The organism is Streptomyces sp. NPDC043680, assembly GCF_056436685.1.
In genome coordinates this window covers 224537-281150 of record NZ_JBWKCE010000005.1, presented here as the reverse complement: position 1 = coordinate 281150, position 56614 = coordinate 224537, and the positions used below count along the sequence as shown (strand labels likewise).

Annotated in this window: 52 protein-coding genes and 2 pseudogenes (2 of these 54 cut by a window edge); 32 read left to right on the top strand and 22 right to left on the bottom strand. The window is 72.7% G+C overall.

Going from position 1 to position 56614, the window contains the following annotated elements; genetic code table 11:
• On the top strand, positions 1-295 hold the 3' portion of the coding sequence (locus AC0666_RS13625) for a dienelactone hydrolase family protein (RefSeq protein ID WP_468967049.1). Its footprint begins 284 nt before the window's first position; only the last 295 of its 579 coding nucleotides appear in the window; its start codon lies off the left edge, out of view; it ends in the stop codon at positions 293-295.
• 82 nt (positions 296-377) lie between these two features.
• Here the strand turns inward: AC0666_RS13625 and AC0666_RS13620 are convergent, their stop codons facing one another.
• From AC0666_RS13620 to AC0666_RS13600, 5 genes are all read right to left on the bottom strand, one after another.
• Positions 378-1316 (bottom strand): zinc metalloprotease, encoded by a 939-nt coding sequence (locus tag AC0666_RS13620; protein WP_361720473.1) that lies wholly within the window; start codon positions 1314-1316, stop codon positions 378-380.
• Between the two features lie 223 nt (positions 1317-1539).
• Positions 1540-3204, bottom strand: a complete 1665-nt coding sequence (locus AC0666_RS13615) for an alkaline phosphatase D family protein (RefSeq protein ID WP_478707621.1) — start codon at positions 3202-3204, stop codon at positions 1540-1542.
• A gap of 119 nt (positions 3205-3323) precedes the next feature.
• A complete protein-coding gene (locus AC0666_RS13610; protein ID WP_468967044.1) occupies positions 3324-4121 on the bottom strand; it encodes a thioredoxin domain-containing protein in 798 nt (265 codons plus the stop codon).
• Positions 4122-4179: 58 nt separating this feature from the next.
• Complete coding sequence (locus AC0666_RS13605) at positions 4180-4869, bottom strand: hypothetical protein (RefSeq protein ID WP_468967042.1); 690 nt, start codon at positions 4867-4869, stop codon at positions 4180-4182.
• A gap of 61 nt (positions 4870-4930) precedes the next feature.
• The gene (locus AC0666_RS13600; RefSeq protein WP_468582163.1) at positions 4931-6256 is read right to left on the bottom strand and encodes a DUF2252 domain-containing protein; all 1326 of its coding nucleotides are present in this window, start codon (positions 6254-6256) and stop codon (positions 4931-4933) included.
• A gap of 169 nt (positions 6257-6425) precedes the next feature.
• Between AC0666_RS13600 and dnaE the strand changes: the two genes are divergently transcribed.
• Positions 6426-9968 (top strand): DNA polymerase III subunit alpha, encoded by a 3543-nt coding sequence (gene dnaE / locus AC0666_RS13595; RefSeq protein ID WP_468582164.1) that lies wholly within the window; start codon positions 6426-6428, stop codon positions 9966-9968.
• 88 nt (positions 9969-10056) lie between these two features.
• On the opposite strand, the gene AC0666_RS13590 is transcribed toward dnaE, so the two are convergent.
• The gene (locus AC0666_RS13590) at positions 10057-10221 is read right to left on the bottom strand and encodes a hypothetical protein (RefSeq protein ID WP_361720364.1); all 165 of its coding nucleotides are present in this window, start codon (positions 10219-10221) and stop codon (positions 10057-10059) included.
• Positions 10222-10451: 230 nt separating this feature from the next.
• Here AC0666_RS13590 and AC0666_RS13585 point away from each other — a divergent pair, with 230 nt between their 5' ends.
• The 4 genes from AC0666_RS13585 (at position 10452) to AC0666_RS13570 (ending at position 14396) form a co-directional block, all read left to right on the top strand.
• Positions 10452-11756: an NYN domain-containing protein gene (locus AC0666_RS13585; protein WP_478707620.1), complete on the top strand. Its 1305-nt coding sequence runs from the start codon at positions 10452-10454 to the stop codon at positions 11754-11756.
• Between the two features lie 93 nt (positions 11757-11849).
• A complete protein-coding gene (locus AC0666_RS13580; RefSeq protein ID WP_478707619.1) occupies positions 11850-12890 on the top strand; it encodes an ABC transporter ATP-binding protein in 1041 nt (346 codons plus the stop codon).
• Positions 12887-13660 (top strand): ABC transporter permease, encoded by a 774-nt coding sequence (locus AC0666_RS13575; RefSeq protein WP_468967033.1) that lies wholly within the window; start codon positions 12887-12889, stop codon positions 13658-13660. The genes AC0666_RS13580 and AC0666_RS13575 overlap by 4 nt, the downstream gene beginning before the upstream one ends.
• A gap of 43 nt (positions 13661-13703) precedes the next feature.
• Complete coding sequence (locus AC0666_RS13570) at positions 13704-14396, top strand: hypothetical protein (protein WP_468967031.1); 693 nt, start codon at positions 13704-13706, stop codon at positions 14394-14396.
• Between the two features lie 19 nt (positions 14397-14415).
• On the opposite strand, the gene ybaK is transcribed toward AC0666_RS13570, so the two are convergent.
• The 3 genes from ybaK to AC0666_RS13555 all read right to left on the bottom strand — a co-directional run bounded on the left by ybaK (position 14416) and on the right by AC0666_RS13555 (position 17344).
• Positions 14416-14907, bottom strand: coding sequence for a Cys-tRNA(Pro) deacylase (gene ybaK / locus AC0666_RS13565; protein ID WP_361720352.1), 492 nt, complete (start codon positions 14905-14907; stop codon positions 14416-14418).
• A 31-nt stretch (positions 14908-14938) separates the two neighbouring features.
• Positions 14939-15679 carry an LON peptidase substrate-binding domain-containing protein gene (locus AC0666_RS13560; protein WP_468967027.1) on the bottom strand — a complete coding sequence of 247 codons (741 nt, stop codon included), beginning with the start codon at positions 15677-15679 and terminating at the stop codon, positions 14939-14941.
• A gap of 66 nt (positions 15680-15745) precedes the next feature.
• Positions 15746-17344, bottom strand: coding sequence for an oxidoreductase (locus AC0666_RS13555; protein ID WP_468967024.1), 1599 nt, complete (start codon positions 17342-17344; stop codon positions 15746-15748).
• A 125-nt stretch (positions 17345-17469) separates the two neighbouring features.
• Between AC0666_RS13555 and hisD the strand changes: the two genes are divergently transcribed.
• Genes hisD through hisF form a run of 8 tightly spaced genes read left to right on the top strand, consistent with a single transcriptional unit; the run spans position 17470 to position 23183 of the window.
• Entirely contained in the window at positions 17470-18792 is a 1323-nt protein-coding gene (hisD, locus tag AC0666_RS13550; RefSeq protein ID WP_478707618.1) for a histidinol dehydrogenase, read from the top strand.
• Positions 18789-19895: a histidinol-phosphate transaminase gene (locus AC0666_RS13545; protein WP_468582177.1), complete on the top strand. Its 1107-nt coding sequence runs from the start codon at positions 18789-18791 to the stop codon at positions 19893-19895. Before hisD ends, AC0666_RS13545 begins: the two co-directional genes overlap by 4 nt.
• Positions 19892-20485: an imidazoleglycerol-phosphate dehydratase HisB gene (hisB, locus tag AC0666_RS13540; RefSeq protein ID WP_361720338.1), complete on the top strand. Its 594-nt coding sequence runs from the start codon at positions 19892-19894 to the stop codon at positions 20483-20485. Before AC0666_RS13545 ends, hisB begins: the two co-directional genes overlap by 4 nt.
• Positions 20486-20487: 2 nt before the next feature.
• On the top strand, positions 20488-20655 hold the full coding sequence (locus AC0666_RS13535; RefSeq protein ID WP_361720335.1) for a hypothetical protein: 168 nt from the start codon (positions 20488-20490) through the stop codon (positions 20653-20655).
• Positions 20652-21302 carry an imidazole glycerol phosphate synthase subunit HisH gene (hisH, locus tag AC0666_RS13530; protein WP_468582179.1) on the top strand — a complete coding sequence of 217 codons (651 nt, stop codon included), beginning with the start codon at positions 20652-20654 and terminating at the stop codon, positions 21300-21302. The genes AC0666_RS13535 and hisH overlap by 4 nt, the downstream gene beginning before the upstream one ends.
• Positions 21302-22039, top strand: a complete 738-nt coding sequence (priA, locus tag AC0666_RS13525; RefSeq protein ID WP_361720329.1) for a bifunctional 1-(5-phosphoribosyl)-5-((5-phosphoribosylamino)methylideneamino)imidazole-4-carboxamide isomerase/phosphoribosylanthranilate isomerase PriA — start codon at positions 21302-21304, stop codon at positions 22037-22039. The genes hisH and priA overlap by 1 nt, the downstream gene beginning before the upstream one ends.
• Positions 22036-22431: a RidA family protein gene (locus AC0666_RS13520; RefSeq protein ID WP_361720326.1), complete on the top strand. Its 396-nt coding sequence runs from the start codon at positions 22036-22038 to the stop codon at positions 22429-22431. Before priA ends, AC0666_RS13520 begins: the two co-directional genes overlap by 4 nt.
• Positions 22428-23183 carry an imidazole glycerol phosphate synthase subunit HisF gene (hisF, locus tag AC0666_RS13515; RefSeq protein ID WP_478707617.1) on the top strand — a complete coding sequence of 252 codons (756 nt, stop codon included), beginning with the start codon at positions 22428-22430 and terminating at the stop codon, positions 23181-23183. Before AC0666_RS13520 ends, hisF begins: the two co-directional genes overlap by 4 nt.
• Positions 23184-23261: 78 nt before the next feature.
• Here the strand turns inward: hisF and AC0666_RS13510 are convergent, their stop codons facing one another.
• A complete protein-coding gene (locus tag AC0666_RS13510; RefSeq protein WP_468967016.1) occupies positions 23262-23894 on the bottom strand; it encodes a TIGR03085 family metal-binding protein in 633 nt (210 codons plus the stop codon).
• A gap of 84 nt (positions 23895-23978) precedes the next feature.
• Here AC0666_RS13510 and hisI point away from each other — a divergent pair, with 84 nt between their 5' ends.
• From hisI to lgt, 11 genes and pseudogenes are all read left to right on the top strand, one after another.
• The gene (gene hisI, locus AC0666_RS13505; RefSeq protein ID WP_356848921.1) at positions 23979-24353 is read left to right on the top strand and encodes a phosphoribosyl-AMP cyclohydrolase; all 375 of its coding nucleotides are present in this window, start codon (positions 23979-23981) and stop codon (positions 24351-24353) included.
• An 11-nt stretch (positions 24354-24364) separates the two neighbouring features.
• Positions 24365-25855: an anthranilate synthase component I gene (locus tag AC0666_RS13500; RefSeq protein WP_468967014.1), complete on the top strand. Its 1491-nt coding sequence runs from the start codon at positions 24365-24367 to the stop codon at positions 25853-25855.
• A gap of 14 nt (positions 25856-25869) precedes the next feature.
• The gene (locus AC0666_RS13495; protein WP_478707616.1) at positions 25870-26538 is read left to right on the top strand and encodes a TIGR02234 family membrane protein; all 669 of its coding nucleotides are present in this window, start codon (positions 25870-25872) and stop codon (positions 26536-26538) included.
• A gap of 80 nt (positions 26539-26618) precedes the next feature.
• On the top strand, positions 26619-26870 hold the full coding sequence (locus AC0666_RS13490) for an HGxxPAAW family protein (protein ID WP_468582184.1): 252 nt from the start codon (positions 26619-26621) through the stop codon (positions 26868-26870).
• A gap of 51 nt (positions 26871-26921) precedes the next feature.
• Positions 26922-27401 (top strand): DUF2752 domain-containing protein, encoded by a 480-nt coding sequence (locus AC0666_RS13485; protein ID WP_478707615.1) that lies wholly within the window; start codon positions 26922-26924, stop codon positions 27399-27401.
• Positions 27402-27594: 193 nt separating this feature from the next.
• Positions 27595-28404 (top strand): indole-3-glycerol phosphate synthase TrpC, encoded by an 810-nt coding sequence (gene trpC / locus AC0666_RS13480; RefSeq protein WP_468967006.1) that lies wholly within the window; start codon positions 27595-27597, stop codon positions 28402-28404.
• Positions 28405-28412: 8 nt separating this feature from the next.
• The gene (gene trpM, locus AC0666_RS13475; protein ID WP_356848930.1) at positions 28413-28622 is read left to right on the top strand and encodes a tryptophan biosynthesis modulator TrpM; all 210 of its coding nucleotides are present in this window, start codon (positions 28413-28415) and stop codon (positions 28620-28622) included.
• Between the two features lie 202 nt (positions 28623-28824).
• Complete coding sequence (gene trpB / locus AC0666_RS13470; RefSeq protein WP_468582188.1) at positions 28825-30087, top strand: tryptophan synthase subunit beta; 1263 nt, start codon at positions 28825-28827, stop codon at positions 30085-30087.
• Positions 30084-30914, top strand: coding sequence for a tryptophan synthase subunit alpha (gene trpA, locus AC0666_RS13465; protein ID WP_468967002.1), 831 nt, complete (start codon positions 30084-30086; stop codon positions 30912-30914). Before trpB ends, trpA begins: the two co-directional genes overlap by 4 nt.
• A 94-nt stretch (positions 30915-31008) precedes the next feature.
• Positions 31009-31800 (top strand): annotated as a pseudogene (locus AC0666_RS13460) (DsbA family protein); the annotation flags it as partial.
• A 323-nt stretch (positions 31801-32123) separates the two neighbouring features.
• Positions 32124-33173 carry a prolipoprotein diacylglyceryl transferase gene (lgt, locus tag AC0666_RS13455; protein WP_478707614.1) on the top strand — a complete coding sequence of 350 codons (1050 nt, stop codon included), beginning with the start codon at positions 32124-32126 and terminating at the stop codon, positions 33171-33173.
• Between the two features lie 89 nt (positions 33174-33262).
• On the opposite strand, the gene AC0666_RS13450 is transcribed toward lgt, so the two are convergent.
• The 7 genes from AC0666_RS13450 to AC0666_RS13420 form a co-directional block, all read right to left on the bottom strand.
• Positions 33263-34069, bottom strand: a complete 807-nt coding sequence (locus AC0666_RS13450) for an HpcH/HpaI aldolase/citrate lyase family protein (protein WP_478707613.1) — start codon at positions 34067-34069, stop codon at positions 33263-33265.
• A complete protein-coding gene (locus tag AC0666_RS13445; protein WP_478707612.1) occupies positions 34066-35277 on the bottom strand; it encodes a CaiB/BaiF CoA transferase family protein in 1212 nt (403 codons plus the stop codon). The genes AC0666_RS13450 and AC0666_RS13445 overlap by 4 nt, the downstream gene beginning before the upstream one ends.
• Positions 35274-36236, bottom strand: a complete 963-nt coding sequence (gene rbsK / locus AC0666_RS13440) for a ribokinase (RefSeq protein ID WP_468966992.1) — start codon at positions 36234-36236, stop codon at positions 35274-35276. The genes AC0666_RS13445 and rbsK overlap by 4 nt, the downstream gene beginning before the upstream one ends.
• Positions 36233-37651 (bottom strand): ADP-ribosylglycohydrolase family protein, encoded by a 1419-nt coding sequence (locus tag AC0666_RS13435; RefSeq protein WP_478707701.1) that lies wholly within the window; start codon positions 37649-37651, stop codon positions 36233-36235. Before AC0666_RS13435 ends, rbsK begins: the two co-directional genes overlap by 4 nt.
• Before the next feature lie 776 nt (positions 37652-38427).
• Positions 38428-39570 (bottom strand): ADP-ribosylglycohydrolase family protein, encoded by a 1143-nt coding sequence (locus AC0666_RS13430; RefSeq protein ID WP_468966989.1) that lies wholly within the window; start codon positions 39568-39570, stop codon positions 38428-38430.
• A 7-nt stretch (positions 39571-39577) separates the two neighbouring features.
• Positions 39578-40756 (bottom strand): ADP-ribosylglycohydrolase family protein, encoded by a 1179-nt coding sequence (locus AC0666_RS13425; RefSeq protein ID WP_468967581.1) that lies wholly within the window; start codon positions 40754-40756, stop codon positions 39578-39580.
• A 1292-nt stretch (positions 40757-42048) separates the two neighbouring features.
• On the bottom strand, positions 42049-43035 hold the full coding sequence (locus AC0666_RS13420; protein ID WP_468584821.1) for an ADP-ribosylglycohydrolase family protein: 987 nt from the start codon (positions 43033-43035) through the stop codon (positions 42049-42051).
• A gap of 249 nt (positions 43036-43284) precedes the next feature.
• On the opposite strand from AC0666_RS13420, the gene AC0666_RS13415 reads away from it, so the two are divergent.
• From AC0666_RS13415 to AC0666_RS13395, 5 genes are all read left to right on the top strand, one after another.
• Positions 43285-44016 (top strand): VIT1/CCC1 transporter family protein, encoded by a 732-nt coding sequence (locus AC0666_RS13415; protein ID WP_468584819.1) that lies wholly within the window; start codon positions 43285-43287, stop codon positions 44014-44016.
• A 413-nt stretch (positions 44017-44429) separates the two neighbouring features.
• Complete coding sequence (gltB, locus tag AC0666_RS13410) at positions 44430-48995, top strand: glutamate synthase large subunit (RefSeq protein WP_478707700.1); 4566 nt, start codon at positions 44430-44432, stop codon at positions 48993-48995.
• A complete protein-coding gene (locus tag AC0666_RS13405) occupies positions 48988-50448 on the top strand; it encodes a glutamate synthase subunit beta (RefSeq protein WP_361724159.1) in 1461 nt (486 codons plus the stop codon). Before gltB ends, AC0666_RS13405 begins: the two co-directional genes overlap by 8 nt.
• 219 nt (positions 50449-50667) lie before the next feature.
• The gene (locus tag AC0666_RS13400; RefSeq protein ID WP_478707611.1) at positions 50668-51504 is read left to right on the top strand and encodes a helix-turn-helix domain-containing protein; all 837 of its coding nucleotides are present in this window, start codon (positions 50668-50670) and stop codon (positions 51502-51504) included.
• Entirely contained in the window at positions 51489-51689 is a 201-nt protein-coding gene (locus AC0666_RS13395; RefSeq protein ID WP_468966983.1) for a DUF397 domain-containing protein, read from the top strand. The genes AC0666_RS13400 and AC0666_RS13395 overlap by 16 nt, the downstream gene beginning before the upstream one ends.
• Here AC0666_RS13395 and AC0666_RS13390 read toward each other — a convergent pair.
• Together AC0666_RS13390 and AC0666_RS13385 are read right to left on the bottom strand one after the other, a co-directional pair.
• Positions 51661-52219, bottom strand: a pseudogene (locus AC0666_RS13390) (UTRA domain-containing protein). The gene AC0666_RS13395 and the pseudogene AC0666_RS13390 sit on opposite strands and share 29 nt — an antisense overlap.
• Positions 52220-52365: 146 nt before the next feature.
• Entirely contained in the window at positions 52366-52791 is a 426-nt protein-coding gene (locus AC0666_RS13385; protein WP_468966981.1) for a hypothetical protein, read from the bottom strand.
• Between the two features lie 196 nt (positions 52792-52987).
• On the opposite strand from AC0666_RS13385, the gene AC0666_RS13380 reads away from it, so the two are divergent.
• Positions 52988-54289: a DUF1906 domain-containing protein gene (locus AC0666_RS13380; protein ID WP_478707610.1), complete on the top strand. Its 1302-nt coding sequence runs from the start codon at positions 52988-52990 to the stop codon at positions 54287-54289.
• Here the strand turns inward: AC0666_RS13380 and AC0666_RS13375 are convergent.
• From AC0666_RS13375 to AC0666_RS13365, 3 genes are read right to left on the bottom strand one after another with little or no spacing between them, the layout of a single operon-like run.
• Positions 54282-54791, bottom strand: coding sequence for a pyridoxamine 5'-phosphate oxidase family protein (locus AC0666_RS13375; RefSeq protein WP_468966975.1), 510 nt, complete (start codon positions 54789-54791; stop codon positions 54282-54284). The two genes, AC0666_RS13380 and AC0666_RS13375, sit on opposite strands and share 8 nt — an antisense overlap.
• A gap of 36 nt (positions 54792-54827) precedes the next feature.
• Entirely contained in the window at positions 54828-55556 is a 729-nt protein-coding gene (locus AC0666_RS13370) for a VWA domain-containing protein (protein WP_478707609.1), read from the bottom strand.
• On the bottom strand, positions 55553-56209 hold the full coding sequence (locus AC0666_RS13365) for a helix-turn-helix transcriptional regulator (protein ID WP_468966970.1): 657 nt from the start codon (positions 56207-56209) through the stop codon (positions 55553-55555). Before AC0666_RS13365 ends, AC0666_RS13370 begins: the two co-directional genes overlap by 4 nt.
• Positions 56210-56313: 104 nt before the next feature.
• On the opposite strand from AC0666_RS13365, the gene AC0666_RS13360 reads away from it, so the two are divergent.
• Positions 56314-56614 carry the 5' end (the start) of an SDR family NAD(P)-dependent oxidoreductase gene (locus AC0666_RS13360; RefSeq protein WP_468966967.1) on the top strand. The gene runs 428 nt beyond the window's last position, so the window shows 301 of its 729 coding nt (coding positions 1-301); the start codon lies at positions 56314-56316; its stop codon lies beyond the right edge, outside the window.

Sequence of the window (56614 nt, the reverse complement as noted above, 5' to 3'; positions counted from 1 at the left end):
GGCGGACGAGAAGGCGCGCGGACTGCTGCTCCTGCACGGGACGGCGGACCTGGACGAGGACGCCGCGGTGGACGAGCTGCCGGTCCAGCTGCACGTCGCGGACCCGGACCCGTTCGAGCCGCACGACTGGCTGACCGCCTGGTACCTGCGGATGCAGCGGGCAGGCGCGGACGTGGAGGTGCACCGCTACCCGGGCGCCGGGCACCTGTTCACCGACCCGGACCTGGACGACTACGACGCGCAGGCCGCGGAGCAGGCCTGGAAGGCGGCGCTCGCCTTCCTCGACAGCCTCTAGTCCGGCCCCGGTTCCCCGCGCGGGAAACAAGAGAGGAGGGGCAGGACACCGGTGGTGTCCTGCCCCTCCTCCTGTTTCAGGATCAGACGCGGTACGCGGTCCACATGCTCTTCATGCGGGACACCTGGCCCGCGGTGAACTGGTACATGCAGGAGTCGTACGTGTAGTCCATGAAGTTGTGGATCGGGTCGACGCCCGCCTTGGTGGTGCAGCTGTCACGGCCGGTCGGGCACTCGAACGCCGCGCTCTTCTCGGCCGGGGTGTCGGAGACGGAGTCGCCGCTGCCCGAGCAGCCGCCCTGGAAGGTGTGGTACAGACCCATCCAGTGGCCGACCTCGTGGGTGGCGGTGTCGCCCTCGTTGTAGTTGGCGGCGGAACCGCCCGGGAGCGAGGTGTTGAGGAGGACCACGCCGTCCATGTTCGGCTGGGAGGCGTAGGAGCTCGGGAAGGTCGCCCAGCCGAGCAGGCCGCCGCCGAGGTTGGCGGTGTAGATGTTGAGCGCGTTCTTGCCGCCCTTGCGCAGGGCCGTCTTCATGTCCTTCTCGGCCTGGGTGCCGTCGGACACGTTGTACCAGGAGGCGTTGTCGGTGTAGTCGGTGCCGGCCAGCGAGAACTGGAAGCCGGCGTCGACGTTGCCGGTGCCCTGGCCGCTGTAGGCGGCGTTGAGGACCGCGATCTGGTTGTTGATGTCCGTGGCGGTCAGCTTGCCGGCGGTGCCGGAGGTGATGACGTGGACGTACACCGGGATGGTGGTCGCGGTGGTCACCTCGGCGGCCCGCATGAGCCGCTGCGGGCCCTGCTCGGCGAGCTTCTTGCTGAGGTCGGCGTCCATGGCCTTGACCTGGGCGTCCGTCACCTCGTTGGGCTCGGCCGCCTTCTTGTCCTTCGGACGGGCGACGCGCGCGTTGGCGGAGGCGTCCGTACCGGCGCAGGCCTCGGAGCCGGACTTGGCGACGGCGAAGGTGGTGGGGGCCGTCAGGGGGGCGAACGCCAGGGTTCCGGCCAGGACGGCCGTACCCATGAGGCGGCGGCGGAGCTTGGGGGATATGCGGGCAGCAGCGCGCACGTGCGACTCCTCGCGAAGCGTGGTGGGGGGTGAGGGATTTCCTCACGCTGGCGCGAAGCTTATGTGTCCATGTCATGCATAGAGCAAGCCTTGTAAGTAAAAGATTTGTTGCTTCTGAGTCCGAAGGGGCCCCTGGTCTGCACCAGAGGCCCCTTCGCGCAGGAGATTTGACGAACCGTCAGCGAACCGGCTGGTAGACCCGTTCCACCTTCTGCGTGCCGTTCAGTGTCCGGAACGAGCGGGTCCATGCGGAAGTGGCGTCCTGCCGCCGCTTGTCGGATATGACGTAGTAGTCCATCTGTGAACGCTCGGCCGTGACGTCCAGCACCCCGTATCCGTGTGCGTCCATGTCCAGCCACTTCACGTGCCAGTTGGCGGCCTTGATGGCCGACTCGGCGACCAGCGAGGCGGTGTCCGCCGGCACGTGCAGCATGTCGTCGATGTTGTCGGAGGTCACCGACGTCACCACGAACTCCGTCGCGGCCGTCCCCGAACCCGGGTACGTCGCCATGTTCACCGGAACCTCGTTCGCCCACGCCATGTGGATGTCACCGGTCAGGAACACCGTGTTCCTGATGTTCCGGTCCTTGAGGTGGGCGAGCAGCTCCTTGCGGTCGTCCGTGTACCCGTCCCACTGGTCCACGTTGATGGCGAGACCGCCCTCGGGCAGGCCGAGCAGCTTCGTGAGGGGTCCCAGCAGGTGCGCGGGCAGGGAGCCGAAGGCCACCGGCGAGATCATCACCGAGGTGCCGACCAGCTTCCAGGAGGCGTTCGAGCCGGCCAGGCCGGACTTGAGCCAGTCCAGCTGGGCGCGCCCGGTGATGGTGCGCTCCGGGTCGTCCACGGCGCCGCTGCCGACCTTGACCTGCTCCGAGCGGAAGGAGCGCAGGTCCAGCAGGTGCAGGTCGGCGAGGGTGCCGAAGCGCAGCCGCCGGTAGACGGTGCCGGCGGTGGAGGTGCGCACGGGCATCCACTCGAAGTACGCCTGCTTGGCGGCGGCCGCGCGGGCCGCCCAGTCGCCCTCGGCCCCCGGGGTGTGGTTCTCCGCGCCGCCCGACCAGGCGTCGTTCGCGAACTCGTGGTCGTCCCAGATCGCCACGATCGCGTGGGCGGCGTGCAGGGCCTGGAGGTCGGGGTCGGTCTTGTACGTGCCGTGCCGGGTGCGGTAGTCGGCGAGGCTGAGGATCTCGTGCTGGGGTTCGTGCCGGCGCACGACGTACTTCGCCTCGGGGTACCCCCCGGTCTGGTACTCGTAGATGTAGTCGCCCAGGTGCAGGACCGCGTGCAGGTCGGTGCGGGCGGCCAGGTGGCGGTAGGCCGAGAAGTAGCCGGACTCCCAGTTGGCGCAGGAGACCACGCCGAAGCGGACCCCGGGCGTCGTGGTGTCGTGGCCGGGGGCGGTCAGCGTCCGCCCGACCGGGGAGACGGCGGACCCGGCGGTGAAGCGGTAGAAGTACGCGGTCTGCGGCCGCAGTCCGCGGACGTCCGCCTTGACCGTGTGGTCGGAGGCGGCGCTCGCGGTGACGGAGCCGCTCGCCACGATCCGGGAGAAGGCCTTGTCCTCGGCCACCTCCCAGGTCACCGGGGTGGCCGGGCCTACGCCGGAGCCGGGTACGGCCTCGGGGACCGGGGTGACGCGGGTCCACAGCAGGATCCCGTCGGGCAGCGGGTCGCCGGAGGCGACGCCGTGCAGGAAGGCGGGCGCGGCGCCGGCCGCCGAAGCGGAGGCGGTTCCCAGGGCGGCCGTCGCAAAGGGGACGAGGGCCGCGGTGGCCGCCGCGGCCTTGACGACCGAGCGGCGGCGCGGCGAAGCCGCGGAAGAAAGGGGGAGTTGACTGGTCACGACCGATCATATTACTGACGGGTATAACCCCCGGTACACCCTTGTGCGGCAACGGGCGGGCGAACTCTGGGAGTACGCCCGCCCGTTGGCGGAGAGCCGGTCGGTCCGTGGTGCCGGGGTCAGCCCGCGAGGGCCTTGTCGACGGAGGCCGTGAAGTCCTCCGGCGTCATCTTCTGGATCTCGATCTTCTTGCCGTCCATCTTCAGCGACGGGGTGCCCGTGACGCCGCTCTTGTCGAAGAGCTTCGACATCTCGATCGCCCAGCGGTTGTACGTACCGTCCTCGACGGCCTTCTTGAACTCGGCGTTCCCCTTGAGCGCCGGCACCTGGTCGGCGACCTGGATCAGGTAGTCGTCCTTGCCGAACTTGTCGTCCTTCTCCTCCGGGTGGTTCTCCTTGGAGTAGAGGGCCGACTTGTACTCCAGGAACGCCTCGGGGCTGACGTTGAGGGCCGCGCCCAGCGCGCTCAGGGCGTTCTTGGAGCCGCTGCCCCCGAAGGCCTTGTCGAGGAAGGTGGCGCCGACGTACTGGATCTTGTACTTGCCGGCGTCGAGGTCCTTCTTGATCTGCGGTCCGACGTTCTGCTCGAACTGCGAGCAGACCGGGCAGCGCGCGTCCTCGTAGAGCTCCAGGGTCTTCTTGGCGTCGGCCTTGCCCAGGACGACGGTCGTGCCGTTGTCGCCCGTGGTGTTCTTCGGCGCGACGAGCTCGGCGTCCGCGGCCTTCTCCCACTCACCGGGCTTGTTGAACTGGACGACCGCGTAGCCGACGGCGCCTATCACGCCGAGGACCGCGAGCACGCCGACCGCCACGGCCACCTGGCGGCGCGCCTTCGCCTTCTTCGCCTGCTGCTCGCGCTCGGCGCGCAGCCGCTCGCGGGCCGCCGCCTTGTTCGCCTGGCTGTTGCGTGCACTCATCTTGATCTCCGTGGTGTGACGTGGTGTGACAAAGGGGAAAGGAACTGCCGTACGCGTCTCAGGCGCTCAGGAGCGCCGTGCGTACGGGAGGTCCCCGACGTCCCACGGAGTGGGCGGGAAAGCGCGTACGGGCCGCCGCGCCCGGGAGCGCCGGCCGGGGCCTGCGCCGGACCGGGCGGGCGGCCGCCGCGGCCGAGGCGGCCACCAGCAGCAGCGGCCGGAACGCGAAGGCGGCCACCGCCCGCACCAGCCGGCCCAGCGCCCGCTCCCCGTACCGCAGCCAGGCCGCGGCCAGCAGCCCGATGCAGACGTGGCCGCCGAGCAGCAGCCAGGGCGTCCACGGGCCGGGCGAGGCGAGCAGCGCGGCCGGATCGTGCCCGGGCGCGGGCATCCCGGTCAGCGGGCCGCCCACCGGCGCCCCGCCGCACAGGCCGTCGAGGCCGATGGCCCGCAGCGGCCCCGAGACGGGCCCGCCCGCCGGGCCGTAGCAGACGTGCTGCCCGGTGGTGAAGACCGTGTCGGCGGCCAGTTCCAGCGGTACGAGCAGGGCGGCGATGGGGCCGAAGCCCCGCTCGCGGCCCGCCAGCGCGTACGCGATCACGAAGACGGCGGCGAAGGCGCCGGCCGCCGTCGCGGGCGGCAGCGGCACCCGCGACAACAGGACGTGCGAGCCGGCGGAGAGCAGCACGACCAGCGCGCTGAACAGCGCCGCCCGCAGCCCTCTGAGTCCCGCCCCTGATATGCCCATCGCCGCGAGTGTGCCATGCCTCCCTGTGAATCCAAGGCCTGGGCCCCGGACCGCGGGGACCTTACGGCCGGATCCTGCCGTTGCGGAACAGGTCCACGAAGATCTGGTGATCGGTGCGGGCCCGGGCGCCGTAGGCGTGCGCGAAGTCGACCAGCAGCTCCGCGAAGCCCTCCTCGTCGGCCGCGATGGCCGCATCGATGGCCCGCTCGGTGGAGAACGGGACCAGCGAGTGGCCGCTCCCGGCCTCGTCGGCCGCCGCGTGCATGGTCGCCGTGGCCCGGCCCAGGTCCGCGACCACGGCCGCGATCTCCTCCGGGTCGTCGAGGTCGCCCCAGTCCAGGTCCACCGCGTACGGGGAGACCTCGGCCACCAGCTGCCCGGACCCGTCGAGCTCCGTCCAGCCCAGCCACGGGTCGGCGTGCGCCTGCAGGGCCCGCTGGGAGATCACCGTGCGGTGGCCCTCGTGCGCGAAGTAGTCCCGCACCGCCCGGTCGGTGATGTGCCGGGACACCGCCGGGGTCTGCGCCTGCTTGAGGTAGATCACGACGTCGTTCTCCAGGGCGTCGCTGTGCCCCTCCAGCAGGATGTTGTACGAGGGCAGGCCGGCGGAGCCGATCCCCACGCCCCGGCGGCCCACCACGTCCTTGACCCGGTAGGAGTCCGGCCGCACCAGCGACTCGTCGGGCAGGGTCTCCAGGTACCCGTCGAAGGCGGCCAGCACCTTGTAGCGGGTGGCGGCGTCCAGCTCGATGGAGCCCCCGCCGGCCGTGAAGCGCCGCTCGTAGTCCCGGATCTCGGTCATCGAGTCCAGCAGCGAGAAGCGGGTGCGGGAGCGGGCCGCGCGCAGGGCCGCCAGCAGCGGGCCGTCGGCGGTGTCCAGGGTGAAGGAGGGCACCTCCTCGTGCCGGCCGCCCGTCGCGAGGTGGTGGATCCGCTCCCGGTAGGCGCCCGCGTAGATCCGGACGAGCTCGCTGATCTGCACGTCGCTGAAGGCCTTGGTGTAGCCGATCAGGGCCACGGAGGCGGCGAACCGCTTGAGGTCCCAGGTGAAGGGGCCGACGTAGGCCTCGTCGAAGTCGTTGACGTTGAAGATCAGGCGGCCGTTGGCGTCCATGTAGGTGCCGAAGTTCTCGGCGTGCAGATCGCCGTGGATCCACACCCGGCCGGTCCGCTCGTCCAGGTACGGGCCGCCGTGGCGGTCGTGCTCCAGGTCGGCGTAGAAGAGGCAGGCCGTGCCCCGGTAGAAGGCGAAGGCCGAGGCCGCCATCTTGCGGAACTTGACCTGGAAGGCGGCGGGGTCGGCGGCGAGCAGCTCACCGAACGCGGTGTCGAAGACGTCGAGTATCTGCTCGGCGCGCTGTTCGTTCGTCGTCTCGGGGACCGCCATGGCGGGTGCCTCCTGGTGGCGCGATGGTTCACGTTGTCGATCGTGAGGGGGCGGACAGGTGTCCTTGGCTGTGCAACGCATGACCGTACCGGTCGATGCCCCGGATCTGTCAGTCGGCCGACGTAGACTTCGAGGCTGCCCCCCTCACAGCCTCCGGAGGTCTGCCACCGTGACCAAGCCGCCGTTCACGCACCTGCACGTCCACACCCAGTACTCGCTGCTGGACGGTGCCGCGCGGCTCAAGGACATGTTCAAGGCGTGCAATGAGATGGGCATGACGCACATCGCCATGTCCGACCACGGCAACCTGCACGGGGCGTACGACTTCTTCCATTCCGCCCAGAAGGCCGGGATCACCCCGATCATCGGCATCGAGGCGTACGTCGCCCCCGAGTCCCGGCGCAACAAGCGCCGCATCCAGTGGGGCCAGCCGCACCAGAAGCGCGACGACGTCTCCGGTTCCGGCGGGTACACCCACAAGACGATCTGGGCGGCGAACGCCACCGGCCTGCACAACCTCTTCCGGCTGTCCTCCGACGCCTACGCCGAGGGCTGGCTCACGAAGTGGCCGCGCATGGACAAGGAGACCATCAGCCAGTGGTCGGAGGGCCTGATCGCCTCCACCGGCTGCCCCTCCGGCGAGCTCCAGACCCGGCTGCGCCTCGGCCAGTTCGACGAGGCCCTGAAGTCGGCGTCCGAGTACCAGGACATCTTCGGCAAGGACCGCTACTTCCTGGAGCTGATGGACCACGGCATCGAGATCGAGCGCCGGGTCCGCGACGGCCTGCTGGAGATCGGCAAGAAGCTCGGCATCCCGCCGCTGGTGACCAACGACTCGCACTACACCTACGCGAGCGAGGCGGCCGCCCACGACGCCCTGCTCTGCATCCAGACCGGCAAGAACCTCTCGGACCCGGACCGCTTCCGGTTCGACGGCAGCGGCTACTACCTGAAGTCCACGGACGAGATGTACGCCATCGACTCCTCGGACGCCTGGCAGGAGGGCTGCGCCAACACGAAGCTGGTCGCGGACCAGATCGACACCGAGGGCATGTTCACGTTCCGGAACCTGATGCCGAAGTTCGACATCCCGGAGGGCTACACCGAGGTCACCTGGTTCCGCGAGGAGACCATGCGGGGCATGCACCGCCGCTTCCCGGGCGGCATCCCCGAGGACCGCATGAAGCAGGTCGAGTACGAGATGGACACCATCATCTCGATGGGCTTCCCGGGCTACTTCCTCGTGGTCGCCGACTTCATCATGTGGGCCAAGAAGCAGGGCATCGCCGTCGGCCCCGGCCGAGGCTCCGCGGCCGGCTCGATCGTGGCCTACGCGCTCGGCATCACCGACCTCGACCCCATCCCGCACGGTCTGATCTTCGAGCGCTTCCTGAACCCCGAGCGCATCTCCATGCCCGACGTCGACATCGACTTCGACGAGCGCAGGCGCGTCGAGGTGATCAGGTACGTCACCGAGAAGTACGGCCAGGACAAGGTCGCCATGATCGGCACCTACGGCACGATCAAGGCCAAGAACGCCATCAAGGACTCCGCCCGCGTCCTCGGCTACCCGTACGCCATGGGCGACCGGCTCACCAAGGCCATGCCCGCCGACGTCCTCGGCAAGGGCATCCCGCTCTCCGGCATCCTCGACCCGAACCACCCGCGCTACGGCGAGGCGGGCGAGATCCGCTCGATGTACGAGAACGAGCCGGACGTGAAGAAGGTCATCGACACCGCCATGGGCGTCGAGGGCCTGGTCCGCCAGATGGGCGTGCACGCGGCCGGCGTGATCATGTCCAGCGAGACGATCACCGACCACGTACCCGTCTGGGTGCGGCACACCGACGGCGTCACCATCACCCAGTGGGACTACCCGAGCTGCGAGTCGCTCGGCCTGCTCAAGATGGACTTCCTCGGCCTGCGCAACCTCACGATCATGGACGACGCCGTCAAGATGGTGAAGGCCAACAAGGGGATCGACATCGACCTCCTGGCCCTGCCGCTCGACGACCCCAAGACCTTCGAACTGCTCCAGCGCGGCGACACCCTCGGCGTCTTCCAGTTCGACGGCGGACCCATGCGCTCCCTGCTGCGCCTGATGAAGCCCGACAACTTCGAGGACATCTCCGCCGTCTCGGCCCTGTACCGGCCGGGCCCGATGGGCATGAATTCGCACACGAACTACGCGCTGCGCAAGAACAAGCAGCAGGAGATCACCCCGATCCACCCCGAGCTGGAAAAGCCGCTCGAAGAGGTGCTCGCGGTCACCTACGGCCTGATCGTCTACCAGGAGCAGGTCCAGAAGGCCGCCCAGATCATCGCCGGGTACTCGCTCGGCGAGGCCGACATCCTGCGCCGCGTCATGGGCAAGAAGAAGCCCGACGAGCTGGCGAAGAACTTCACCATCTTCCAGGCCGGCGCCCGCAAGAACGGCTACTCCGACGAGGCCATCCAGAAGCTCTGGGACGTCCTGGTCCCCTTCGCCGGCTACGCCTTCAACAAGGCCCACTCGGCCGCGTACGGACTGGTCTCCTACTGGACCGCCTACCTCAAGGCCAACCACCCGGCCGAGTACATGGCCGGCCTGCTCACCTCGGTCAAGGACGACAAGGACAAGTCCGCGATCTACCTGAACGAGTGCCGGCGCATGGGCATCAAGGTGCTCCCGCCCAATGTGAACGAGTCGGAGTCGAACTTCGCCGCCCAGGGCGACGACGTGATCCTCTTCGGCCTCACCGCCGTGCGCAACGTCGGCCAGAACGTCGTCGACTCGATCATCAAGACCAGGAAGGCCAAGGGGAAGTACTCCTCCTTCCCCGACTTCCTGGACAAGGTCGAGGCCGTCGTCTGCAACAAGCGGACCGTCGAGTCGCTGATCAAGGCCGGCGCCTTCGACGAGATGGGCCACACCCGCAAGGGCCTGGTCGCCCACCACGAATCGATGATCGACAACGTGGTCGCGGTCAAGCGCAAGGAGGCCGAAGGCCAGTTCGACCTCTTCGGCGGCATGGGCGACGAGGGCGGCAGCGACGAACCCGGCTTCGGCCTCGACGTCGAGTTCTCCGACGTCGAATGGGAGAAGTCCTATTTGCTCGCCCAGGAGCGCGAGATGCTCGGCCTCTACGTCTCCGACCACCCGCTGTTCGGCCTGGAACACGTCCTGTCGGACAAGACCGACGCCGGCATCTCCCAGCTGACCGGCGGCGAGCACTCCGACGGCGCCGTCGTCACCATCGGCGGCATCATCTCGGGCCTCCAGCGCAAGATGACCAAGCAGGGCAACGCCTGGGCCATCGCCACCGTCGAGGACCTCGCCGGGTCCATCGAGTGCATGTTCTTCCCCGCGACGTACCAGCTGGTCTCGACCCAGCTGGTCGAGGACACCGTCGTCTTCGTCAAGGGCCGCCTCGACAAGCGCGAGGACGTCCCCCGGCTGGTCGCCATGGAGATGATGGTCCCCGACCTCTCCTCGGCCGGGACGAACGCCCCCGTCGTCCTCACCATCCCCACCGTCAAGGTCACCCCTCCGATGGTCACCCGGCTGGGCGAGATCCTCCGCCACCACAAGGGCAACACCGAGGTCCGGATCAAGCTCCAGGGGCCGCGCACCACCACCGTGCTGCGCCTTGACAAGCACCGCGTCCAGCCCGACCCGGCCCTCTTCGGGGACCTCAAGGTGCTCCTCGGGCCGTCCTGCCTCGCCGGATAGCACCCGTGCGGCCCCGTGCCGCAGCACGCGACGAGGGGCGCGCCCGGAAAACCGGGCGCGCCCCTTCGCACACCGCTCGCGGAGGCGGTCAGTTGTGGCCGAACTTCTTCTGCCTGCCCTTGCGGGCCATGTCCATCGGACTGGGGGCCGACGACGCGTGCTCGGACACCGCTTCCGCCGAGCCCTTCGCCGCGTCCCCCGCGGAGCGGGACTGCTGCTTGGCGGGCTGCTTCTGGTTCTTGTTCTTGGCCATGGTGGAGCCTCCGTGAGGGTCTAGGGGCCAGGACCGCCTTCACCCTCACACAGCACCAGAAACCCCGCATTTTGGATCATTACCATGTGGAGGAATCGCGCCGGGCCCGGACCCGGCCGCGCTCCCGGAACATCCGCCACGCCGATGATCGAGTTCCGGCCGTCAACGCCCTTGCGGTCGGGCAGACTCGGGGGACCCGCAGAAAACACAGAGGATCCCCGGGGAAGAGGGTGGAACGCGTGGACCGCTGCGTCGTCCTGGTGGATGCCGGCTACCTGCTGGGCGCCGCCGCAAGCCTCCTCGCGGGGGAGCCCTCCCGCTCCCGCATCACCGTCGACCATGCCGCCCTCATCCAGGGCCTGCGCGAGCGGGCCGAGGCCGACACCGAACAGCCCCTGCTGCGGATCTACTGGTTCGACGGCGCACCCGACCGGGTGCCGCAGCCCGAGCACCGGCGGCTGCGCGTCATGCCCCGGGTCACCGTCCGCCTGGGCGCCCTGACCCGCAGCGACGGCCGCTGGGCGCAGAAGGGCGTGGACGCCGCCATGCACGCCGAGCTGACCGAACTGGCCCGCAACCGCGCCTGCTCCGACGTCGTGCTCGTCACCGGCGACGGAGACCTGCTGCCCGGCCTGATGTCCGCCAAGGAACACGGCGTCGCCGTCCACCTGTGGGCCGTCCAGGCCGCCGACGGCGACTACAACCAGTCCGAGGACCTCGTCGCCGAGGCCGACGAACGCCGTGTCCTCGACCGGGCCTGGATCACCCGCGCCGTCCGCGCCAAGGACCTCGCCGGGCTGTGCGCCCCGCCACCCGCCCCGCGCCCCGAGATCGCCGCCATCCTCTCCGCCCCGCTGCCCGAGGCGGCCCTCGCCGAGGCCGCCCGCAGCGCCGCCGGCACCACCGGCGAGACCCCGCCCGTCCCGGCCGAGCAGAGCTGCGCCCCCGTCCCGGCGCCCGCCTCCGGCGGCAAGACCGTCCCCACCCCCAAGGACCTCGCCGGCGCCCTGCGCGCCCCCGGCCAGCAGGCCGGCCCGGCCGGCGGCCAGGGCGGGACACCGCACCCGGCGGGCAGCAGCGCCCTGCGCTGGTCCTCCGACAAGGGCTGGATCGACCGGGCCGGACCGCTGGGCGAGCCCGCCGAGACCGCCTCCCTGCCCACTCTCGCCCAGCTCACCTCCGCCGAACAGCGCTGGGCCGACCGGGAGGAGGACATCACCACCGTCGGAGGCGACCCCTTCGAGGTCGGCCAGGTCTTCGCCCGGCGCTGGATGGAACGCCTCCCCGACAGCGTCCACCTGCAGAAGCTGGCCACCATGTACCCGCGGATCCCGCACCGGATCGACGGTGAACTGCTGCGCTACGCCGCCCGCTTCGGGCTCCTCGCCCACAAGGACGACCAGATCGACGAGCACGACCGGTACGCCATCCGGGCCGGGTTCTGGCGGGAGATCGACGTCCGCGCCGCCGCCGAACACGTGGCCGGGCCCCCGTCCCCCTCGGCCCAGGCGCCGGCGACCCCGGCGGCCGACTAGGACGAGAGCCGCACGACACGCGCCGGAGGCCGGGTGGAGGTGGGGGGTACCTCCCAGCGGCGGCCCGGGGGAAAGCGCGTAGGCTGCTCCCTCGTGAGTACGGGCACAGCACAAGCAACACCGAGCACGGCAGTCGCCGCGGACGCGGCGGCCGACGTGGTCTGCGCGGTGCGTGACCTGGTCAAGACGTATCCCGCGGTACGGGGCCGGCGCGGGGCTCCCGCGCTGCCCGAGACCCGGGCCACCGACGGGATCTGCCTGGACGTCCGGCGCGGTGAGATCTTCGGCCTGCTCGGTCCCAACGGCGCCGGCAAGTCGACGCTGGTCCGCCAGCTCACCGGCCTGCTGCGGCCCGACTCGGGTGCCGTCACCCTGCTCGGCCACGACCTCGTACGCCACCCGGAGCGGGCGGCCCGGCTCCTCGCCTACCTGGGGCAGGAGTCCACCGCCCTGGACGAGCTGACGGTGGCCCTGGCCGCCGAGACCACCGGGCGGCTGCGCGGGCTCGACGCCCGGGCGGCGCGGACCGCGCGGGACGCCGTACTGGAGGAACTCGGCCTGACCGGGATCGCCGGGCGGCCCCTGAAGAAACTCTCCGGCGGACAGCGCCGGCTGGCCTGCTTCGCCGCCGCCCTGGTCGGCGAGCGGCCGGTCCTGGTCCTCGATGAGCCCACCACCGGCATGGACCCGGTGGCCCGGCGGGCCGTGTGGGCGGCCGTGGACCGGCGGCGCGCCCAGCACGGCGCCACGGTGCTGCTGGTCACCCACAACGTCATCGAGGCCGAGACCGTCCTGGACCGGGTCGCCGTCATCGACCAGGGCCGGGTCATCGCCTGCGACACCCCCGGCGGACTGAAGGCCAGGGTCTCCGGCGAGGTCCGGCTGGAACTGGTGTGGCGCACCGCACCCCCGCTGGACGTGCCGGAGGTCGCCGCGCTCGCCCCCGCCGCCGCCGAGGCCGGCCGCCGCTGGGTGCTGCGCCTGGCCCCGGACGAGGCGCGGGCCGCGGTGGCCGCGCTGACCGGCGGGCCGGCGTTCGCCGCCCTCGACGACTTCACCCTGGCCACCCCGAGCCTGGAGGACGTCTACCTCGCGCTCGGCGGGCGCACGGCGAAGGGACTGGTGAAGGCATGAGCACCGCCCAGGCCCTGGCCGTCCTCGCCCCGCGGGCCCGGTTCTTCCCGGCGCTGGCCGCCGTGTACCGGGCGCAGCTGTCCCGGGCGCGGGTCGCCCGTATCCCCCTGCTGTTCGTGGCCACCTTCCAGTCCGTCGGGATCATGATCCTGATGCGGGGCGTGGTCGACGGCGGTTCGGAGGCGCGAGCCGTGGTGGCCGGCTCCTCGGTGCTCGTCGTCGCGTTCGTCGCGCTGAACCTGCTCGCCCAGTACTTCGGGCAGCTGCGGGCCGGCGGCGGGCTGGACCACTACGCCACCCTGCCGGTGCCGCCGGCATCGGTGGTGCTGGGCGCGGCCGGCGCGTACGCCTCCTTCACGCTGCCGGGCACGCTGGTGACGGCGGTGTTCGGGTGCGTGCTGTTCGGGCTGCCGATGGGCGGGCTGTGGATCCTGGCCGCGGTGGTGCCGCTGGCGGGGGCAGCGCTGGCCGGGCTGGGCGCGGCGCTGGGGCTGCTGGCGCCGCGGCAGGAGCTGGCCACGCTGGCCGGGCAGCTCGGCATGTCGGCGGCGCTGCTGCTGGGCGTGCTCCCGGCGGAGCGGATGCCCGAGGCCGTCGTGTGGGCGCGGGACCTGCTGCCGTCCACGTACGGGGTGGAGGCCTTCGCACGGACCTTCGCCCCGCATCCGGACTGGGCGAAGGTCGCCGCCGACCTCGGCGTGTGCGGTGCGGTGGGCGTGCTCTCCCTGGCCGTGGCGACGTGGGCCTACCGCCGGGCGGCGGTCCGCTGACGCCGGTGAGGTCCGCGGCGGGTGCACCTGGCACGATGTGGGGGTGACCGAAGCCGTGACCACACCCTCCCCCCTGCCCGAACCGCCGTCGCCCGCCGGGGGCATCACCCTCGGGGACATCCGCGACGGGGCTGCCGCCGCCCTGGTGACCGGGGTGGCCGGCGTGCTCCTCGGACTGCTGTGGCTGTGGCTGGCGCCGCGGTCGCAGTACGTGTCGAACGGCGAGGCCGTCTTCCTGCGGAGCACCGAGAGCGAGGCGCAGATCGGCGCCGACGGGACCTTCTTCCTGCTGTCCCTGGCGATGGGCGTGCTGAGCGCCGTCCTCGTCTTCCTGTGGCGCCGGCGCGGGAGCGTCCCCCTGGTCGTGGGACTGGTACTCGGGTCGGTCTTCGCCGCGCTGGTCGGGTGGCGGCTGGGCATGTGGCTGGGCCCCTCCACCGACGTGGTGGCCGCCGCACGGGCGGCGGGCAAAGGTGTGCCGTTCGATGCGCCGCTGCGGCTGCGCGCGTACGGGGTGCTGCTGGTGTGGCCGATGGCGGCGGCCGCGGTGCACCTGGCCCTCACGGCGCTGTGGGCCCCCTACGACCCGGAGCCGGTCGCCCCGTGGTCGGGCGCCTACCCCCCGGCCCACGTCCACGCGGACCGTTCGGCCCCGGCGGCCCCGGCGGGCCCGTCACCCTCGTCCCCGTCGGACTCTTCCGCGGACTCCTCGGCCCAGGAACCGCCCCGCCCCTGACCGAGCGGGCGGGCCCGGGCTACCGGCGGGCGATGGAGGCCAGGACGGCGCCCGTCAGGGCGGTCAGGGTGGCCGGGGGCAGTTCGATCTCCAGGCCCCGGCGGCCCGCCGAGACGCAGATCGTGGGGTGCTCCGCCGCCGACGCGTCCAGCACCGTCCGCAGCCGCTTGCGCTGCCCCAGCGGGGAGATCCCGCCCAGGACGTAGCCCGTGGTGCGTTCGGCCACCGCCGGATCCGCCATCGCCGCCCGCTTCCCGCCCACCGCGGCCGCCAGCGCCTTCAGGTCCAGGCTCCCGGACACCGGCACCACCGCCACCGTCAGCGCCCCGTCGACGTCCGTGACCAGGGTCTTGAAGACCTGGTCGGGCGAGACCCCCATCGCCTCCGCCGCCTCCTGCCCGTACGAGGGGTGCGCGGGGTCGTGGTCGTACGCGTGCGTCGTGAAGGCCGCGTTCGCCGCCGTGAGGGCCGCGATCGCGGGAGTGCCGGCCGCCGTCTTCTTCTTCGCCATCAGTCCCCGGTCAGTTCGTTCGCGTTCGCCGTCAGTTCGGGCTCGTCGGGGCGCGGGTCAGGTCCACCGCCGGCAGCGACGGCAGGTGCCGGATCACCGCGGTCTCCGCACGCAGCAGCCCCAGCTCCTCCGCGAGGCGCGTCGCCGTGTCCGGCGCCTGGAGCAGCCGCTGCTTCGCCGGGATGTCCAGTACGGCCGCCGCCGCCACCAGGTACGAGACCACCGACGGTTCGTCCGGCAGGTCCGCGCCCGTGCTCAGCGACCGCTCCCGGGCGCCCGCCAGCCGCTTCTGGTAGTTCCGGAAGGCCCGCAGCACGCCCTCCGCCAGCGCTCCCGCGCCCTCGCCCGCATCCTCCGGCAGCTCCTCCAGCTCGGCGACCAGATACGGCCCCGACGCGTCGACGGAGAGCAGGCGGACCCGGGTGGTGCCGGTGGCCAGGACCTCGAAGCTGCCGTCCTCCCGCTCCCGGATCGTCGCCGCGTCCGCGATGCAGCCCACGCGGTGGAAGGCCTGGATCGGGTCCGCACCGAAGCCGGCGCCCGGGCCGCGTTCCGGCAGGGCCGTCTGGTCCGGCAGGCCGGGCGCGGTCGGGGCGACCTCCCGGCCGTCGCGGATCGCGACGACCGCGAAGCGCCGCGGGGCGTCGTCGGCCGCCTTCACCAGCTCCCGCATCATGGCGCGATAACGCTCCTCGAAGACGTTCAGCGGGAGGACCAGTCCCGGGAACAGCACCGAGTTGAGCGGGAAGAGGGGAAGGCGAACGGTCGTCACGAGGGACCAGGGTAGTGGCCGCAGGCCAGGCCCCCTAACCCGTATCAGCCCCGGATCAGCCCTGGATCAGCCCCGTCTCAGCAGACGCGAGGCGCCTGCCGCCACCGTCGTCGCCAGGATCCAGCCCAGCAGCACCAGGGTCGCCGACCCCCACTGCCAGTAGCCCTCCACCTTCCACTGGCCCTCCTGGCCGAGATCGATGACCGGCAGGAGGAGGTCCAGGGCGTAGAGCGCCGCGTTCCACGTGGGGTGCTCGTCCTCCTTGATCGGCGGCGGCTCGTGCCGGGAGAACAGCAGCGCCCCCGCCGCCCACAGCACCGCCATCCACAGCGCGGCCCGCCCGGGCCGGTACCCGTAGACCACCGTCCAGTCCTGGAGGAAGCCCCACGCCTTCACCGCCGGGGGCAGCGTCGCCCGGCGGCGGCGCTGCTTGGCCAGCAGCACCTCGCGGGCGTCCGCGTCCTCGCCGCTGGCGCGCAGCACGGCGGCCAGCCGCTCGTACGGCTCCGGCGAGTACTCCGGGGTGGCCGCCTCCACCCAGGCCAGCCGCCGCACCAGCGGGAAATGGCCGCGGGGCGCGAGGTTCTCGTAGACGAAGCCCTCGATCGCCACCCCGCCCGGGCCCGGCCAGCTGGTGGAGGTGTCGACCAGCTTGACCACCTTGGCGCCGGACAGCACCACCCGGCCCTGCTCGGGACGCTCGCCCACGAAACGCAGCTCCGGGGTCTGGATGCGGCGCAGGGAGACCTCCTGCTCGTCCGTCAGCGTGAAGCGGGCCCCGTAGAAGTCGACCGCGTCGCCGAAGCGGCCGTCGTCCAGGCGCAGCCCGCCCTGGCACTCGAAGCGCTGGGCCCGCTGCCCGCGGGTGGGGGTCTGGCCGAGTCCGTACGGGGGAGTGGAGGACCCCGAGTCGCCGAGGACGTAGTCCAGCGCGATCGAGGTCAGGTACAGGGTCCGCTCGACGGTCAGCTGCGGGGCGTTCAGGGCGCGCCGCCCGTACGGATTGCGCAGCCGGGCACCGCGCAGGTTCATCGACACGCCGATCTTCGCGCCGCGCAGGCTGACCTCCCCGTACGTCTCCAGCAGCTCCCCTTGGAAGTCCTGCGCGACCGACATGCCGTCCGCGGCGAAGGCCCGGCCCTTGTTGTCGCGCTGCACCACGGCCTGGCTGACCAGCAGGTCGGTGCCGATCTGCGCGTCGGTGAGCCGGATCCCGCGGGCCACCCGGCAGCGCGGCAGGTGCAGGTCGCCCTCGGTGTGCAGGCGGGACGCGTCCAGGCGGGGGATGGCGCAGTTGATCATGCGCAGGGTGCCGAAGCGGGTCTCGGACAGCTGGATCTCGCTGTCGAAGCGGCACGACTGGAGCTCCACGTACGGCTGCACGGTGCCGCCCGACAGATCCAGGCGGCCGGTGATCCGGACACCGCGCAGCTTCAGCGAGGCCACCCGGCCCGGCACCGGAGGCGGCCCGTGGAGCAGCAGCAGCGCCACCACCGCGGCGCGGACGCTGCGCTGCGGGCCCCACAGCTCGCCGCTGTGCGGGTCGTCGTGGTCGGCCGCCCGTGTACTGAGGTCGCAGACGCTGCCCGTGCGGTACGCCTGCCACATGCGCCGCTCGGGGCCGGAAAGGTCCGCCGGCTCCCCGTCCGCGTGCATCTCGGTCATGGCGGCCCCCCTCCGCGGTCACATACGTGTAAGGGAACGCTAACGGGGGGCGGTGACAGCCGGGGCGTGTATCAGCCAGTGATACGGGCGGACGGTGGCGGGAGGCGGTCTGAGAGAATTGTGAGGTGATCTCTCGTATCGACCTGCGCGGTGACGCCCTCCCCGAGGGTGGCGCCCTGCGCGATCTGCTGCCCCGTGCCGAGTTCGACGTGGAAGCCGCCCTGGAGAAGGTGCGGCCCATCTGCGAGGACGTCCATCATCGTGGCACGGCGGCGCTGATCGAGTACGCGGAGAAGTTCGACGGCGTGAAGCTGGAGCAGGTCAGGGTGCCCGCCGAGGCGCTCCGGGCCGCCCTCGACGCCCTCGACCCGGCCGTCCGCGCCGCCCTGGAGGAGTCCATCCGGCGCGCCCGGATCGTGCACCGGGGCCAGCGCCGCACCGAGCACACCACCCAGGTGGTCCCCGGCGGCACCGTGACCGAGAAGTGGGTTCCGGTCGAGCGCGTCGGGCTGTACGCCCCGGGCGGCCGCTCGGTGTACCCGTCGTCCGTCGTGATGAACGTCGTACCGGCGCAGGAGGCGGGCGTCGAGTCGATCGCACTCGCGTCCCCGCCGCAGAAGGAGTTTGGCGGCCTGCCGCACCCGACGATCCTCGCCGCGTGCGCGCTGCTCGGCGTCGACGAGGTCTACGCGGCCGGCGGCGCGGTCGCCGTCGCGATGTTCGCGTACGGCACGGAGGACTGCCTCCCCGTGAACATGGTCACCGGCCCCGGCAACATCTGGGTCGCCGCCGCCAAGCGCTACTTCACCGGGAAGATCGGCATCGACACCGAGGCCGGCCCCACCGAGATCGCGGTGCTCGCGGACTCCACGGCCGACCCGGTGCACGTCGCCGCCGACCTGATCAGCCAGGCCGAGCACGACCCGCTCGCCGCCGCCGTCCTGGTCACCGACTCCGAGGAGCTGGCCGCCGCCGTCGAGAAGGAACTGGAGCCGCAGGTCGCGGCCACCAAGCACGTCGAGGACCGGATCAAGCCGGCCCTCGCGGGCAAGCAGTCCGCGATCGTGCTGGTCGACAGCCTCGACGACGGCCTCAAGGTCGTCGACGCGTACGGCGCCGAGCACCTGGAGATCCAGACCGCCGACGCCGCCGCCCGGGCCGCCCGCGTGCGCAACGCCGGCGCGATCTTCGTCGGCCCCTGGGCCCCGGTCTCGCTCGGCGACTACTGCGCCGGGTCGAACCACGTGCTGCCCACCGGCGGCTGCGCCTGCCACTCCTCCGGCCTGTCCGTCCAGTCCTTCCTGCGCGGCATCCACATCGTCGACTACACGCGCGACGCCCTCGCCGAGGTCACCCACCACGTGGTGACCCTGGCCGAGGCCGAGGACCTGCCCGCGCACGGCGCAGCCCTGAAGGCACGCTTCGGGTGGAAGGTTCCCCGGGCATGACCGGAATCGACGACCTGCCCATCCGGGACGAACTGCGCGGCAAGAGTCCGTACGGCGCCCCGCAGCTCGACGTGCCCGTCCAGCTGAACACCAACGAGAACCCCTACGAGCTGCCCGAGCCGCTGGTGCAGCGGATCGCCGAGCGCGTCGCCGAGGCCGCCCGCACCCTCAACCGCTACCCCGACCGGGACGCGATCGAGCTGCGGACCGAGCTGGCCGCCTACCTCACCCGTACCGGCGGGCACCCGGTCGCACGGGAGAACGTCTGGGCCGCCAACGGCTCCAACGAGGTCATCCAGCAGCTGCTGCAGACCTTCGGCGGGCCCGGCCGCACCGCGATCGGCTTCGAGCCCTCGTACTCGATGCACGCGCTGATCGCCCGCGGCACCGGCACGGGCTGGATCTCCGGCCCGCGCAACGAGGACTTCACCATCGACGTGGAGGCGGCCGGGCAGGCCATCGCCCGCAGCGCCCCCGACGTCGTCTTCATCACCTCGCCGAACAACCCCACCGGTACCGCGGTCGAGGCGGAGACCGTCCTCGCGCTGTACGAGGCCGCGCAGGCCGCCAAGCCGTCCCTGGTGGTCGTGGACGAGGCGTACGTCGAGTTCAGCCACCGGCCCTCCCTCCTCCCGCTCATCGAGGGCCGGCCGAACATGGTGATCTCCCGGACCATGTCCAAGGCCTTCGGCGCGGCCGGGCTGCGCCTGGGCTACCTGGCCGCCCACCCGGCCGTGGTCGACGCCGTGCAGCTCGTACGCCTGCCGTACCACCTGTCGGCGGTCACCCAGGCGACCGCCCTGGCCGCCCTGGAGCACACCGACACGCTGCTCGGCTACGTCGAACAGCTCAAGGCCGAGCGCGACCGCGTCGTCGACGAGCTGCGGGCCATCGGCTACGAGGTCACCGAGTCCGACGCGAACTTCATCCAGTTCGGGACGTTCGCGGACTCCCACACCGCATGGCAGAAGATCCTCGACCAGGGTGTCCTGGTCCGTGACAACGGCGTACCGGGCTGGCTGCGGGTCACCGCGGGCACCCCCGCCGAGAACGACGCGTTCCTGGAAGCGGTTCGCGCACTGAAGAAGGAGCAGCACGCATGAGCCGCATCGGACGGGTCGAACGGACCACCAAGGAGACCTCGGTCCTCGTCGAGATAAACCTCGACGGCACCGGCAAGGTCGACGTCTCGACGGGCGTGGGCTTCTACGACCACATGCTCGACCAGCTCGGCCGCCACGGCCTCTTCGACCTCACCGTCAAGACGGACGGCGACCTGCACATCGACAGCCACCACACCATCGAGGACACCGCGCTCGCGCTCGGCGCCGCCTTCAAGCAGGCCCTCGGCGACAAGGTAGGCATCTACCGCTTCGGCAACTGCACCGTTCCGCTGGACGAGTCCCTCGCCCAGGTGACCGTCGACCTGTCGGGCCGCCCCTACCTCGTGCACACCGAGCCCGAGAACATGGCGCCGATGATCGGCGCGTACGACACCACGATGACCCGGCACATCCTGGAGTCCTTCGTGGCGCAGGCCCAGATCGCCCTGCACGTGCACGTCCCCTACGGCCGCAACGCCCACCACATCGTGGAGTGCCAGTTCAAGGCCCTGGCCCGGGCGCTGCGCTACGCCGCCGAGTTCGACCCCCGCGCGGCCGGCATCCTGCCCTCCACGAAGGGCGCCCTCTAGCCGTGAACGGCCTCAACACCATCCTGATCGTCGTCGGCCTGTTCCTGGCCGGCGGCGTCTACTCCTTCCAGAAGCAGGAGATGCCCAAGTCGGTCGTCATCCTGCTCGCCATCGGCTCCGCGATGTGCCTCGCCGCCGGAGTCCTGCGAATCCAAGGAATCTGGGAATGAGCGCAGTCCGCCCCACCAAGACGGTCGTGGTCTTCGACTACGGCTTCGGCAACGTCCGCTCCGCCGAGCGCGCCCTCGCGCGCGTCGGCGCGGACGTCGAGATCACCCGCGACTACGACAAGGCCATGGACGCCGACGGACTGCTGGTTCCCGGCGTCGGCGCCTTCTCCGCCTGCATGCAGGGCCTCAGGGACGTCCGCGGTGACTGGATCATCGGCCGCCGGCTCTCCGGCGGCCGCCCGGTCATGGGCATCTGCGTCGGCATGCAGATCCTCTTCGAGCGCGGCATCGAGCACGGCGTGGAGACCGAGGGGCTCGACGAGTGGCCCGGCACCGTCGGTCCGCTGAAGGCCCCGGTCGTCCCCCACATGGGCTGGAACACCGTTGAGGCACCGGCCGACAGCCAGGCCTTCAAGGGCCTGGACGCCGACGCCCGGTTCTACTTCGTGCACTCGTACGCGGCGAAGGACTGGAGCCTGGAGGTCACCAACCCGGTGATCCGCGCCCCCCGGGTCACCTGGGCCACCCACGGCGAACGCTTCGTCGCGGCGGTGGAGAACGGCGCCCTGTGGGCCACCCAGTTCCACCCCGAGAAGTCCGGCGACGCCGGAGCCCAGCTCCTCACCAACTGGATCGAGACCCTGTGATGACCGAGCCCTCCGCCACGCTGGAGCTCCTGCCCGCAGTCGACGTCCGCGACGGTCAGGCCGTACGCCTCGTGCACGGGGTGTCCGGCAGCGAGACCTCGTACGGCTCCCCGCTGGAGGCGGCCCTCGCCTGGCAGCGCGCCGGCGCCGAATGGCTGCACCTGGTCGACCTGGACGCCGCCTTCGGCACCGGCGACAACCGGGCCCTGGTGGCCGAGATCACCGGCGCCATGGACATCAAGGTCGAGCTGTCCGGCGGCATCCGCGACGACGCCACGCTCGCCGCGGCCCTCGCCACGGGCTGCACCCGGGTCAACCTCGGCACCGCCGCCCTGGAGACCCCCGAGTGGGCCGCGAAGGCCATCGCCGAACACGGCGACAAGATCGCGGTCGGGCTCGACGTACGCGGTACGACCCTCAAGGGCCGCGGCTGGACCAGCGAGGGCGGGGACCTGTACGAGACCCTCGCCCGCCTGGACTCCGAGGGCTGCGCCCGCTACGTCGTCACCGACATCGGCAAGGACGGCACGCTGACCGGCCCCAACCTGGAGCTGCTGCGCAACGTCTGCGCCGCCACCGACCGGCCCGTCGTGGCCTCCGGCGGCATCTCCTCCCTGGACGACCTGCGGGCGCTGTCCGAGCTGGTGCCGCTGGGCGTGGAGGGGGCGATCGTGGGCAAGGCCCTGTACGCCAAGGCCTTCACGCTGGAAGAGGCCCTGCGGGTGGTGTCGGCATGAGCGCTTCCGACGAGGTGCGCCGGATCTCCTCCGGCGGCCCCTACGAGGACGTCATCGGCTACTCCCGGGCCGTCCAGCTTCCCAACGGGCTCGTCCTGGTCTCCGGCTGCACCGCCGCCGACGGCGGCGGCCCGTACGACCAGACCGTCGCGGCCTTCGGCGTGGCCTTCAAGGCCCTCGCCCAGGCCGGCCTCGGCCCCGAGCACGTGGTCCGCACCCGGATGTACCTCACGCACGCCCGGGACGTGGAGGAGGTCGGCCGCGCCCACAAGGAGCTCTTCGACGCGGTCCGCCCCGCCGCATCCATGATCATCGTCTCCGGTTTCGTCGACCCGTCCATGGTCGTCGAGGTGGAGGTCGAAGCCTTCGGTCCCCCAGGAGCCGCCGCATGACTCTCGCCGTACGGGTGATCCCCTGCCTGGACGTGGACAACGGCCGCGTCGTCAAGGGCGTCAACTTCCAGAACCTGCGCGACGCGGGCGACCCGGTGGAGATGGCCAAGCTGTACGACGCCGAGGGCGCCGACGAGCTGACCTTCCTCGACATCACCGCGTCGTCCGGCAACCGCGAGACCACCTACGACGTGGTCCGCCGGACCGCCGAGCAGGTCTTCATCCCGCTCACCGTCGGCGGCGGTGTCCGCACCGCGGACGACGTGGACCGGCTGCTGCGGGCGGGTGCCGACAAGGTCGGCGTGAACACCGCGGCCATCGCCCGGCCCGAGCTGATCCAGGAGATCGCGGAGCGCTTCGGGTGCCAGGTCCTGGTGCTGTCGGTCGACGCCCGGCGCACGGCGTCCGGCTCCTTCGAGGTCACCACGCACGGCGGCCGCCGGGGCACCGGCATCGACGCCGTCGAGTGGGCGCACCGGGCGGCCGAGCTGGGCGCCGGGGAGATCCTGCTGAACTCGATGGACGCGGACGGCACCAAGGACGGCTACGACACCGAGATGATCGCGGCGGTCCGCAAGCACGTCACCGTCCCCGTGATCGCCTCGGGCGGCGCGGGCAGGCTGGAGCACTTCCCGCCCGCGATCGAGGCCGGCGCCGACGCGGTCCTCGCGGCGTCGGTGTTCCACTTCGGCGACCTGCGCATCTCGGAGGTCAAGTCGGCCCTCCGCGAGGCGGGCCACCCGGTCCGCTGAGCCGTGCGGGGCGGGTCCGGGTTCCGCTGCGCGGAGCCTCTCCCCGCCCCGGCCCCGCCATCGCCGCCCGGCCCGGCCTCAGATGCCGAGAGCGGCCGCCGTCAGCTTCGCGACGGCCTCCTTGTCCCCGTCCAGTTCCACCGCCGCCGCGTCCTGGCGGCCGAAGCTGAACAGCGTCAGCTCCCCCGGCTCCCCGGTCACCGTCACCACCGGCGTGCCCTTGTGCGCGACCGCCGTCTGGCCGTTCGGGCGGCGCAGCACCAGGCCGACCGGGGAGCGGCGGCCCGTCAGGCGGGCCAGTTTCTCCAGCCGGAACCACAGGGAGTCCGAGAACACCGGGTCCAGCTGCCGCGGCGACCAGTCCGGCTGCGCGCGCCGGACGTCCTCGGCGTGGACGTAGAACTCCACCGCGTTGGCCGCCTCGTCGATCTGCTTCAGCGCGTACACCGACAGCTTCGGCGGCCCGGTCCGGATCAGCTGGATGAGCTCCTCGTACGGCTTGGCCGCGTATTCGGCCATCGCCTTGTCCAGGCGGTCCTTCAGGACGTTCAGCAGCAGACCGCCCGCCGCGTCCGGGCGGCGCTCCCGGACCACCACGTGCGCCGCCAGTTCCCGGGTGCGCCACCCTTCGCACAGGGTCGGCGCCTCCGGTCCCGCCGCCTCCAACAGGTCCGCCAGCAGCAGTCGTTCACGCTTCGCATGGGTTGACATGCCGGCAAGCCTACGGCCGGAACACGCCCCGTGCCTGCCCATCAGGCGGACAGAGATCCATGTCGGAGGCCTCCGCGCGGCACAATGGCCCGCATGAGTACGTCCTCCCTCGACCCCGCCATCGCCGCCCGGCTCAAGCGCTCCGCCGACGGCCTGGTGCCCGCCATCGCCCAGCAGTACGACACCGGTGAGGTGCTCATGCTCGGCTGGATGGACGACGAGGCCCTGCACCGCACCCTGACCACCGGCCGCTGCACCTACTGGTCCCGCAGCCGCCGCGAGTACTGGGTCAAGGGCGATACTTCCGGCCACTTCCAGCACGTGAAGTCCGTCGCCCTCGACTGCGACGCCGACACCGTGCTCGTCAAGGTCGACCAGGTCGGCGCCGCCTGCCACACGGGCGCCCGCACGTGCTTCGACGCAGATGTCCTTCCGCTGGCAGCCGAAACAGGCAGGTAGGGTCCCACGCCATGGATCTTGAGACGTTCCGCAAGCTCGCGGCGGACCGCCGCGTCATCCCCGTGAGCCGCAAGCTCCTGGCCGACGGGGACACGCCCGTCGGGCTCTACCGGAAGCTGGCCGCCGAACGCCCGGGCACCTTCCTCCTGGAATCCGCCGAGAACGGCCGCTCCTGGTCGCGGTACTCGTTCGTCGGCGTACGCAGCGACGCCACCCTCACCGTCCGGGACGGGCAGGCCCACTGGATCGGCACCCCGCCCGTCGGCGTCCCCACCGGCGGGGACCCGCTGGAGGCCCTGCGCGCCACCGTCCAGGCCCTGCACACGCCCCGCGACCTCGCGGGCGGGATGCCCCCCTTCACCGGCGGCATGGTCGGCTACCTCGGCTACGACATCGTGCGCCGCCTGGAGCGCATCGGACAGCACGGCGAGGACGACCTCCGGCTGCCCGAGCTGACCATGCTGCTCACCTCCGACCTGGCGGTCCTGGACCACTGGGACGGCACGGTCCAGCTCATCGCCAACGCGATCAACCACAACGACCTCGACACGGGCGTGGACGAGGCCTACGCCGACGCCGTCGCCCGCCTCGACGCGATGGAGGCCGACCTCGCCCGTCCGGCCCCCTACACCCCGACCCCGCTGCCCGCCTCCGAGCTGCCGGAGTTCTCGGCCCTGTGGGGCGGCGAGAAGTACCAGGCCGCCGTCGAGGACATCAAGGAGCGGATCCGGGCGGGCGAGGCCTTCCAGGTGGTGCCCTCGCAGCGGTTCGAGACGCCCTGCCGCGCCTCGGCGCTGGACGTCTACCGGGTGCTGCGGGCCACCAACCCGTCCCCGTACATGTACCTCTTCCGCTTCGAGAACGGCTTCGACGTCGTCGGCTCCAGCCCCGAGGCCCTGGTCAAGGTCGAGGACGGGCGGGCCATGGTCCACCCCATCGCGGGCACCCGCCACCGCGGCGCCACCCCGCAGGAGGACCACGAGCTCGCCGAGGAGCTGCTGGCCGACCCCAAGGAGCGCGCCGAGCACCTGATGCTCGTCGACCTCGGCCGCAACGACCTGGGCCGGGTCTGCGAGCCGGGCTCCGTCGAGGTCGTCGACTTCATGAGCATCGAGCGGTACTCCCACGTCATGCACATCGTCTCGACCGTCACCGGCCGGGTCGCCGAGGGCAAGACCGCCTTCGACGTGCTGACGGCCTGCTTCCCCGCCGGCACCCTCTCCGGGGCGCCCAAGCCGCGCGCCATGCAGATCATCGAGGAGCTGGAGCCCTCCCGCCGCGGGCTGTACGGCGGCTGCGTCGGCTACCTCGACTTCGCCGGGGACTCCGACACGGCCATCGCCATCCGCACCGCGCTGCTGCGCGACGGCACGGCGTACGTCCAGGCCGGCGCCGGGGTCGTCGCGGACTCGGTGCCGCGGCTGGAGGACGAAGAGTGCCGCAACAAGGCGGCCGCCGTGCTGCGTGCGGTGGGAGCGGCGAACCGCCTCCACAGCTCGTGAGGGCGTAAGGGATAGTGGGGTACGTGAGTGCCGTACCCCCCTCCCGAAACCCCGACAGCGACGCCGCGACCGGCCCGGAGGCCCCGCAGGCCGCGGACGGCCGCGCCGCCCGCCGCAGCGTGGCCGTCGCCCTGCTGTTCGGCACGCTCGGTGCCACCGTCGTCCTGCTCGCCTCCGGCCGGGTCTGGGCCCGCGGCACCGCCGCCGTCGGGGGCGGTGCGCTGCCCCTGACCGCCGACGGGCGGGCCGTCACCGGTCTCCCGGCCGCCCTGGCCATCGTGGGCCTCGCCGCGCTCGTGGCGGTCTTCGCCGTACGCGGCAAGGGCCGCCTGCTGGTCTCCGGGCTGCTGGCCCTGAGCGGGCTGGGCGCGGCGCTGTCGGCCGTCCTCGCGGCGGACGGACGTCGCGCACTGGACGCGCAGGCCGCCCGGATGACGGCGGACACCGCGGCGCACGTGGGCGCCCTCACCCATACGGCCTGGCCGTACGTCACCGCCGCGGGCGCGGCGCTGATCCTGCTGGCCGGGCTGCTGGCCCTGCGCTTCGGCCGCAGCTGGCCCGCCATGGGAGGCCGTTACGAGCGGGACGGCAGCACCCGGGCCCGTACGCCCGCCCGAGTCGACCCCGATCGGCCCGAGGACCTGTGGAAGGCTCTGGACCGCGGCGAGGACCCCACCCGCTGACCATCCACCGCACGCGGTGCGGGACAATGTCCCGGAGCGTTCGACACAGCACGTGCGACAGAGCAAACGAGGAGCAACTCATGGCGGGCAACAACCACGGACACACCCCGGCCGCCTGGACCGGTGTCATCATCGCCTTCATCGGTTTCTGCATCTCCGGCGCGTTCATGGTGATCGCGAACCCCGTGGGTTTCTGGGTCGGTCTCGCCGTCGTCGCGATCGGCGGTGTCGTGGGCCTGGCCATGAAGGCCGCGGGCATGGGCGCGCCGAAGCCCGCCCACGAGGACCTGGCCGTGGTCATCGCCGCCAACAAGGCCGCCGCCAAGGTCTGAGTGTTCCCACACCCCCGGAAAGGCGCGGCCCGGCGGGCTGCGCCTTTTGTCATGACCGGAGAGAATCAGCGGGTGGACCCCTCCCAGAGCCCCTTCGCCGTGCCCGCACCGCCGGGCCCGCCGGGCGCCGCCTCCCGGGCCCGGCGGCTGGCCGTACCGGTGCTCACCGTGGCCGTGGCGGCCCTGGCCTTTGCGTACGTGGGCGCCGTGGATCCCAATGAACCGGGCCACTATCCGGTGTGCCCGCTTTTCCGGCTCACCGGAATCCTGTGCCCCGGATGTGGCGGGCTGCGCAGTGCGCATGCGTTCGCCCACGGCGATCTGATCACTGCGCTGGGGGCAAATGCCCTGGCCGTCGCCGGGTACTTCGTCTTCGCCGGGTACATGGCCGTCTGGCTGGTTCGCGCCGGTCGGGGCGTCCCCGGACCGCGGTTCGTCGTGCGGGGGGCGTATGCGTGGGCCCTCGGCGCGCTGGTGGCGGTCTTCGTGATTGTCCGGAATCTGCCTTTCGGTTCCGCGCTCGCCCCCTGAGCCCGCCCGGGGGGCTGCCGGAATCTGCGGGCGACCCATATGAATGCCGCATTCCGAATGTCCAGGTAATGGGACGGCGTCAACCGCGTGCGGAGGGCAAGGCCACCTCCGGATACCATTTGATTGCTGACCTTGCAGTTGTACGTGTCTGCAAGGCGGCCGACCGTCATCGACCCGGAAGGGGGCCGCTCGCGTGAGTGTGCTCGACGAGATCATCGAAGGGGTCCGCGAAGACCTTGCCGAACGGCAGGCCCGCGTCAGCCTCGACGAGCTCAAGGAGCGTGCCGCCAAGGCGCCCCAGGCCAAGGACGGCGTCGCTGCCCTGCGCGGCGACGGCGTCAAGGTGATCTGCGAGGTCAAGCGCTCCAGCCCGTCCAAGGGCGCGCTGGCCGCGATCGCCGATCCGGCCGGACTCGCCGCCGACTACGAGGCGGGCGGTGCGGCGGTCATCTCCGTCCTCACCGAGCAGCGCCGATTCGGCGGCTCGCTGGCCGACCTGGAGGCCGTCCGTGCCCGCGTGGACATCCCGATCCTGCGCAAGGACTTCATCGTCACGGCCTACCAGCTGTGGGAGGCCCGAGCCTACGGCGCCGACCTCGCCCTGCTGATCGTCGCGGCACTGGAACAGGAGGCACTCGTCTCCCTCATCGAGCGGGCCGAGTCCATCGGCCTCACCCCGCTCGTCGAGGTCCACGACGAGGAGGAGGCCGAGCGGGCGGTTGCGGCCGGCGCCAAGATCATCGGCGTCAACGCCCGCAACCTCAAGGACCTCAAGGTCGACCGCTCCACCTTCGAGCGCGTCGTACCGGAGATCCCGGCCCACATCGTCAAGGTCGCCGAGTCCGGCATCCGCGGGCCGCACGACCTGATCGCCTACGCCAACGAGGGCGCCGACGCCGTCCTCGTCGGGGAGTCCCTGGTCACCGGACGCGACCCGAAGGCGGCCGTGGCCGACCTGGTCGCCGCCGGCGCCCACCCCGCCCTGCGCCACGGACGGAGCTGACCCGACCCATGGCCCCCCACCGTCCCTCCGTCCGCACCCGTCCGGGCCACGGCCCGGCCGGCGTGCCGACGGCGCACGCGCCCCTGGCGCGCGGCTGCCGCCCCCGCGGCTGCCGCGCCCCGGCCCGGCGTGTGCACGGGCGGCGGGTCCGGTACGTGATCGGCTCCGAGCCCGGACAGGTCAACGGCATGCGATGGCGCCGCGGAGGCGCGCTGTAACGAGGAGTCCCCGGCGGCCGGTGCCACCACGGACCCCGTACGACCCGATGCCCCGGCCGACCGGCCCCGGGCGCGGGTCCCCCGTACCGTACGCGCGACACCCCCGGCCTTCCGGCCAGCGGGGTGCGCGCGTCGTGGGCGGGCGGCGCAATACGGTGAAAACCACCTCGCCGCATTCGCAATCCCGTAGGAGTGACTGGGCATGTCCAGCGCCAGCGAGTTCTTCATCCCGGACCCCGAGGGTCAGGTCCCCAACGCCGAGGGGTACTTCGGCGACTTCGGCGGCAAGTTCATCCCGGAGGCGCTCGTCGCCGCCGTGGACGAGGTCGCCGTCGAGTACGAGAAGGCCAAGAACGACCCGGCCTTCGCGGCCGAGCTGAACGACCTCATGGTCAACTACACCGGCCGGCCCAGCGCCCTCACCGAGGTGCCGCGGTTCGCCGAGCACGCCGGCGGCGCCCGGATCTTCCTCAAGCGGGAGGACCTCAACCACACCGGCTCACACAAGATCAACAATGTGCTGGGCCAGGCGCTCCTCACCAAGCGCATGGGCAAGACCCGTGTCATCGCGGAGACCGGCGCCGGCCAGCACGGCGTCGCCACCGCCACCGCCTGTGCCCTCTTCGGCCTCGAATGCACCATCTACATGGGCGAGATCGACACCGAGCGCCAGGCGCTCAACGTGGCCCGGATGCGCATGCTCGGCGCAGAGGTCATCCCCGTGAAGTCCGGCAGCCGCACCCTCAAGGACGCCATCAACGAGGCGTTCCGCGACTGGGTCGCCAACGTCGACCGCACCCACTACCTCTTCGGCACGGTCGCCGGCCCCCACCCCTTCCCGGCCATGGTCCGCGACTTCCACCGGGTCATCGGCGTCGAGGCGCGGCGCCAGATCCTGGAGCGGGCCGGCCGGCTGCCCGACGCCGTCGCGGCCTGCGTCGGCGGCGGCTCCAACGCCATCGGCCTCTTCCACGCCTTCATCCCGGACACCGACGTCCGCCTGGTCGGCTTCGAGCCCGCCGGGCACGGCGTGGAGAGCGGCGAGCACGCGGCGACCCTGACCGCGGGCGAGCCCGGCATCCTGCACGGCTCCCGCTCCTACGTCCTCCAGGACGAGGAGGGCCAGATCACCGAGCCGTACTCCATCTCGGCGGGCCTGGACTACCCGGGCATCGGCCCGGAGCACTCCTACCTCAAGGACGTCGGCCGCGGCGAGTACCGCGCGGTCACCGACGACGCCGCGATGCAGGCCCTGCGCCTGCTCTCCCGTACGGAGGGCATCATCCCTGCGATCGAGTCGGCGCACGCCCTCGCGGGCGCGCTCGACCTGGGCAGGGAGCTGGGCAAGGACGGGCTGATCGTGGTCAACCTGTCCGGCCGCGGCGACAAGGACATGGACACGGCCGCCCGCTACTTCGGGCTGTACGACGGCGCGACCGAGGGCACCGAGGGGGAGACGAAGTGAGCACGGCCAGCGAGAAGACCGGACGCATCCAGCTGCTGAGCGACACCCTCGCCAAGGCGAAGTCCGAGGACCGCGCGGCCCTCGTCGCCTACCTCCCCGCCGGCTTCCCGACCGTCGACGGCGGCATCGAGGCCGTCAAGGCCGTCATCGCGGGCGGTGCGGACGTGGTCGAGGTGGGCCTGCCCCACAGCGACCCGGTCCTGGACGGCGCGATCATCCAGACCGCCGACGACATCGCCCTGCGCGGCGGCGTCAAGATCGCCGACGTGCTGCGGACCGTACGCGAGGCGCATGCCGCGACCGGAGCCCCGGTCCTGGTCATGACGTACTGGAACCCCATCGACCGCTACGGCGTGGAGCGCTTCGCCACCGAGCTCGCGGCCGCGGGCGGCGCGGGCTGCATCCTGCCCGACCTCCCGGTCCAGGAGTCCGCGCTGTGGCGCGAGCACGCCGACCGGCTCGGTCTGGCAACCGTCTTCGTCGTCGCGCCCAGCAGCAAGGACGAGCGCCTGGCGACCATCACGGCAGCCGGTTCCGGCTTCGTGTACGCCGCCTCGCTGATGGGCGTCACCGGCACCCGCGCATCGGTGGGCCACGAGGCCCAGGAGCTGGTGCGCCGCACCCGGGCCACGACCGAGCTCCCGGTCTGCGTGGGCCTGGGCGTCTCCAACGCTGCCCAGGCCAAGGAGGTCGCGGGTTTCGCGGACGGGGTGATCGTCGGCTCGGCCTTCGTGAAGCTGCTGCTGGACGCGCCCGATCTGCCGGCCGGGCTGGCCGCCGTACAGGCGCTGGCGGGCGAGCTTGCGGAAGGCGTACGCAGGAGCTGACACCGGGCGGTTTCCGAGGGGGTTATGTAGCCCGATCGGGTGGAACTGGGAGCGGGGAGGCACGCGAGTGCCTCCCCGCTTCGTTTGGCCGACCGTGAGCGAGAAGAACGACGGTGCGAACCGCGAAGCGAAACGATCGGCCCGTGAGCGACTCCTCGTGGAGCGCGAGCGGCAGAAGAAGAAGGACAAGCGTCGGCGCACCCTCGTCGTGGCCGGGGCGGTGGTCGGCGTCCTGGGCCTGGCGGCCGTCATCGGAGTGATCGCGGCCAACAGCGGCAAGAGCGACAAGTCCACGAAGGCCGGCCCCGTGACCGCCCCCTCCGGAGCCACCGGCAAGGACGCGCTCGCCATCCAGACGGGCAAGCCCGAGGCCCCCTCGACGCTGACCGTGTGGGAGGACTTCCGCTGCCCGGCGTGCAAGTCCTTCGAGACCAACTACCGGGACACGGTCCACGACCTGGAGGCCAAGGGCCTGCTCAAGGTCGACTACCACCTGGTGACCCTCATCGACGGGAACATGGGCGGCAGCGGTTCGCTGAAGGGGGCGAACGCGGCGGCCTGCGCACAGGACGCCGGGAAGTTCCCCGCCTACCACGACCTCCTCTTCCAGAACCAGCCGCAGGAGGTCGACGACGCCTACGGCAACAACGCGAAACTGCTGGAGCTGGCCGCCAAGGTGGACGGCCTGGTCACCCCCGAGTTCCGCTCCTGCGTCGAGGGCGGCACGCACAACAGCTGGGTGGGCAAGTCGATGGAGGCCTTCCAGGCCGGGAAGTTCCGCGGCACCCCGACCGTGCTGCTGGACGGCACGGACATCTTCGGGGACCAGGCCCACCCGATCACCCCGCAGAAGCTCAAGGAGCAGGTGGAGGCCAAGGCGAAGGCGAAGGGCAACGAGGGAGCGGGCGCCTCGCCGTCGGCTTCGGCCTCCCGCTCGGCGTCGCCTTCGGCCGCGGCCTCGGCGTCCGGGGCGGCCCGGGCGAAGGGTTCGTCGCTGTCGGGTTCCTCGTCGTCCTCGTCGTCCTCGTCGTCGTCCGGCTCGTCCTCCTCGTCCGGATCCGCGGCGGGGTCGAAGGCGGGTGCCGCGCCGGGCGCCTCGAAGGGCGCCGCCGACGACTGAAAGCCGGCGGGAACAGGTGTCGATTTGACGGCAAGCTTGCCGGGCGGGTTGCAGTCCGTACCGCCCGGCAGGGTAGCGTCGGTCCTGCCATGACTCTTGCCTTCATCCCCAGCCCGTCGACCGGCGTGGTCCACCTCGGACCGATCCCGCTGCGCGGCTACGCGTTCTGCATCATCATCGGCGTCTTCGCCGCCGTCTGGCTCGGCAACAAGCGCTGGATCGCGCGCGGCGGAAAGCCGGGCACGGTCGCCGACATCGCCGTGTGGGCGGTGCCGTTCGGCCTGATCGGCGGTCGCCTCTACCACGTGATCACCGACTACCAGCTGTACTTCGGCGAGGGCCGCAACTGGGTCGACGCCTTCAAGATCTGGGAGGGCGGCCTCGGCATCTGGGGGGCCATCGCGCTGGGCGCGGTGGGCGCCTGGATCGGTTGCCGCCTGCGGGGGATCCCGCTGCCGGCCTGGGCCGACGCCCTGGCCCCCGGGATCGCGCTGGCCCAGGCCTTCGGCCGCTGGGGCAACTGGTTCAACCAGGAGCTGTACGGCCGTGCCACCGACCTGCCGTGGGCGCTGGAGATCAGCGAGGGCCCCAACCGCGTCGCCGGCACCTACCACCCGACCTTCCTGTACGAGTCGCTGTGGTGCCTCGGCGTCGCCGGCCTGGTGATCTGGGCCGACCGCCGCTTCAAGCTGGGCCACGGCCGGGCGTTCGCCCTGTACGTCGCCGCGTACTGCGTGGGCCGCGGCTGGATCGAGTACATGCGGGTCGACGAGGCCCACCACATCCTCGGTGTCCGGCTGAACGTCTGGACCTCGATCGTGGTCTTCCTGCTGGCGGTGACCTACCTGGTGCTGTCGGCGAAGCTCCGCCCGGGCCGCGAGGAGGTCGTGGAGCCGGACCGCGGTCCGGCCGCCTCCGACCCGGCGACCGCGGAGAAGGACACCGCGGACACCGTGGACACCCCGGACGCCTCGGACGCCGATGCGGACGCGGGCGCGGATGCGCAGGCCGCCGAGGCCCCCGAGGCCAAGGCCAAGGCCAAGGCCGAGGCCGGAACCGAGGCTCCGGTTGCGGCGGACGAGCCGAAGGACGCCGTGCACACGGACGCCGAGGCCCCCGGGGTCGGCAAGAAGCTCTGACCGGGAGCGCTCCGGACCACCGGAAGAGGGGCGCCGCGCCCAGCGCGCGGCGCCCCTCTTCGTTCGGCCGCGACCGCCGCCCGAGGCGGTCATTGGCGGCGGGCGAGGGCGACGATCCGTTCCGCGCCCGCCAGGACCGCCGCGTCGATGAAGCGGCCGTCCGGGAGGGCCACCGCGCCGGGGGTCCGGCGGGCGGCCGTGACGATCTCCTGCGCGGCGGTGACCTCCTCCGGTCCGGGCAGGTAGGCCTGCTCGATCACCGGCAGTTGGCGGGGGTGGATCGCCGCCCGGCCGAAGAACCCCAGCGCGCGGCCGCGGGCGCAGGAGACGGCCAGCGCCTCCAGGTCCCGGATGTCGGGGAACACCGACTGGGCGGGCGGAGCCAGCTCCGCCGCGCGGGCAGCGACCACCACCCGCGAGCGCGGCCAGTCCAACCCCGCCTCCGCGGTGACACCCAGGTCCGCCCGCAGATCCGCCTCCCCGAGGGAGAGCCCGCGCAGGGCGGGGTGCGCGCGGGCGATCTCGTACGCGCGCTCCACCCCCAGCGCCGTTTCCAGCAGGGCCCACAGGGCCACCCCGCCGGTACGGTCGGCCACCGCGGCGATCTGCTCGGGGGCGGAGACCTTGGGCAGGCGCAGTCCCGCCAGCCCCCGCAACCCGGTCACGGCGGTGAGGTCGGCGCCCGCCCAGGGGGAGTCGAGGGCGTTGACGCGCACGTGTACGGGGACCGGCTGCGGTTCGGTGAGGAGCTCGGCGGTCGCGGCGCGGGCGTACTCCTTGCGCGAGGCCGACACCGCGTCCTCCAGGTCGACGATGACGGCGTCGGCCCCCGACCGCAGGGCCTTGGCGACCACGTGGGGGCGGTCACCCGGTACGTAGAGCCAGGTCAGGATCACAGGGCCCCCTCCATCCGGAGTGCGCTGATCTCGGCCGCGGACAGGCCGAGTTCGGTGAGGACGGCCTCGGTGTCCGCGCCGTGCGGGCGACCCGCCCAGCGGATGGAGCCGGGCGTCCCGGACAGGCGGAACAGGATGTTCTGCATGCGGAGCGGGCCCAGTTCGGGGTCGTCGACCTCGGTCACCGTGTCCAGGGCCGCGAACTGCGGATCGGCCATGATGTCCCGTACGTCGTAGACCAGCGCCACGGCGGCCTGGGCCTCCTCGAAGGCGGCGATCACGTCGTCGGCTTTGTGGCGGGCGATCCAGCCGCCGACCGCCTCGTCCAGCAGGTGCGCGTGGGCGGCCCGGCCGGAGCTGGTCGCGAACCAGGGCTCGGCGATCAGCTCGGGCCGGCCGACCAGGCGCAGGACCCGCTCCGCGATGGACTGGGCGGAGGTGGAGACGGCCAGCCAGCGGCCGTCGGCGCTGCGGTAGGTGTTGCGGGGGGCGTTGTTGGTGGAGCGGTTCCCGGTGCGGGGCTGGACGTAGCCGAGCTGGTCGTACCAGAGCGGGTGCGGGCCGAGCACGGTGAGGATCGGCTCGATGATCGCCAGGTCCACGACCTGGCCGCGGCCGGTGCGGTCGCGGCCGGCCAGGGCGGTCATCACGGCGTACGCGGTGGTCAGCGCGGCGATCGAGTCGGCGAGCCCGAACGGCGGCAGCGTCGGCGGGCCGTCCGGCTCCCCGGTGATCGCGGCGAAACCGCTCATCGCCTCGGCGAGCGTGCCGAAGCCGGGGCGGCGGGCGTACGGGCCCTGCTGGCCGAAGGCCGTGACGCGGGCCAGGATCAGCCGGGGGTTGGCGGTGGACAGCTCGGGCCAGCCGAGGCCCCATTTCTCCAGGGTGCCGGGGCGGAAGTTCTCGACCACCACGTCGGCGGTGGCGGCCAGCCGCAGCAGCGTGTCGCGTCCGCCGGGGGTGGACAGGTCCAGCGTGACCGTCCGCTTGTTCCGGCCGAGCAGCTTCCACCACAGGCCGATGCCGTCCTTGGCGGGGCCGTGGCCCCGGGAGGGGTCGGGCCGCCCGGGATGCTCGACCTTGACGACCTCGGCGCCGAAGTCTCCCAGCAGGGTGGCGGCGAGGGGTCCCGCGAAGAGCGTGGCGATGTCGAGCACGCGCAGCCCCTCCAGCGGGCCGTCCGGGGGCTCGGCGCCGGCCGGGTTCACGAGGTGGTTCCGGGGGCGGTTCCGGGTGCGGAGGGGCCGGGCGCCGGCCCGGGCCCCGGATCGTGCCCGGCCCGGGCAGCGGCGTCGATCTGGGCCCGGGTGGGCATCGAGTCCTGGGCGCCCGGGCGTTGGACCGAGAGGGCGGCTGCCGACCCGGCCCAGGCGAGGGCCTCGGGCACGGGGCGGCCCTCGCCGAGGGCGACGGCGAGCGCACCGACGAAAGTGTCCCCGGCGGCGGTGGTGTCCACGGCCCGGACCCGCGGCGCCGGCACGGTCAGCGGCTCCTGCCCGCGGGCGGCGTACAGGGACCCGGCCGCGCCGAGCGTGATGACGACCTCCGGCACCTCGTGCAGCAGCGCGGCGGCCGCCTGGTGCGGGTCGGTGAGGCCGGTCAGGGCGGCCGCCTCGTGTTCGTTCGGGACGAGCAGGTCGACCACCGCGAGGAGCTCGGCCGGCAGGGGCTGCGCGGGGGCCGGGGTGAGCACCGTACGGACGCCGTGGGCGCGTGCGGCGCGGGCCCCCGCGAGGACGGCGGACAGCGGGACTTCGAGCTGGAGCAGCAGCGAGTCGGCGGCTCCGATCCGGCTCTCGTCACCCGCCTCCAGGCCGGTGACGCGGGCGTTGGCGCCGGGGATGACGACGATGCTGTTGCCGCCCTCGTCGTCGACGGTGATGTGGGCGGTGCCGCTGGCGCCCTCCACGGTGCGCAGGGCCGCCGTCTCCACCCCGGCCTGCGCGAGCGCGGACCGCAGCCGTACGCCGAACTCGTCGGCCCCGACCGCCCCGATCATCACCACCTCCCCGCCTGAGCGGGCGGCGGCCACGGCCTGGTTGGCGCCCTTGCCGCCGGGGACGGTGCGGAAATCGCGGCCGGTGACGGTCTCGCCGAGGCGAGGGGCCTTGGCGACGTAGGCGACGAGGTCCATGTTCGTACTGCCGAGCACGGCGATGACCGTCATGAGCGTGCTGCCTCCTGTGCGGTGAGCTGGGCGAGGGTGTCGAAGCCGATGCCGTCGAAGCCGGGGACGGTGGTGGCGAGACGGTTCTTCAGCGGGGCGCTCCAGCGGTGCGGGACGGCGCCCGCGACGAGCGCGGCGAGGCTTCCGGCGGTGGCTCCGTTGGAGTCGGTGTCCCAACCGCCGGATACGGCGCGGCAGATGGAGTGGGTGAAGTCCCCGTCGGCGTGGGTGAGGGCGGCGGCGACGAGGGCGGTGTTGGGGATGGCGTGGACCCAGTGGTAGTGGCCGTGGCGGGCGTGCAGGTGGTCGACGACGCGGTCGAAGTCCGCGAAGCGCTCGGCGGCGGCGATGGCGTCGCGGACGGCCTCGGCGAGGCGTGAGCGGGGCGGTACGGCGGCCAGCCCGGCCGCGAGGGCGGTGTGGATGCCGGCCCGGCCGGTGGCGGCCTCGGCGACGGCGGCGGCGGTGAACAGGGCGGCGTAGACACCGTTGCCGGTGTGGGTGAGGACGGCGTCCCGGTAGGCCTGCGCGGCGGCCGCCGCCGGATCGCCGGGGTTGGTCCACCCGTGGACGTCGGCGCGGATGAGGGCGCCGATCCACTCGCGGAAGGGGTTGTGGTGGGTGGCGGTGGCGGGGGGTTCCAGCCCGAGGAGCAGGTTGCGGTACGCGATGCGCTCGGCGGTGAAGGTCCGGCCGGCGGGGAGCTCGTCGAGCCAGAGGCGGCCGACGTCGGCGGTGCTGAAGCCCTTGCCGTGGCGGCGCAGCAGGATCAGGTTCAGCAGGCAGTAGTTGAGGTCGTCGTCCTCGGGGGCGCCGTCGATGTTCTCGGCGAGGGAGGTGGGGGCGGAGCGGCGGTTCCACGGGTGGGCGGCCAGGAGCTCCGGGGGGACGCCGCGGGCGGTGAACCAGTCGTTCAGCGGCCAGTTGCCGGCGGCGCGGGCCAGGGCCCGGATCCCCTCCAGGGGCAGCTTCTCGACGGGCTTCCCGAGCACACACCCCACGGCCCGCCCCACCCACGCAGCCGCAAGCCGCCCCACCAGTCCGGTGCCCGGCCCCGCCGAGTCACCTGCCGCGGACCGCGCGCCGGTCCACCCCGGCATGCGGGGCGCCGGCCGTGCCGTAACGGCGGCCTGCGGCTTCGGTTCGGCGTACCCGTGCGGGTGTGGCTCCGGCCGTGCGTCGGGCCGCTCTGGCGGGCGTGGCCCCGGCTGGGTGTCGGGTCGCCCCTGCGGGTGTGGCTCCGGGGCCGTGACCGCAGCCTGCGGCTCTGGTGCGGTGCGCCCCCGGGGGCCTGCACCCGGCCTTGTTTGCAGGCCTGGCGCCGGCCCTTGCGGGGCCGCTGGCGAGGCTTCGCTGCCCGCGGCGGGGCCTGGTTCCGGGCGGGCAGCGGGGGGCGCGTCAGTGAAGCGGACCACTGGGGCCGGGGGCGGCGCCGCCACCCCCGGCACCGGACGGGCCCGGTCCTGGTCCGGGCCGGAGGAGGGGTGCCCCGGCCCGCCCGTGTCCGGAACCGGGGGTGAGCCCCCGGCCGGACCGGTCCCCGGGGCAGCGCGGCCCGCCTCGGCGGGGGGCGTGCCCGGGGCGCGGGCGGCGGCGATGGCGGCCCAGGCGGTGGGCTCGTAGCGGGACCAGGGGACCGGGAGCTCGGCGAGCTGCGTCAGCAGGCGGGTGGCCAGGGAGCGGAGCTCGGGCGGGGCCGGGGCGGGGGAGGCTCCGGACCGGGCCGGGGCCAGGTGCCCGCCCGCCGCCTGCCAGACGCGGAGCAGCGGCTCCGCGTCCCGCCCGTCCTCGGCGGCCTGCCGCAGCTCGTGCCCGACCAGGTCCTCCGGCTGGACCCAGGTGAGCCGTACGCCCACCCGGTCGCGCAGCACCTCCGCATCCGCCACCGCGTCGGCAGCGGCCGGCGCCGGAGCGGGAGCGGGAGCGGCCAGGGCAGCCGGGCTCGGGGCGCCCGGGCCCGGGGTTCCCGTGCCGGCCGGTACCGGTCCCGGTACCGGTCCCGGTGCTGGAGCCGGAGCGGTGGCAGCCGAGTCGCTGGTGGCAGCGCCGCAGGCCGGGGCCGGAGCGGGGGCGGGGGCGATCGGGGGCGTGGGGCCGCCTGGGGCGGGAGCGGCGCGGGCCGGACCGGCGGCCGCATCGGCGGGATCCGGGGCCGTGGCCGGTGTCGGGGAGCCCGGTGCGGGGGGCGGCATCAGCCGGCGGTCAGGGTCGCGAAGGCCGATTCGTGGGCACGGCGGCGGTCGCGGTCGCGGGTGAAGACCTCCCGGGCCACCGCGGCCAGCGCCGCCGCCGGCGCGTGCAGGTCGAGGCGGCTGGCCTCGGCCACCTGCTTCACCCAGGCGGCGGGGACCGCCGAGACGCCCGACAGGGCTCCCGCGACGGCCCCCGCCATGGTGGCGATGGAGTCGCAGTCGCGCCCGTAGTTGACGGCTCCGAGGACCGCCCCCTCGTACGCACCGTCGGCGACGACCAGCATCCCGAGCGCGATCGGCAGCTCCTCGATGGAGTGCAGCCGCGACGGCCGCCGGGCCCCCAGCGACGGCTTGCGGTAGTCCGGGCCGACCGAGTCGTACGGCGCCACCGCAGCCCGCAGCGGAGCCAGCGCCGACTCGAAGTCCCGGTGGCGGCACGCCACTTCGCAGACGGCCTCGATCGCCGCCCGCGTGCCGTCCTTCGCCAGCGCGAGCACGGTGTCGACCACCGACGAGACCGTCGCCCCGGGCAGGCAAGCCGCCGCGACCGCCGCCGCGAACACCCCGGCCGCCTCCCGCCCGTACGAGGACTGGTGCGCACCGGCGATGTCCACCGCCTCCGCGTAGGCCGCCTCCGGGTGCCCGGCGTTGACGATGCCGACCGGTGCCATGTACATCGCCGCACCGCAGTTGACGATGTTGCCGCCGCCCGCCTCGCGGGGGTCCGCGTGCGCGTAGTGCAGCCGGGTGACCATCCACTTCTCGGCGAGGAAGATCCGCTGGAGCGGCAGTGCCTCGGCCTCCAGTTCCGGGATCCACCGGGGGTTGGTCATCAGGTCGGTGACCAGGTGCTCGGCGATCGCGTACGCGTCCAGGTGGTCCCGTACGGCCTCGTAGACCCTCACCAGCGCGTGCGTCATGAGGGTGTCGTCGGTGACGTGCCCGTCGCCCTTGTGGTACGGGGCGATGGGCCGGGCCGTACGCCAGTCCTCGTACCAGGGGCCGACGATGCCGTGTACGCGGCCGCCGTGCCGTTCCACGATCTGGTCCGGGGACCAGCCCTCCACCGGGCCGCCGAGCGCATCGCCGACGGCCGCGCCGACGAGGCAGCCGGCCGACCGGTCTTCGAGAGTGAGCGTCATGTCCGAATCATCCCTTGAAGGAGGTGAGTTCCGTACGAGCGAGCAGCGCGGCGAGTTCGACGAGGTCGGTGCCGGCGAGGCGGGGGAGGGCGCAGCCGGAGAGCCTGCGGCAGGCCTTGCGCCAGGCGGCGGGCAGGGAGTCGCCTCCGCCGAGGGCGCCGGTGAGCGCGCCGGCGAGGGCGGGGGCGGAGTCCGCGACCCGCGACAGGCAGGCGGCGGCCGGGACGGCCTCGACGACCCGGCCGCGGGCGGCCGTCGCGAGGGCCAGGGCGACGGGGACGGTCTCGGCCGCGGCGATGCCGTAGCTGTAGACGTGGTCCACGATCTCGTGTTCGAGGGTGGGGACGATGGCGAACGCGCCGTCACCGTCGGTGTGGGCGCGGGCGAGTTTGACGGCGTGGCGGGCGTTGCGGCCGATCTCGGTGGCCTCGGGGAGCTGGCCGAGGGCGGCGTCGACGGCGGTGTCGGTGTCGGCGCCGGCGAGGGCGGCCGCGATGGCGGCGGCCATGGCGCGGGCGCCGTGGACGCCGTCGCCGTCCTGGGTGTAGCGGGCGTCGAACTCGGCGAGGGCCGCCGCGGCGGCCGGGTCCCCGGGGTGCACGACGGCGAGGACGCAGGCGCGTACGCAGGCGGCGTCGTCGAAGTAGTGCGGGTTGTCGTGGCCGGTGGCGGGCGGGCGCAGACCGGCGGCGAGGTTGCCGAGGCCGGCCCGTACGGAGATCCGGGCGCGCAGGGGCAGTACGGCGGACTCGACCTCGGGGGCGCGTTCGGCCGCGGCGGCGACCTCGCTGGCCAGGGCGTTCCAGGCGAGGTCGATGGCGGCCCGCATCCGACGGGACCGGGACAGGTCGCTGAGCAGGACCCCGGCGGCGGTCAGGACGGACTCGGCGGCGAAGGCGGCCCATTCGGCGTCGTCGGAGGGACCGAGGCGCAGGGGCTCGGGGGGTTGGTTGAGGGCGATGGGGACGGGGAGGGTGGTGGTGGCGTTCTGCTCGGCGAAGGTGTCGAGCTCGCGGGTGAGCCGGCGGGTCCAGTCGGGCATCCGGGCGGCCCGGTGCCGGGCGGCGGGCCACCCGGCGGCGTCGCCTGCGGCGAGCCCGAGGAGCAGTCCCTCGATCCGCCGGGCCCCTGCGGGGGGCGCTGCGGCGGTACGGACCCGCGCCGGGAGTTCCCGGCCGCCGGACACCCCGTCGCCGCCCCCCCTCGCGGGCCCGGGCACCTGCTCGATGGCCGGCCCGCCCCCGGCACGCTCTCCCGCGGCATCCCCGACGCTGTCCTCACCTTTCGCGGGCCCGGGCACCTGCTCCGGAGCCGGCCGGGCGCGGCCGCCGGCGGCACGGCCCTCGGCGGTGGGAGCCGCGGGGAGTGCCGCCTTTACGGGGGCACCGAGGGCCGCCCCGTCCCGGGCGTCGGCGACGCCCTCGCCCCCGCGGGCCGTCCACCGGCTCCCGGCTGCTCCGAACACCACGCGGCCCACCGGTTCGGGCTCCGCCGGGACGGCGTCGGGCCCGGGCGTCGGGTGCAGGCTCGGGGAGGCCCGGCCGACGGGGTGGGATGCCGGCGCCGGCGGGGTACGAACCCCCGCCCCGACACCCCACCCCGCAGCTCGGCTGCCCGCGCCCCCGGTGCCCAGGCCGCCACCCCGCCGGGCCTCCCCCTCGCCGGCTCCCTCCCCAGGCGCCCCACCCCCACCCGGGTCGGCCTCCACCAGGCCACCCCCGGGCTCCGCGAACCCTGCCCCCGGTCCGGGCTCTGCCAGGCCCACGGTCCAGGAGGACTTCAGCGGGCCGCCCGCCGGGGCGTGCTCCGCCAACCCCTTGGTCGGAGCCGGCTTCGGCTGCGCCGCAGGCCGGCCCGGGCCGGGCTCCGCCGGGCTCCCCGTCGTGCCGGGCTCCGCGAGACCTCCAGCCGAGTCGGCCACCGCCGCACCCTCCCCCGAACCCGGCTCCGCCGGCCCCCCACCGGGGGCCCGCTCGGTCAAGACCCCGGCCGCGGCAGGCTCCGCCAGGTCTCCCACCGGGCTGGGCATCGCCGGCGCTGCCCCCGGGCCGAACTCCGTCAGGTCCGCTGCCCAGGCGGGCTTCGGCGGGCCGTCCGCCGGGGCGTGCTCCGCCAACTCCCCACCGGGGCCAGGCTCCGCCGGCCGTCCACCGGGGGCCAGCTCGGTCAAGACCCCACCGGAGGCAGCCTCCGCCAGCCCCACCGCCGGGCCGGGCCCCGCCGCGCCCCCGCCCGGGCCGGGCTCCGCCAGCCCTGCCGCCGGGCCGGGTTCCGCCAGCTCTGCCGCCGGGCCGGGTTCCGCCAGCTCTGCCGCCGGGCCGGGTTCCGCCGCGCGCCCGCCCAGGCCGGTCCCCGCCGCGCCACCGCCCAGGCCGGGCTCCGCCAGTCCTCCCGCCGGGCCGGGTTCCGCCGCGTGCCCGCCCCGGGCGGGCTTCGCCGGCTTGTCGGGCGGGGGTGGGGGCGGGGTGGGGGTCGCCTTCATCGGGGGGGCTCGGATTCCGGGGTGAGGAGGTCCGCGATGTCCAGGACGTGGTAGCCGCGCATCGAGGGGAGGCAGCTGCCCCGTACCGGTCCGATCGCCGAGGACCAGGCGGCGGGGATCGCGGCGGCGCCCGAGAGGGCTCCGGCCAGGGAGCCCGCCACCGCCGCCGTGGTGTCGGCGTCGCGGCCCATGTTGACCGCCGTCAGGACCGACCCGGCGAAGTCCCCGCCGGCCGCGGCGAACGCTCCGAACGCCAGGCCCACCGCCTCCGGCGCCAGGTCCGTCCACGGGTAGCCGCCGATCACCACCGCGGAGCGCACCGCCCGTTCGCCGCGCGGGGCGGCCGTGACGGCACGGCGCAGGGAGCGGGCCGTCCAGGAGTCCGAGGGGATGACCGACAGGGCCGCCGACACGACGGAGGCCGGCGATCCGCCGGCCATCGCCGCCGCGACGCCCGCGGCCACCGCCTGGCCGCCGTAGATGCCCTCCCCGTCGTGGCTCACGGTGCCGTCGATCGCGACCAGCCGCGCCGCCTCCGCGGGGCGGCCCGCCGCGAACACCCCGAACGGGGCCGCCCGCATCGCCAGCCCGTCCGACCACGCGTGCCGGTGCTGCGCCGAGATGGGGGCCGCGAGGCCGCGGCGGAGGTTCTCCAGGGTGCCGCGCTCGCTGAAGCCGGCCCCGCGGAACGGGCCCTCGTCGAGGTCGGCGATCCAGTGGTGCCAGGCCCGTTCCACATGGGACACGGTGAGCGCCGACCCGTGGCGCGCCAGCAGCAGCCCCGAGAAGATCGCGTACTCGGTGTCGTCGGTGCCGGCCGGGTCCTGCGAGACGAAGCCCTCGATGCGGCCCCATCTCGCCCGGATCTCCGACGGCTTCATGTTCTCGGCCGGGGCGCCCAGCGCGTCGCCCACCGCGAGCCCGAGAAGAGCGCCCCGGGCCCGTTCGAGGAGGACCTGCGGATTGCATGCGATCAGCTCCATGGCGGCGGCGCCTCTCCACTTGATGGCCTCATCGTGAGCCCTTGGGGGATTTGTGCCACGGCACGTGGTTTGTCGGTCGCCGCGAAACACCCCGCCCGCACCCCCGTCACCCGGTCGCCGACCCCCAAATCCCCAGGTAAGTACGGCCTTCCTTGCTGGCGGGCAAGAAAAATCGTGCGTAGTTTCGAGGTGGCAGGGGGAGTAGGACGCTTCGCAGCGCCCGTCCGTACAAAAGGGGAGATACGCCGCATGTCCATCATCGACATCGAAGCACCGCTGCACACCGCACACCGCGACAACCACACCCACCGCGACGTCAACGGTGGATGGCTGCGGCCGGCCGTCTTCGGTGCCATGGACGGGCTCGTCTCCAACCTGGCCCTGATGACCGGCGTGGCCGGCGGCGCCGTCGCCCCGCAGACCATCGTGATCACCGGCCTCGCGGGCCTGGCGGCCGGCGCCTTCTCGATGGCGGCCGGCGAGTACACCTCGGTCGCCTCGCAGCGCGAGCTGGTCCTCGCCGAACTCGACATAGAGCGCCAGCAGCTGCGCAAGCACCCGGTGGACGAGATGGAGGAGCTCGCCGAGCTCTACGTCTCCCGCGGCGTCGAGCCCGCGCTGGCCCGCGAGGTGGCGATGCAGCTGTCCCGCGACCCCGAGCAGGCGCTGGAGATCCACGCCCGCGAGGAGCTCGGCATCGACCCCGACGACCTGCCGTCGCCGATGGTGGCCGCCGTCTCCTCCTTCGGCTCCTTCGCGCTGGGTGCGCTGGTCCCCGTACTGCCGTACCTGCTCGGTGCCACGTCCCTGTGGCCCGCGGTGCTGCTCGCCCTGCTCGGCCTCTTCGCCTGCGGGGCGGTCGTCTCCCGGGTCACCGCCCGGTCCTGGTGGTACAGCGGCCTGCGCCAGCTGCTGCTGGGCGGTGCGGCCGCCGGTGTGACGTACGTCCTGGGAACCTGGATCGGCGGAGCCGTAGGCTGACCGGGCCCGGATGAGGCACTATGCAGTGGGCTACATAAGTAATCCATTACCCTGCGGTTTCAGGCCCGTGTCCGCCGGGCATCAGACGAGGGCGCTGCGGGGCAACGATGCCTCCACACCACGTCGGGACCTTCGCCCCGTGATGTGCTTCTGCATCCTCTGCTGAATCCCTGAACCTTTGTGAAGGTCCCTCTTCTCTGCTCGCTCCGCTTCTCTCCGCTGCGGGCAGTGTCCGCATGGTGAAACGGCATATCCGGTTCTCGGGATTGCGGTCATCATGTAACCTGCACGAAATTTCGCAGAGGGCCAACGTCGTCCCTCGGCTGTCAAATGCCACGACGACGACGGGAGAGCCGATGCGTTCCGCATCCACGCACTCCGCGACCGGCCCGAGCACCACCGCCTGGTCGCCCATGGACGGTCGCCCCGCCCAGCAGGGCATGTACGACCCGCGCAACGAGCACGACGCCTGCGGCGTCGGCTTTGTGGCCAACCTCAGCGGCGAGGCCAGCCACACGCTGGTCGAGCAGGCGCTGACCGTACTGCGGAACCTTGAGCACCGCGGCGCCACCGGATCCGAGCCGGACTCGGGCGACGGCGCCGGAATCCTCTCCCAGGTCCCGGACGCCTTCCTGCGCGAGGTGGCCGGATTCGAACTCCCCGAGGCCGGCGCCTACGCCGTCGGCATCGCCTTCCTCCCCGCCGACGGCACCGCACAGGCCGTCGCCGTGGAGCAGATCGAGGCCATCGCCGCCGAGGAGAACCTCACGGTCCTGGGCTGGCGCGAGGTCCCGGTCACCCCGGACCTGCTCGGCAACGGCGCCCGCGCCACCATGCCGGCCTTCTCCCAGCTGTTCGTCAGTGGGGGCACCTCCCGGACGGAGTCTGGGGGAGGCTGCACCGGCATCGAGCTCGACCGCAAGGCCTTCGTGCTGCGCAAGCGCGCCGAGCGCGAGGCCGGGGTCTACTTCCCGTCGCTCTCCGCCCGCACCATCGTCTACAAGGGCATGCTGACCACCGGCCAGCTGGAGCCCTTCTTCCCGGACCTCTCCGACCGCCGCTTCGCCTCGACGCTGGCCCTGGTCCACTCGCGGTTCTCCACGAACACCTTCCCGTCCTGGCCGCTGGCCCACCCGTACCGCTTCGTCGCGCACAACGGCGAGATCAACACGGTCAAGGGCAACCGGAACTGGATGAAGGCCCGCGAGTCCCAGCTGGCCTCCGAGGCCTTCGGCGAGGGCGCGCTCGACCGGATCTTCCCGATCTGCACCCCGGACGCCTCCGACTCGGCCTCCTTCGACGAGGTCCTGGAGCTGCTCCACCTCGGCGGCCGCTCGCTGCCCCACAGCGTGCTGATGATGATCCCGGAGGCGTGGGAGAACCACACCTCCATGGACCCGGCGCGCCGCGCGTTCTACCAGTACCACTCCACGCTGATGGAGCCCTGGGACGGTCCGGCCTGCGTCACCTTCACCGACGGCACCCAGGTCGGCGCGGTCCTCGACCGCAACGGTCTGCGCCCCGGCCGGTACTGGGTCACCGACGACGGCCTCGTCGTCCTCGGCTCCGAGGTCGGCGTGCTCGACATCGACCCGGCCAAGGTCGTCCGCAAGGGCCGCCTCCAGCCGGGCAAGATGTTCCTCGTCGACACCGCCCAGAAGCGGATCATCGAGGACGACGAGATCAAGGCCGGGCTGGCCGCCGCGGCGCCGTACGCCGAGTGGCTCGAAAGCGGCGAGATCGAGCTGACGGACCTGCCCGAGCGCGAGCACATCGTGCACACCCACGCCTCGGTCACCCGCCGCCAGCAGACCTTCGGCTACACCGAGGAAGAGCTGCGCGTCATCCTCGCGCCGATGGCCCGCACCGGCGGCGAGCCGCTCGGCTCCATGGGCACGGACTCCCCGATCGCGGCCCTCTCCGAGCGCCCCCGGCTGCTGTTCGACTACTTCACGCAGCTGTTCGCGCAGGTCACCAACCCGCCGCTGGACGCCATCCGCGAGGAGCTCGTCACCTCGCTGCTGTCCTCGCTGGGCCCGCAGGGCAACCTGCTGGAGCCGACCGCCGCGTCCTGCCGCAGCGTCACCCTGCCGTTCCCGGTGATCGACAACGACGAGCTGGCCAAGCTCATCCACATCAACCACGACGGCGACATGCCGGGCATGAAGGCCGCCACCCTGTCGGGCCTGTACCGGGTCTCCGGCGGCGGCGAGGCCCTCGCCGCCCGTATCGAGGAGATCCGCGCCGAGGCCGACGCGGCCATCGCGAACGGCGCCCGCCTGATCGTCCTCTCCGACCGCCACTCGGACGCCGAGCACGCGCCGATCCCGTCGCTGCTGCTCACCTCCGCCGTGCACCACCACCTCATCGCCACCAAGCAGCGCACCCAGGTGGGCCTGCTCGTCGAGGCCGGCGACGTCCGCGAGGTGCACCACGTCGCGCTGCTCATCGGCTACGGCGCCGCCGCCGTGAACCCGTACCTGGCCATGGAGTCCGTCGAGGACCTCCTGCGCGCCGGAACCTTCCTGTCCGGCCTGGAGCCGGAGCAGGCCATCAAGAACCTGATCTACGCCCTCGGCAAGGGCGTCCTGAAGGTCATGTCCAAGATGGGCATCTCGACCGTCGCCTCCTACCGCGGCGCCCAGGTCTTCGAGGCCGTCGGCCTGAACGACGAGTTCGTCGGCACGTACTTCCAGGGCACCGCCACCAAGATCGGCGGCGCCGGCCTGGACGTCATCGCCCAGGAAGTGGCCGCCCGCCACGCCAAGGCGTACCCGGCCTCCGGCATCGCGGCCACGCACCGCGCGCTGGACATCGGCGGCGAGTACCAGTGGCGCCGCGAGGGCGAGCCGCACCTGTTCGACCCGGAGACGGTCTTCCGCCTCCAGCACGCCACCCGCAACCGCCGGTACGACATCTTCAAGAAGTACACGGACCGGGTGAACGAGCAGTCCGAGCGCCTGATGACGCTCCGCGGCCTGTTCGGCTTCAAGAGCGACCGCCCGGCCATCTCCGTGGACGAGGTCGAGCCGGTCTCCGAGATCGTCAAGCGCTTCTCCACCGGCGCCATGTCGTACGGCTCCATCTCCAAGGAGGCGCACGAGACCCTCGCCATCGCCATGAACCAGCTGGGCGGCAAGTCCAACACCGGTGAGGGCGGCGAGGACCCGGACCGCCTGTACGACCCGGCGCGCCGCTCGTCGATCAAGCAGGTCGCCTCCGGCCGCTTCGGCGTCACCAGCGAGTACCTCGTCAACGCGGACGACATCCAGATCAAGATGGCGCAGGGCGCCAAGCCCGGCGAGGGCGGCCAGCTGCCCGGCCACAAGGTCTACCCGTGGGTCGCCAAGACCCGGCACTCCACCCCGGGTGTCGGCCTGATCTCGCCGCCGCCGCACCACGACATCTACTCCATCGAGGACCTGGCTCAGCTGATCCACGACCTCAAGAACGCCAACCCGGCCGCCCGCATCCACGTGAAGCTGGTGTCCGAGGTCGGTGTCGGCACCGTCGCCGCCGGTGTCTCCAAGGCCCACGCGGACGTCGTGCTCATCTCCGGCCACGACGGCGGTACGGGCGCCTCCCCGCTCACCTCGCTCAAGCACGCGGGCGGCCCCTGGGAGCTCGGCCTCGCCGAGACCCAGCAGACCCTGCTGCTCAACGGGCTGCGCGACCGCATCGTGGTCCAGACGGACGGCCAGCTCAAGACCGGCCGCGACGTCGTCATCGCCGCGCTGCTCGGCGCCGAGGAGTTCGGTTTCGCCACCGCGCCGCTCGTCGTCTCCGGCTGCATCATGATGCGCGTCTGCCACCTGGACACCTGCCCGGTGGGCGTCGCCACCCAGAACCCGGTGCTGCGCGAGCGCTTCTCCGGCAAGCCCGAGTTCGTCGTCAACTTCTTCGAGTTCATCGCGGAGGAGGTGCGCGAGCTCCTCGCCGAGCTCGGCTTCCGCAGCATCGAGGAGGCCGTCGGCCACGCCGAACTCCTCGACACCACCCAGGCCGTCACCCACTGGAAGGCGCAGGGCCTGGACCTGGAGCCCCTCTTCCACGTGCCGGCGCTGCCCGAGGGCGCGGTCCGCCACGCCCTGATCGAGCAGGACCACGGTCTGCAGAAGGCCCTCGACAACGAGCTGATCGAGCTCGCGGCCGAGGCCCTGAACGCGCCGAGCGCCGAGGCCGCCCAGCCGGTCCGCGCGCAGGTCCCGATCCGCAACATCAACCGGACCGTCGGCACCATGCTCGGCTACGAGGTCACCAAGCGGTTCGGCGGTGCGGGCCTGCCCGACAACACCATCGACCTGACCTTCACCGGTTCGGCCGGCCAGTCCTTCGGCGCCTTCCTGCCGAAGGGCATCACCCTCCGCCTGGAGGGCGACGCCAACGACTACGTCGGCAAGGGTCTGTCGGGCGGCCGGATCCTGGTCCGCCCCGACCGCGGCGCCGACCACCTCGCCGAGTACTCGACCATCGCCGGCAACACCATCGGCTACGGCGCCACCGGCGGCGAGATGTTCCTGCGCGGCCGCACCGGCGAGCGCTTCTGCGTCCGCAACTCGGGCGCCCTGGTCGTCTCGGAGGGCGTGGGCGACCACGGCTGCGAGTACATGACCGGCGGCACCGCCGTCGTCCTCGGCGAGACGGGCCGCAACTTCGCGGCCGGCATGTCGGGCGGCATCGCGTACGTCGTCGACCTCGACCTGAACAACGTCAATGCCGGCAACGCGGGCGCCGTCGAGGCCCTGTCCGACGCCGACAAGCAGTGGCTGCACGATGTGGTGCGCCGCCACGAGGAGGAGACCGGCTCGACCGTGGCCGCGAAGCTCCTGGCTGACTGGTCCGTCTCGGCGGATCGCTTCAGCAAGATCATCCCGACCACGTACAAGGCAGTGCTCGCCGCCAAGGACGCCGCTGAGCTGGCCGGACTCTCGGAGTCCGAGACCACGGAGAAGATGATGGAGGCGGCGACCCATGGCTGACCCGAAGGGCTTCCTCACCACCCCGCGCGAGACCGCCTGTACCCGTCCGGTGGCCGAGCGGCTGAAGGACTGGAACGAGGTCTACGTCCCCGGCTCGCTGCTCCCGATCATCAGCAAGCAGGCCGGCCGCTGCATGGACTGCGGCATCCCGTTCTGCCACAACGGCTGCCCGCTCGGGAACCTGATCCCGGAGTGGAACGACTTCGCGTACCGCGAGGACTGGTCGGCCGCGTCCGAGCGCCTCCACGCGACGAACAACTTCCCGGAGTTCACCGGCCGCCTCTGCCCGGCGCCGTGCGAATCGGCGTGCGTGCTCGGCATCAACCAGCCCGCCGTCACGATCAAGAACGTCGAAGTCTCGATCATCGACACGGCCTGGGACAACGGCGACGTCACCCCGCAGGCCCCGGAGCGGCTGTCCGGCAAGACGGTCGCCGTGATCGGCTCCGGCCCCTCGGGCCTGGCCGCGGCCCAGCAGCTGACCCGGGCCGGGCACACGGTGGTGGTGTACGAGCGCGCCGACCGCGTCGGCGGTCTGCTGCGCTACGGCATCCCCGAGTTCAAGATGGAGAAGGTGCACATCAACCGCCGCATCGAGCAGATGCGGGCGGAGGGAACGAAGTTCCGCACCGGCATCGAGATCGGCCGCGACCTGACCGCGACGGACCTGCGCAAGCGGTTCGACGCGGTGGTCATCGCGGCGGGCGCCACGGTCTCCCGCGACCTGCCGGTCCCGGGCCGCGACCTCAAGGGCATCCACTTCGCCATGGAGTACCTGCCCCTGGCGAACAAGGTGCAGGAGGGCGACTTCGTCGCCCCGCCGATCACCGCCGAGGGCAAGCACGTCGTCGTCATCGGCGGCGGCGACACCGGCGCGGACTGCGTCGGCACCGCCCACCGCCAGGGCGCCCTGTCGGTGACGCAGCTGGAGATCATGCCGAGGCCGTCCGAGGACCGCCCCTCGGGCCAGCCCTGGCCGACGTTCCCCATGCTGTACAAGGTCACCTCCGCGCACGAGGAGGGCGGCGAGCGGGTCTACTCCGTCTCCACCACCCACTTCGAGGGCGACGAGGACGGCAACGTCCAGGCCCTGCACCTGGTCGAGGTCGAGTTCGTCGACGGCAAGCTGGTCCAGAAGGAGGGCACGGAGCGCACCATCCCGGCCCAGCTGGTCACCCTCGCCATGGGCTTCACCGGCACCGACCAGTCCAACGGCCTGGTCGACCAGTTCGGCCTGGAGCTCGACGCCCGCGGCAACATCGAGCGCGACGCCTCGTACGCCACCAACGTGGACGGCGTGTTCGTCGCGGGCGACGCGGGCCGCGGCCAGTCCCTGATCGTCTGGGCCATCGCCGAGGGCCGCTCCGCGGCCCGCGGCGTGGACCGCTACCTGACCGGCAGCAGCACCCTCCCGTACCCGGTCAAGCCGACGGACCGCGCCCTGACGGTCTGACCCGCAGTACCCGCAGGACCCCTCCCTCCCGGAGGACCCCTCATACGGACCGCACAACGGTGTGCGGACCCCCGACACAGCGCCCGTCATGTCCCCGACCAGGGATGACGGGCGCTGTGGCGTTGCGTAGTCGTATCAATGCGTTCCGCTGATCCTTCGGTGCGGTGGCGATTACGATTTTCGCGGAGCAAGGGCACTGCGGAAGCGGGGAGTTGGCTCATGGCCAAGCCGAACGATGAGGGTGGAGCGGAGACGCCGGATGAGTTCGCCCGCGAGGAACTGCGGGGAAGGCGCGAGGCGGCGGGGTTGACCCAGGAGGGGCTGGGCGAGCGGATCTTCGCCACGGGGGCGTACGTCGGGATGATGGAGAGCGGGCGGCGTCGACTGCGCCCTGAGATCGCAAAGCTCATCGACAGGGAGCTGAACACGGGGGACTACTTCTTCCGCCTGGCCAGGGCGTTCAAGTCCAAGCACAGCGAGTACTTCGCCGCCGCAGCCGAGTTGGAAGGCCTGGCGACGGCCACCTACGAGTACGCCTGCACGCTGGTTCCGGGGCTGCTTCAGACGGAGGACTATGCCCGGGCCGTGATCCGGGCCGCCAGCCCGACCGCGCTTGCCGAGCGTGTTGAAGCCCTGGTTGTGGCACGCATCGAACGGGCACGGCTCCTCGTCGATCCGGAGACCCCCGAGATGTGGGTAGTCCTGCACGAGTCGGTACTGCGGACAGCGGTCGGCGGACCTGCTGTGATGGCGGCCCAGTTGCGGCACATCGCTTCGTACGTCCGTGCCCACAGGATCACCGTGCAGGTCGTGCCGTTCGCAGCCGGGGCCCATGGGGCAGTGGGCTCGATGGTGCGCATCATGCAGTTCGCGGATGCGCCCGACGTGGCGTACACGGAGGGCCCCTACGCGGGGCAGCTGCTCGACTATCCGGCTCTGGTTCAGCGCTACTGGAGGTCATACGATCTTGCCAGGGCCGCTGCGCTGTCACCGGAGGTGTCCCTGACCTTGATCCAGTCGGTGGCGGAGGAGTACGCGACATGCGCGCAGACGTGAACGGCCTCTCCTGGCGAAAGTCCTCGTACAGCAATGGGGATGGCGGCGACTGCGTCGAGGTGTCCGATGACGTCCCAGGCATCATCCCCGTCCGGGACAGCAAGCTCGCGGGCGTCGGCCCGGTCTTGGTGTTCCCAGCCGCCGCGTGGACCCCGTTCATGCACGCTGTGAAGAGCCGAGACTGATCTCGTACCGCAACTGCTGCCGTCCGGCGGGCACGACCATCACGTCCGCCTGGAATGGGGCGGTCCACGCCGTCATAGGTGATGCGGGCAAGTTGAAGTACTGGTTCACGGGACGCCAGGCCCAGCTGCTCTCGCTCCTCGCAGCTGGGCATCCGCGCTGTCACGGCCTCGACGACCCTTACGCCGACGTGCCCCAGCTCCGCTAGCAGCGTCACGGCGCCGCCGCGAATCTTGGCCGTCCCGGCCAATGGCGTACCTGTGGCGATGTCGGCGGGGTAGTAGGTGTCGGTCAACTCGATTGGTCCATCGTCGAGTTCGCTGATCCTGCGACGGACCACGACCCGCGCTCCAACCTCCAGGCCGAGCATTCCGGCGACCTCGGGGAGAACGACGACCTCCCCGGCGTGGAGGATGCGCCGCCCGCCCCGGCGGCCTGCGGAGTCGGCTTCGCCGGTCCAAGCGTCCGCGCTCCCCGCGGCGCGCGGGGTCAGGTATGGCATCGACGTACTGGTCCACTCGGCGCCGCTCACGCTGCCTCCTGCGCATCCGCGACGAGTGCGTGGGCAAGTCGGCCCGCGCAGGCTTCAAGGTGGCGCACATCTGAGGCTGCGCCCGCGCCACAGCGCCCGTCATGTCCCCGACCAGGGATGACGGGCGCTGTGGCGTCCAGGGACGGTTATTCCGGCTGGATGACCGCGGTGCCCCAGCGTGTGGACGGGGACGAGGCCGTCACGGCGGCTACGAAGCCGCCGTGCAGGCCGGTGCCGAGGGGGACGGTGACGGTGGCCGGGGTGTCGGTCGGGCAGGTCAGGCTGAAGGGGGCGCGGGCCTCGGGCTCCTCGTCGAGGCGGAAGGTCACCTCGACGCTGCCGCCGCCCTCGCAGGCGACGGTGATCAGGGTGTCCAGGTGGGCGTTCAGGCCGCCCGAGACGAAGCCGCCCGAACCCGTCCACTCGGGTATCCACAGCACCCCGTCCGGCCCCGGATATCCGACCAGTTCACCCGCCGCGGCGGCCTGGGCCGGCCCCGCGGTCAGCGTCAGTACCGAGGCCATCGCCGCAGCCGTAACGAGCGCCTTGCCGGCGGTGTACGCGTGTTTCATGTTTCCCCCACGGTCGTCCTGCTCGGTGTCGGTGCCGGTCGCACGCGACGACCACCACGCTAACCACCGCCGCTGACAACGCCGCTGACCACCCGTGGGCTCCGTTCGCTCGTGCGGGTGATGCGCGGCGCCACCAGGGGCGCAGGGGGCGCGGCACCGTCCGATCGGGGGTCCCGGGGTCTGGTAACAGTGCCGCATGCCCTCCCGAATGATGTCGGCCTGTGTGCTCGGCGCCGCCCTGCTCGCGCCTGCCGCCGTCCCCGCCGCCGCCGACGGGACCACCGTCGACTACCACGGGCTGAGCCTCAGCCTCCCCGGCCACTGGCGGGTCGTGGACCTCGACCGCAATCCCGACGCCTGTCTGCGCCTCGACCTGCCCACGCTGTACCTCGGGCACGCCGGCACCCAGCGGGAATGCACCGGCCGGGCCGTGCGGACCCGCGCCGACACCCTGCACCTGGAGCCGCTCGAAGGGGCCCCGCCGCGCGCCGACATCCCGACCGTCGAGGTCGGCGCGGCGGCGGCGCTGCCCGAGGCACGCGGCGCGAGCAACGAGGTCCGCTACGCCCTGCGCCGCCCCGGGGTGATGGCCACGCTGTCGTACGGCACCATCCCCGACGGCGTACGGGAGGTACTGGCGCGGGCCACCGCCCGGGCCGCAGCGCACGGCGCCGTCGGCGTCCCCGCCGCAGCCGTGGCGCGGCCCCGCCCCCGTACCGGGCAGGAGCCCTTCACCGGCTACGGCTTCGACGCCTGCACCGCCCCGCCCCAGAGCGCCATGGACGCCTGGCGGGCCGCCTCCCCCTTCGGCGCGATCGGGATCTACATCGGCGGCCGGGCCCGCGCCTGCGCCCAGCCGCAGCTCACCGCCGCCTGGATCGGGCGGCAGGCCGAGGCGGGGTGGTACCTGATGCCGCTCTGGGTCGGCCCGCAGCCCTGGCACAGCTCCACCACCGGCCTGTCCCCCGACCCGTCCGAGGCCGACGACCAGGGCCGGGAGGCCGCCGACGGCGCAGTCGAGGTGGCCCGGGGCCTCGGTCTGGCCGAAGGCACCGTGCTCTACAACGACCTGGAGCACTACACGGACCGGCAGACCTGGGACCCGCCGGTCGTCGCCTACCTCACCGCCTGGACGGTCCGGCTGCACGAGCTCGGCTACCGCGCGGGCGCCTACACCTCCGCGAGCTCCGGCACCAAGGCGCTCAGCGCCCATCACGACCAGGCGCCCGAGGCCATGCCGGACGTCCTCTGGGTGGCCTTCTGGAACGACCGGGCCGCGGTCGCCGACGCCGACATGGGCCTGCCCGAGGGCACCCCGCAGTGGGCCGGCCGGCGCCGCGCCCACCAGTACCGCGGTGACCACGACGCCACGTACGGCGAGGTCACGATCACCATCGACCGCAGCTGGGTCGACATCGACCCCGCACCCGGCCCGCCCGGACAGGCCGGCCCGCCCGGTCGGCCCGCTCTGCCCGGCGTGCTCCGCGCGCTCAGCTAGCGGGCTCCTCCCGCGGCGGCTCGTCGTCGTTGCCGCGCCGGATGGTGCGCAGCCCGTGCTCCGGGGTCCAGGTGCGCACCACCAGCTCGTCACCGTCGATGCCGATGTGGACGACCTCGGTCAGGTCGGCGTGGAAGAGGTGGAAGGGGTGCGGGGTGTCCGTCTCCTCCGCGTACCGGTGCAGCTCGGGCGGGTCCAGCAGCTCGATCGCCCGCCCGGAGATCCGCACGTCCCCGTCGGGCATCTCCTCGCCCGCACCGGGGTTGGTGTGCAGCGCGAAGCGCGGGTCGCGCTGCAGGTCCCTGGCCTTCAGGGAGCCCGGCATCATGCCGAGCCACAGTTCGCCGCCGCGGATGTCGACATTCAGCCCCGCCAGCCGCGGGGAGCCGTCCTTGCGCAGGGTGGCCAGGACATGGTGCGGGTACTGCGCGAAGCGGGCCCGGACCGCCGCCGCGAATTCCGGTTCCTGTTGTTCGAATGCTGCCCAGTTGTTCGTGGTCATGCGTCCATCAAAGCGCCTGCCTGCGGCCGTCGCCGTTCAGACGCGCAAAATGCCGGCCTCGCGGGCCGCCGCCAGCCAGGACGGGAACTCCGAGACGAGCCGGTCGAACAGCACCCCGTCCGGCACCGCCCGCGGGTCGGGCCCGGCATGGAAGTACCCGGCGTTGTCCACCACACGGCTCTGCGGGACGGGCAGCTCGTCCAGCCGGCGCAGGAAGTCGAACTGCGTGCTGCGCATGTTCCCGAAGCCGACGAACTGCCAGAACAGCGGCAGCCGGGCCGCCTTGCACAGGTAGCGCTCCGCCGCGAGCCGGTTCACCGGACCACCGTCCGTCTGGAAGACGACCAGGGCGGGTTTGCCCGACCCGGAATCGAGATGGTGGTCGATCACCGCGTCCATCGCCGCGTGGTACGCCGTCTTGCCCATGTGGCCGAGCCGGGAGGCGATCTCCGCGACCCGCCCGGCGTGCCCGGCGAGGGGTATCTCCTCGACGGCGTCGATGTCGGTGGAGAAGAAGACCACCGGCACCCGGCCGTCGTCGTCCAGGTGCGCGGACAGGCCCAGCACGCGGTCCGCGAGCGCCTGCACGGTGCCGTCCCGGTAGTACGGACGCATCGACCCCGAATGGTCCAGGACCAGGTACACCCTCGCGCGGCCGCCTTCCAGACCGTGCTTGCGCAGCGAAATCCCCGCGCTCTTGTAGAGGTTCACGAGCGCCGGAGCGGTCGCTTCCATCGTGCGGAGGCCGATCGCGCTGCGCGTCATGGCCCCGAGGGTACGTCGGCGGTACCGGCGGCGCCATCGGCACCGGCGAGCCCGCCGACGCTGACGCCGCTGACATCGCCGAGGTCGCCGAGGCCGGCGATGTCGTCCAGCATGGCGGCGGCGAGGTCACGCTCGGAGGCGTAGTACCGCTCCGCCCACCTGAGGGCGAGCAGGGGGTGCGTCGCGCGGTCCGTCCCGTCCTCGGCGGCCACCAGATCGGCCGCCGCCCGCTCGCGCAAGCCCTCCGCGTACTCCCGCTGCCCCGCGAGGAGTTCGCGCAGTTGCTCCGGCTCCAGCAGGTGGCCCAGCCACAGCCGCAGCATCGGCCCGTGCTTGAGGACGGGCGGGTCGACGGGAGCCTCGCGGGCCCAGGACCGGACCGCGGCCAGGCCCTCGTCGGTGATCCGGTAGACCCGCTTGTCGCGGGTGCGGCCCTCCTCCGACACCCGCCGGGAGGAGGCGTAACCGGCCTTCTCCAGGCGCCTGAGCTCACCGTAGATCTGGCTGAAGGACGGGCTCCAGTAGAAGAACCCGAGCGAGCGGTCCGACCACTTCTTCAGGTCGTAGCCGGAGAGTTCCCGCCCGAAGGAGAGCAGGCCGAGCACCGCCCAGCCGGTCGCCGGGAGTGCGGGCCTGTCCGTGTCGTCTGCCACGCGCCGCAGTCTACGACCGGCCGCCCGGGCCGCCCCTCTTCCTCCCGCAGCCTCTGACTGCTAGGTATGTGCCTCTTAGGCATAGGGCGCTGGGAGGCCGGTCCATGACGTTCCCGCTCGACGGCAAGGTCGTCCTCATCACCGGCGCCGGACGCGGCCAGGGCGCCGCCGAGGCCCGGTTGTGCGCGCAGGCGGGGGCGCGGGTGGTCGTCACCGACGTACGGGAGGAAGAGGGCCGGGCGGTGGCCGCGGAACTCGGCGACCAAGGGCTGTACGTTCGGCACGACGTGGCCGACGCGGACAGCTGGGCGCAGGCCGTCCGCGTGGCCGTACGGGCCTTCGGGACCGTCTCGGCGCTCGTCAACAACGCGGCGTTGTGGCGCACGGCCCACGTCGAGCAGCAGC

Excerpts from the sequence above, each read along its gene's own strand:
- AC0666_RS13620 (WP_361720473.1), bottom strand. The coding sequence starts at position 1,316 with ATGGGTACGGCCGTCCTGGCCGGAACCCTGGCGTTCGCCCCCCTGACG.
- AC0666_RS13610 (WP_468967044.1), bottom strand. The coding sequence starts at position 4,121 with ATGAGTGCACGCAACAGCCAGGCGAACAAGGCGGCGGCCCGCGAGCGG.
- AC0666_RS13605 (WP_468967042.1), bottom strand. The coding sequence starts at position 4,869 with ATGGGCATATCAGGGGCGGGACTCAGAGGGCTGCGGGCGGCGCTGTTC.
- AC0666_RS13600 (WP_468582163.1), bottom strand. The coding sequence starts at position 6,256 with ATGGCGGTCCCCGAGACGACGAACGAACAGCGCGCCGAGCAGATACTC.
- AC0666_RS13590 (WP_361720364.1), bottom strand. The coding sequence starts at position 10,221 with ATGGCCAAGAACAAGAACCAGAAGCAGCCCGCCAAGCAGCAGTCCCGC.
- AC0666_RS13575 (WP_468967033.1), top strand. The coding sequence starts at position 12,887 with ATGAGCACCGCCCAGGCCCTGGCCGTCCTCGCCCCGCGGGCCCGGTTC.
- ybaK (WP_361720352.1), bottom strand. The coding sequence starts at position 14,907 with ATGGCGAAGAAGAAGACGGCGGCCGGCACTCCCGCGATCGCGGCCCTC.
- AC0666_RS13555 (WP_468967024.1), bottom strand. The coding sequence starts at position 17,344 with ATGACCGAGATGCACGCGGACGGGGAGCCGGCGGACCTTTCCGGCCCC.
- AC0666_RS13545 (WP_468582177.1), top strand. The coding sequence starts at position 18,789 with ATGACCGGAATCGACGACCTGCCCATCCGGGACGAACTGCGCGGCAAG.
- hisB (WP_361720338.1), top strand. The coding sequence starts at position 19,892 with ATGAGCCGCATCGGACGGGTCGAACGGACCACCAAGGAGACCTCGGTC.
- hisH (WP_468582179.1), top strand. The coding sequence starts at position 20,652 with ATGAGCGCAGTCCGCCCCACCAAGACGGTCGTGGTCTTCGACTACGGC.
- priA (WP_361720329.1), top strand. The coding sequence starts at position 21,302 with ATGACCGAGCCCTCCGCCACGCTGGAGCTCCTGCCCGCAGTCGACGTC.
- AC0666_RS13520 (WP_361720326.1), top strand. The coding sequence starts at position 22,036 with ATGAGCGCTTCCGACGAGGTGCGCCGGATCTCCTCCGGCGGCCCCTAC.
- hisF (WP_478707617.1), top strand. The coding sequence starts at position 22,428 with ATGACTCTCGCCGTACGGGTGATCCCCTGCCTGGACGTGGACAACGGC.
- AC0666_RS13510 (WP_468967016.1), bottom strand. The coding sequence starts at position 23,894 with ATGTCAACCCATGCGAAGCGTGAACGACTGCTGCTGGCGGACCTGTTG.
- hisI (WP_356848921.1), top strand. The coding sequence starts at position 23,979 with ATGGCCCGCATGAGTACGTCCTCCCTCGACCCCGCCATCGCCGCCCGG.
- AC0666_RS13500 (WP_468967014.1), top strand. The coding sequence starts at position 24,365 with ATGGATCTTGAGACGTTCCGCAAGCTCGCGGCGGACCGCCGCGTCATC.
- AC0666_RS13490 (WP_468582184.1), top strand. The coding sequence starts at position 26,619 with ATGGCGGGCAACAACCACGGACACACCCCGGCCGCCTGGACCGGTGTC.
- AC0666_RS13485 (WP_478707615.1), top strand. The coding sequence starts at position 26,922 with ATGACCGGAGAGAATCAGCGGGTGGACCCCTCCCAGAGCCCCTTCGCC.
- trpM (WP_356848930.1), top strand. The coding sequence starts at position 28,413 with ATGGCCCCCCACCGTCCCTCCGTCCGCACCCGTCCGGGCCACGGCCCG.
- trpB (WP_468582188.1), top strand. The coding sequence starts at position 28,825 with ATGTCCAGCGCCAGCGAGTTCTTCATCCCGGACCCCGAGGGTCAGGTC.
- lgt (WP_478707614.1), top strand. The coding sequence starts at position 32,124 with ATGACTCTTGCCTTCATCCCCAGCCCGTCGACCGGCGTGGTCCACCTC.
- rbsK (WP_468966992.1), bottom strand. The coding sequence starts at position 36,236 with ATGACGGTCATCGCCGTGCTCGGCAGTACGAACATGGACCTCGTCGCC.
- AC0666_RS13430 (WP_468966989.1), bottom strand. The coding sequence starts at position 39,570 with ATGACGCTCACTCTCGAAGACCGGTCGGCCGGCTGCCTCGTCGGCGCG.
- AC0666_RS13420 (WP_468584821.1), bottom strand. The coding sequence starts at position 43,035 with ATGGAGCTGATCGCATGCAATCCGCAGGTCCTCCTCGAACGGGCCCGG.
- AC0666_RS13415 (WP_468584819.1), top strand. The coding sequence starts at position 43,285 with ATGTCCATCATCGACATCGAAGCACCGCTGCACACCGCACACCGCGAC.
- gltB (WP_478707700.1), top strand. The coding sequence starts at position 44,430 with ATGGACGGTCGCCCCGCCCAGCAGGGCATGTACGACCCGCGCAACGAG.
- AC0666_RS13405 (WP_361724159.1), top strand. The coding sequence starts at position 48,988 with ATGGCTGACCCGAAGGGCTTCCTCACCACCCCGCGCGAGACCGCCTGT.
- AC0666_RS13400 (WP_478707611.1), top strand. The coding sequence starts at position 50,668 with ATGGCCAAGCCGAACGATGAGGGTGGAGCGGAGACGCCGGATGAGTTC.
- AC0666_RS13395 (WP_468966983.1), top strand. The coding sequence starts at position 51,489 with ATGCGCGCAGACGTGAACGGCCTCTCCTGGCGAAAGTCCTCGTACAGC.
- AC0666_RS13385 (WP_468966981.1), bottom strand. The coding sequence starts at position 52,791 with ATGAAACACGCGTACACCGCCGGCAAGGCGCTCGTTACGGCTGCGGCG.
- AC0666_RS13380 (WP_478707610.1), top strand. The coding sequence starts at position 52,988 with ATGCCCTCCCGAATGATGTCGGCCTGTGTGCTCGGCGCCGCCCTGCTC.
- AC0666_RS13375 (WP_468966975.1), bottom strand. The coding sequence starts at position 54,791 with ATGACCACGAACAACTGGGCAGCATTCGAACAACAGGAACCGGAATTC.
- AC0666_RS13370 (WP_478707609.1), bottom strand. The coding sequence starts at position 55,556 with ATGACGCGCAGCGCGATCGGCCTCCGCACGATGGAAGCGACCGCTCCG.